This is a genomic window from Bradyrhizobium sp. SZCCHNS1050 (genome assembly GCF_032484785.1).
In the GTDB taxonomy this organism is placed as follows: Bacteria; Pseudomonadota; Alphaproteobacteria; order Rhizobiales; family Xanthobacteraceae; genus Bradyrhizobium.
In genome coordinates, this window is record NZ_JAUETR010000001.1 from 2,245,192 (window position 1) to 2,302,862 (window position 57,671).

General features: G+C 65.9%; 47 protein-coding genes (2 of these 47 only partly in view). 24 read left to right on the plus strand and 23 right to left on the minus strand.

The annotated features are described in order from the left end of the window. The 3 genes in view from QX094_RS10240 to QX094_RS10250 are tightly spaced (at most 27 nt apart) and all read left to right on the plus strand, a layout consistent with a single transcriptional unit that may run on beyond the window. Positions 1-2,443, plus strand: the 3' portion of a protein-coding gene (locus tag QX094_RS10240; RefSeq protein WP_316187892.1) for an ABC transporter permease. 20 nt of this gene lie to the left of the window's left edge; 2,443 of the gene's 2,463 nt are visible here — the last part of the coding sequence; its start codon lies off the left edge, out of view; the stop codon is at positions 2,441-2,443. Then, entirely contained in the window at positions 2,433-3,515 is a 1,083-nt protein-coding gene (locus QX094_RS10245; RefSeq protein ID WP_316187893.1) for a lipocalin-like domain-containing protein, read from the plus strand. The genes QX094_RS10240 and QX094_RS10245 overlap by 11 nt, the downstream gene beginning before the upstream one ends. A gap of 27 nt (positions 3,516-3,542) precedes the next feature. Next, positions 3,543-3,935 carry an MAPEG family protein gene (locus QX094_RS10250; RefSeq protein WP_315827924.1) on the plus strand — a complete coding sequence of 131 codons (393 nt, stop codon included), beginning with the start codon at positions 3,543-3,545 and terminating at the stop codon, positions 3,933-3,935. A 59-nt stretch (positions 3,936-3,994) separates the two neighbouring features. Here the strand turns inward: QX094_RS10250 and QX094_RS10255 are convergent, their stop codons facing one another. Then, positions 3,995-5,182, minus strand: coding sequence for an ABC transporter substrate-binding protein (locus QX094_RS10255; RefSeq protein WP_315717071.1), 1,188 nt, complete (start codon positions 5,180-5,182; stop codon positions 3,995-3,997). 323 nt (positions 5,183-5,505) lie between these two features. Here QX094_RS10255 and QX094_RS10260 point away from each other — a divergent pair, with 323 nt between their 5' ends. The 5 genes from QX094_RS10260 to QX094_RS10280 all read left to right on the plus strand — a co-directional run bounded on the left by QX094_RS10260 (position 5,506) and on the right by QX094_RS10280 (position 10,290). After that, positions 5,506-7,068, plus strand: coding sequence for an AMP-binding protein (locus QX094_RS10260; protein WP_315717069.1), 1,563 nt, complete (start codon positions 5,506-5,508; stop codon positions 7,066-7,068). 91 nt (positions 7,069-7,159) lie between these two features. Next, positions 7,160-7,909 (plus strand): CBS domain-containing protein, encoded by a 750-nt coding sequence (locus QX094_RS10265; RefSeq protein WP_316165645.1) that lies wholly within the window; start codon positions 7,160-7,162, stop codon positions 7,907-7,909. Positions 7,910-7,921: 12 nt separating this feature from the next. Continuing rightward, complete coding sequence (locus QX094_RS10270) at positions 7,922-8,227, plus strand: cytochrome c (RefSeq protein ID WP_315717067.1); 306 nt, start codon at positions 7,922-7,924, stop codon at positions 8,225-8,227. Positions 8,228-8,558: 331 nt separating this feature from the next. Next, entirely contained in the window at positions 8,559-9,941 is a 1,383-nt protein-coding gene (locus QX094_RS10275) for a PAS domain S-box protein (RefSeq protein WP_316165647.1), read from the plus strand. Next, the gene (locus QX094_RS10280) at positions 9,928-10,290 is read left to right on the plus strand and encodes a response regulator (RefSeq protein ID WP_315717065.1); all 363 of its coding nucleotides are present in this window, start codon (positions 9,928-9,930) and stop codon (positions 10,288-10,290) included. The genes QX094_RS10275 and QX094_RS10280 overlap by 14 nt, the downstream gene beginning before the upstream one ends. Before the next feature lie 227 nt (positions 10,291-10,517). Here the strand turns inward: QX094_RS10280 and QX094_RS10285 are convergent, their stop codons facing one another. The 4 genes from QX094_RS10285 to QX094_RS10300 all read right to left on the minus strand — a co-directional run bounded on the left by QX094_RS10285 (position 10,518) and on the right by QX094_RS10300 (position 16,829). Beyond that, positions 10,518-12,473, minus strand: a complete 1,956-nt coding sequence (locus QX094_RS10285) for an acetyl-CoA carboxylase biotin carboxylase subunit (RefSeq protein ID WP_316188207.1) — start codon at positions 12,471-12,473, stop codon at positions 10,518-10,520. A gap of 17 nt (positions 12,474-12,490) precedes the next feature. Further along, positions 12,491-14,107, minus strand: coding sequence for an acyl-CoA carboxylase subunit beta (locus tag QX094_RS10290; RefSeq protein WP_316185575.1), 1,617 nt, complete (start codon positions 14,105-14,107; stop codon positions 12,491-12,493). A gap of 140 nt (positions 14,108-14,247) precedes the next feature. Then, positions 14,248-15,843: an AMP-binding protein gene (locus QX094_RS10295; RefSeq protein WP_315827919.1), complete on the minus strand. Its 1,596-nt coding sequence runs from the start codon at positions 15,841-15,843 to the stop codon at positions 14,248-14,250. A gap of 119 nt (positions 15,844-15,962) precedes the next feature. After that, positions 15,963-16,829: a 3-keto-5-aminohexanoate cleavage protein gene (locus QX094_RS10300; protein ID WP_316187894.1), complete on the minus strand. Its 867-nt coding sequence runs from the start codon at positions 16,827-16,829 to the stop codon at positions 15,963-15,965. A gap of 186 nt (positions 16,830-17,015) precedes the next feature. On the opposite strand from QX094_RS10300, the gene QX094_RS10305 reads away from it, so the two are divergent. Beyond that, the gene (locus QX094_RS10305) at positions 17,016-19,598 is read left to right on the plus strand and encodes a cation-translocating P-type ATPase (RefSeq protein WP_316187895.1); all 2,583 of its coding nucleotides are present in this window, start codon (positions 17,016-17,018) and stop codon (positions 19,596-19,598) included. On the opposite strand, the gene QX094_RS10310 is transcribed toward QX094_RS10305, so the two are convergent. The 4 genes from QX094_RS10310 to QX094_RS10325 all read right to left on the minus strand — a co-directional run bounded on the left by QX094_RS10310 (position 19,568) and on the right by QX094_RS10325 (position 23,719). Next, positions 19,568-20,359, minus strand: a complete 792-nt coding sequence (locus QX094_RS10310) for a helix-turn-helix domain-containing protein (protein ID WP_315717060.1) — start codon at positions 20,357-20,359, stop codon at positions 19,568-19,570. The genes QX094_RS10305 and QX094_RS10310 overlap by 31 nt on opposite strands. Before the next feature lie 177 nt (positions 20,360-20,536). Next, positions 20,537-21,193: a glutathione S-transferase family protein gene (locus QX094_RS10315; RefSeq protein WP_315717059.1), complete on the minus strand. Its 657-nt coding sequence runs from the start codon at positions 21,191-21,193 to the stop codon at positions 20,537-20,539. Then, positions 21,193-22,362: an acyl-CoA dehydrogenase family protein gene (locus QX094_RS10320; RefSeq protein ID WP_315717058.1), complete on the minus strand. Its 1,170-nt coding sequence runs from the start codon at positions 22,360-22,362 to the stop codon at positions 21,193-21,195. The genes QX094_RS10315 and QX094_RS10320 overlap by 1 nt, the downstream gene beginning before the upstream one ends. A 217-nt stretch (positions 22,363-22,579) precedes the next feature. Beyond that, the gene (locus tag QX094_RS10325) at positions 22,580-23,719 is read right to left on the minus strand and encodes an acyl-CoA dehydrogenase family protein (RefSeq protein ID WP_315717057.1); all 1,140 of its coding nucleotides are present in this window, start codon (positions 23,717-23,719) and stop codon (positions 22,580-22,582) included. Positions 23,720-23,988: 269 nt separating this feature from the next. On the opposite strand from QX094_RS10325, the gene QX094_RS10330 reads away from it, so the two are divergent. Then, positions 23,989-25,221: an ABC transporter substrate-binding protein gene (locus tag QX094_RS10330; protein WP_315717056.1), complete on the plus strand. Its 1,233-nt coding sequence runs from the start codon at positions 23,989-23,991 to the stop codon at positions 25,219-25,221. A gap of 1,154 nt (positions 25,222-26,375) precedes the next feature. Here the strand turns inward: QX094_RS10330 and QX094_RS10335 are convergent. Next, positions 26,376-27,149, minus strand: coding sequence for a helix-turn-helix transcriptional regulator (locus QX094_RS10335; protein WP_315717055.1), 774 nt, complete (start codon positions 27,147-27,149; stop codon positions 26,376-26,378). A 200-nt stretch (positions 27,150-27,349) separates the two neighbouring features. On the opposite strand from QX094_RS10335, the gene QX094_RS10340 reads away from it, so the two are divergent. From QX094_RS10340 to QX094_RS10355, 4 genes are all read left to right on the plus strand, one after another. Further along, complete coding sequence (locus QX094_RS10340) at positions 27,350-29,617, plus strand: marine proteobacterial sortase target protein (protein ID WP_316187896.1); 2,268 nt, start codon at positions 27,350-27,352, stop codon at positions 29,615-29,617. A gap of 100 nt (positions 29,618-29,717) precedes the next feature. Continuing rightward, a complete protein-coding gene (locus QX094_RS10345) occupies positions 29,718-30,287 on the plus strand; it encodes a class GN sortase (RefSeq protein ID WP_315717053.1) in 570 nt (189 codons plus the stop codon). A gap of 113 nt (positions 30,288-30,400) precedes the next feature. Next, complete coding sequence (locus tag QX094_RS10350) at positions 30,401-31,117, plus strand: DUF1614 domain-containing protein (protein ID WP_315717052.1); 717 nt, start codon at positions 30,401-30,403, stop codon at positions 31,115-31,117. A 56-nt stretch (positions 31,118-31,173) separates the two neighbouring features. Next, entirely contained in the window at positions 31,174-31,998 is an 825-nt protein-coding gene (locus QX094_RS10355; protein ID WP_315717051.1) for an MlaD family protein, read from the plus strand. 29 nt (positions 31,999-32,027) lie between these two features. Here QX094_RS10355 and QX094_RS10360 read toward each other — a convergent pair whose 3' ends face one another. From QX094_RS10360 to urtA, 7 genes are all read right to left on the minus strand, one after another. Continuing rightward, the gene (locus QX094_RS10360; RefSeq protein WP_315717050.1) at positions 32,028-32,369 is read right to left on the minus strand and encodes a zinc ribbon domain-containing protein; all 342 of its coding nucleotides are present in this window, start codon (positions 32,367-32,369) and stop codon (positions 32,028-32,030) included. 96 nt (positions 32,370-32,465) lie between these two features. Continuing rightward, entirely contained in the window at positions 32,466-33,695 is a 1,230-nt protein-coding gene (gene fmdA, locus QX094_RS10365) for a formamidase (RefSeq protein WP_315827910.1), read from the minus strand. Between the two features lie 36 nt (positions 33,696-33,731). Next, the gene (gene urtE, locus QX094_RS10370; protein ID WP_315751136.1) at positions 33,732-34,421 is read right to left on the minus strand and encodes an urea ABC transporter ATP-binding subunit UrtE; all 690 of its coding nucleotides are present in this window, start codon (positions 34,419-34,421) and stop codon (positions 33,732-33,734) included. Positions 34,422-34,624: 203 nt separating this feature from the next. Further along, positions 34,625-35,380, minus strand: coding sequence for an urea ABC transporter ATP-binding protein UrtD (gene urtD / locus QX094_RS10375; protein ID WP_315751135.1), 756 nt, complete (start codon positions 35,378-35,380; stop codon positions 34,625-34,627). 10 nt (positions 35,381-35,390) lie between these two features. Next, a complete protein-coding gene (urtC, locus tag QX094_RS10380; RefSeq protein ID WP_316173272.1) occupies positions 35,391-36,530 on the minus strand; it encodes an urea ABC transporter permease subunit UrtC in 1,140 nt (379 codons plus the stop codon). A gap of 39 nt (positions 36,531-36,569) precedes the next feature. After that, positions 36,570-37,496, minus strand: coding sequence for an urea ABC transporter permease subunit UrtB (gene urtB, locus QX094_RS10385; protein WP_316165667.1), 927 nt, complete (start codon positions 37,494-37,496; stop codon positions 36,570-36,572). A 240-nt stretch (positions 37,497-37,736) separates the two neighbouring features. Then, a complete protein-coding gene (gene urtA / locus QX094_RS10390) occupies positions 37,737-38,999 on the minus strand; it encodes an urea ABC transporter substrate-binding protein (RefSeq protein ID WP_316187897.1) in 1,263 nt (420 codons plus the stop codon). 186 nt (positions 39,000-39,185) lie between these two features. On the opposite strand from urtA, the gene QX094_RS10395 reads away from it, so the two are divergent. Together QX094_RS10395 and QX094_RS10400 are read left to right on the plus strand one after the other, a co-directional pair. Further along, positions 39,186-42,560, plus strand: coding sequence for an ATP-binding protein (locus QX094_RS10395; protein WP_316173273.1), 3,375 nt, complete (start codon positions 39,186-39,188; stop codon positions 42,558-42,560). After that, the gene (locus tag QX094_RS10400; protein WP_316170080.1) at positions 42,550-43,467 is read left to right on the plus strand and encodes a response regulator transcription factor; all 918 of its coding nucleotides are present in this window, start codon (positions 42,550-42,552) and stop codon (positions 43,465-43,467) included. The genes QX094_RS10395 and QX094_RS10400 overlap by 11 nt, the downstream gene beginning before the upstream one ends. A gap of 217 nt (positions 43,468-43,684) precedes the next feature. Here the strand turns inward: QX094_RS10400 and QX094_RS10405 are convergent, their stop codons facing one another. Together QX094_RS10405 and QX094_RS10410 are read right to left on the minus strand one after the other, a co-directional pair. Beyond that, complete coding sequence (locus QX094_RS10405) at positions 43,685-45,187, minus strand: NAD(P)/FAD-dependent oxidoreductase (RefSeq protein ID WP_316165670.1); 1,503 nt, start codon at positions 45,185-45,187, stop codon at positions 43,685-43,687. A 110-nt stretch (positions 45,188-45,297) separates the two neighbouring features. Next, positions 45,298-46,068 carry a S1 family peptidase gene (locus QX094_RS10410; RefSeq protein ID WP_410051871.1) on the minus strand — a complete coding sequence of 257 codons (771 nt, stop codon included), beginning with the start codon at positions 46,066-46,068 and terminating at the stop codon, positions 45,298-45,300. A 91-nt stretch (positions 46,069-46,159) separates the two neighbouring features. Here QX094_RS10410 and QX094_RS10415 point away from each other — a divergent pair, with 91 nt between their 5' ends. Then, positions 46,160-46,795 carry an HAD-IA family hydrolase gene (locus QX094_RS10415; protein ID WP_316173274.1) on the plus strand — a complete coding sequence of 212 codons (636 nt, stop codon included), beginning with the start codon at positions 46,160-46,162 and terminating at the stop codon, positions 46,793-46,795. An 89-nt stretch (positions 46,796-46,884) separates the two neighbouring features. Here the strand turns inward: QX094_RS10415 and mtnA are convergent, their stop codons facing one another. The 3 genes from mtnA to QX094_RS10430 form a co-directional block, all read right to left on the minus strand. Continuing rightward, positions 46,885-47,991: an S-methyl-5-thioribose-1-phosphate isomerase gene (gene mtnA / locus QX094_RS10420; RefSeq protein WP_316187898.1), complete on the minus strand. Its 1,107-nt coding sequence runs from the start codon at positions 47,989-47,991 to the stop codon at positions 46,885-46,887. A gap of 11 nt (positions 47,992-48,002) precedes the next feature. Further along, entirely contained in the window at positions 48,003-48,878 is an 876-nt protein-coding gene (locus QX094_RS10425; RefSeq protein WP_316169880.1) for an S-methyl-5'-thioadenosine phosphorylase, read from the minus strand. 90 nt (positions 48,879-48,968) lie between these two features. Continuing rightward, positions 48,969-49,241 carry a phosphopantetheine-binding protein gene (locus QX094_RS10430; RefSeq protein ID WP_315717167.1) on the minus strand — a complete coding sequence of 91 codons (273 nt, stop codon included), beginning with the start codon at positions 49,239-49,241 and terminating at the stop codon, positions 48,969-48,971. A gap of 342 nt (positions 49,242-49,583) precedes the next feature. Between QX094_RS10430 and QX094_RS10435 the strand changes: the two genes are divergently transcribed. From QX094_RS10435 to QX094_RS10445, 3 genes are read left to right on the plus strand one after another with little or no spacing between them, the layout of a single operon-like run. Further along, entirely contained in the window at positions 49,584-50,810 is a 1,227-nt protein-coding gene (locus QX094_RS10435) for an acyl-CoA dehydrogenase family protein (protein ID WP_316169881.1), read from the plus strand. Between the two features lie 42 nt (positions 50,811-50,852). Continuing rightward, the gene (locus tag QX094_RS10440; protein WP_315717036.1) at positions 50,853-51,815 is read left to right on the plus strand and encodes an amino acid--[acyl-carrier-protein] ligase; all 963 of its coding nucleotides are present in this window, start codon (positions 50,853-50,855) and stop codon (positions 51,813-51,815) included. A 39-nt stretch (positions 51,816-51,854) separates the two neighbouring features. Beyond that, positions 51,855-52,736 carry an acyl-CoA acyltransferase gene (locus QX094_RS10445; RefSeq protein ID WP_315750812.1) on the plus strand — a complete coding sequence of 294 codons (882 nt, stop codon included), beginning with the start codon at positions 51,855-51,857 and terminating at the stop codon, positions 52,734-52,736. 1 nt (position 52,737) lies between these two features. Here QX094_RS10445 and QX094_RS10450 read toward each other — a convergent pair whose 3' ends face one another. Continuing rightward, positions 52,738-53,625, minus strand: coding sequence for a branched-chain amino acid aminotransferase (locus QX094_RS10450; protein WP_315750810.1), 888 nt, complete (start codon positions 53,623-53,625; stop codon positions 52,738-52,740). 141 nt (positions 53,626-53,766) lie between these two features. Between QX094_RS10450 and QX094_RS10455 the strand changes: the two genes are divergently transcribed. The 4 genes from QX094_RS10455 to QX094_RS10470 form a co-directional block, all read left to right on the plus strand. Further along, positions 53,767-54,723 (plus strand): alpha/beta hydrolase, encoded by a 957-nt coding sequence (locus QX094_RS10455; RefSeq protein ID WP_315717033.1) that lies wholly within the window; start codon positions 53,767-53,769, stop codon positions 54,721-54,723. A gap of 150 nt (positions 54,724-54,873) precedes the next feature. After that, on the plus strand, positions 54,874-56,178 hold the full coding sequence (locus QX094_RS10460) for an O-acetylhomoserine aminocarboxypropyltransferase/cysteine synthase family protein (protein WP_315717032.1): 1,305 nt from the start codon (positions 54,874-54,876) through the stop codon (positions 56,176-56,178). Between the two features lie 12 nt (positions 56,179-56,190). Beyond that, a complete protein-coding gene (locus QX094_RS10465; protein ID WP_315717031.1) occupies positions 56,191-57,171 on the plus strand; it encodes a homoserine O-succinyltransferase in 981 nt (326 codons plus the stop codon). An 87-nt stretch (positions 57,172-57,258) separates the two neighbouring features. Continuing rightward, positions 57,259-57,671 carry the start of a DUF763 domain-containing protein gene (locus tag QX094_RS10470; protein WP_316187899.1) on the plus strand. Its footprint extends 829 nt past the window's final position, so the window shows 413 of its 1,242 coding nt (coding positions 1-413); it begins with the start codon at positions 57,259-57,261; its stop codon lies beyond the right edge, outside the window.

The window sequence follows — 57,671 nt, forward strand, 5'->3', positions numbered from 1 at the left end:
TCTCGCCGTGCTGCTCAGCCACTGGCGCCGGCATCCGATGCAGCTCGCGACCTTGCTGATCGGGCTGATCTCGGCGACCGCGCTGTGGAGCGGCGTGCAGGCGCTGAACCAGCAGGCGCGCAGCTCCTATGATCGCGCCGCGGCGATCTTCGGCGGCGCGCGCACGCCGATGCTGGTCGCGACCGACGGCAAGATGCTGCCGCAGAGCGTGTTCGCGGAATTGCGCCGCGCCCGCTGGCCGGTGTCGCCGGTGCTCGAGGGCCGCGTGCAGATCGACGGCCACTCGGTGCGGCTGCTCGGCATCGAGCCGTTCAGCATCCCCCGGGAGGTCGGCAATGCGCCGATGGTCGGGCGCAGCGAGCTCGAGGCCTTTCTCACACCGCCACATCGCACCTTGATCTCGCCGGAGACGCTGGCCGATCTCGGACTGAAAGACGGCACGGCGCCGCGGCTCAGCAACGACGCCCTGCTGCCACCCTTGATGGCGCAGCAGCAGCTCGCGCCCGGCGTGCTCGTGGTCGATATCAGCGACGCGCAGCGGCTGCTCGACAGGCCCGGCCAGATTTCGCGGCTGCTGGTCGGCAAGACGTCGGTCCAACGACCGCCGTTGCAGTCGTTCGCGGGCGGCCGGCTACAGCTCGTGCAGCCGGAGGCCGAGACCGACCTGGAGCGACTGACCGACAGCTTCCACCTCAACCTCACCGCCTTCGGCCTGCTGTCCTTCGTCGTCGGCCTGTTCATCGTCAATTCCGCCATCGGCCTCGCCTTCGAGCAGCGCCTGCCGGTGCTGCGCACCTTGCGCGCCTGCGGCGTGTCGGCGCGCCAGCTCAACGGCGTGCTGATCGGCGAGCTCATCGCCTTTGCCTTGGTGGCAGGGCTCGTCGGGCTGGTGTGCGGCTACGTCATCGCCGCCGCGCTGCTGCCGAACGTGGCGGCATCGCTGCGCGGCCTGTATGGAGCGCAGGTGCCGGGCGAGCTCAGCCTGCAGCCGGAATGGTGGTTTGCGGGCCTCCTCATCAGCATCGCCGGCGCGCTCGCAGCCGCGACGACCAGCCTGGTCAAATCGATGCGGCTGCCGATCCTCTCCACCGCGCAGCCCTATGCGTGGCAGGAGGCACAGCGGCGCTGGCTGCGCTTGCAGAGCGCGGTCGCGCTCGCCTTCTTCGTCGCCGCCGGCCTGCTGCTGTGGCTCGGGCAGTCGCTGCTGGCCGGCTTCGGCGTGCTCGCGGCGATGATGCTCGGCGCGGCGCTGCTGCTGCCCGCGATCCTGGAGCTGGTGCTGCGGCTCGGCGAGCGCGGCGCGCGCGCGGCGCTGGCGCAATGGTTCTGGGCCGACAGCCGCCAGCAGATCTCGGGCCTGTCGCTGGCGCTGATGGCGCTGCTGCTCGCGCTCGCCGTCAATGTCGGCGTCGCCACGATGGTCGAGACCTTCAGCCGCACCTTCCTGGTCTGGCTCGATGGCCGGCTCGCCGCCGACGTCTACGTCAGCGCCGCGGATGAAGCGCAGGCGCGCGACATCCAGACCTGGCTGCGCGCGCGGCCCGATGTCCAGGCCGTGCTGCCGGGCGGACGCGCCGAAACGCAGTTGGCGGGCGCGCCGATCGACATTCTCGGCCTGCCCGATCACGACACCTATCGCGACCATTGGCCGCTGCTGCAGGCCGGCGACAGCGCCTGGAAGCAGCTGGTGCGCGGCGACGCCGGCTTCGTCAGCGAGCAGTTGGCGCGCCGGCTCCATCTGTCTGTCGGTGACAGCATCGACCTCCCCGCATCCGGCGGCGACTGGCGCATCACGATCGCCGGCATCTATGCCGACTACGGCAATCCCAAGGGCCAGATCACGGTCAACGTCGCCGCGCTGACGCGCCGCTTCCCGGCGACGCCCATCACGCGCATGGCCGTGCGCGCAGCGCCGCCCGACGTGCCGGGACTGATCAGCGCGCTGACCGACAAATTCGGCCTGGACGGCCGCAACGTCATCGACCAGGCCACCGTGAAGCAGGAGTCGAAGCAGATCTTCAACCGCACTTTCGCGGTCACCGGCGCGCTCAACACCTTCACGCTGGGCGTCGCCGCGATCGCGCTGCTGACCAGCCTGCTGACCTTGGCGAACTCGCGGCTGCCGCAGCTCGCACCCTTATGGGCCATCGGGCTGACGCGGCGGCGGCTCGCCGAAGTCGAGCTGTTGAAGACGCTGTCGCTCGCCGGCCTGACCGCGCTGCTCGCGCTGCCGCTCGGGCTCGTCGTGGCGTGGTGCCTGATCGCGATCGTCAATGTCAAAGCGTTCGGCTGGCGGCTGCCGTTCGACGTGTTCCCGCTGCAGCTCATCCGGCTGCTAGTCGTCACGCTGGTCGCGGCGGTGATCGCCTCGTTGCTGCCGGTGCTGCGGCTGGCCCGGATGCAGCCGGCCGATCTGGTCAGGACCTTTACCATTGAGCGCTAGAACGACGATCACGCGGCGCGGCCTGATCGGCGGGCTCGGCCTGCTGGCCCTGCCGCGCCTCGCACATGCACAGGGCTTTGCGGGCCTGAGCGACAGCGCCGACGGCTTTGCGCCGGTGACGCCCGGACGAGCGTTCGGCTTCCCTGCGGATCACGGGCCGCACGACGATTTCCGCATCGAGTGGTGGTACGTCACCGCAAACCTCAGCGATAGCAGCGGCAAGGCCTATGGCCTGCAATGGACCCTGTTCCGCTCGGCGGCCCGGCCGGGACCGCAGGGCGAAGGTTTCGACAATCAGCAGCTCTGGATGGCGCATGCCGCGGTGACGCGTGCCGACAGTCACCGATCGACGGAAAAGTTCGCGCGCGGCGGCGTCGGTCAGGCCGGCGTCGAGGCCAAGCCGTTCCAGGCCTGGATCGATGACTGGCAGCTGCGCGGCACCGCCGCGACCGACGATCGATCGCTGGCGCCGCTCGACATGACGGCCGCCGGGCCGGACTTCTCCTACGCGCTGCATCTGGAGGCCGACCGTCCGGTGGTGCTGCAGGGCATCGGCGGCTACAGCCGCAAATCCGAGCGCGGCCAGGCGTCTTACTATTACAGCCAGCCGTTCTACCGCGCCCGCGGCCAGATCAATTTCGACGACACGCCGGTCGAGGTGACAGGCGTGGCCTGGCTCGACCGCGAATGGAGCAGCCAGCCGCTGGCCGCCGACCAGAGCGGCTGGGACTGGTTCGCGCTGCATTTCTCCGGCGGCGAGAAGCTAATGCTGTACCGGATGCGGCAGGGCAATGGCGACTACACGTCCGGCACCTGGATCACGGCGGACGGCGTCTCGCGCGCGCTCGGCCCCGGGGGCATCGTGATGACGCCAAAGGATATCGTTGCGATCGGTGAGCGCAGGCTGCCGGTCGGCTGGCGCGTCGAGATATCAGCGCTCGGCATCGCCATCGATACCGCGCCGCTCAACTCCAAGGCCTGGATGGGCACCCGCGTGCCCTATTGGGAGGGACCGATCAGCTTCAAGGGCAGCCACACCGGGATGGGCTATCTCGAGCTGACGGGATATTGAAAAGCCGTCATCAGGGGGGAACCGCGCATGTATCACTTCACCGCACTCGTCACCGTGCTCGCGCTCATGCTGTATTTCTACATGGGGGTCCGCGTCGCGCAAGCGCGCGCCAGGTTCGGCGTCAAGGCGCCGGCCGTCACCGGCAATCTCGATTTCGAGCGCACCTATCGCGTGCAAGTGAACACGCTTGAATGGATGCCGATCTTCCTGCCGGCGCTGTGGCTGTTCGCGATCTATATCAGCGACCCGATCGCGGCCCTGATCGGCCTCGTCTGGATCGCGGGTCGCGCGATGTACATGGTGTCCTATGCGAAGGCCGCGGAGAAGCGCGGCCCCGGTTTCGGCGTGCAGGCGCTCGCCGCATCCGTACTCCTCGCCGGCGCGCTGATCGCCATCCTGTGGCGGATGCTGCACGGCTGATTGCTGCACCCATCGCCGTCGCCCCGGCTTTCGCCGCGACGGCGGCGATGGTGTGACGATCACTTCGTCAGCGGACAGCCGCTCTCCTTGGCGGTGAAGAACGCCTTGTCGCCGGGCACCGTGGCGAGCTGCTTGTAGTAGTCCCACGGCTTCTTCGATTCCGACGGCTTTTTGACCTCGAACAGGTACATGTCGTGGACCATGCGACCGTTGGCGAGCACCTTGCCCTGCGCGAAGGCGTCGTCGACCGGCAGCTCCTTCAGCTTGGCCGCCACCGCGTCGGAGTCCTTGGTTCCGGCGGCCTTCACCGCCTTCAGATAGGACAATGTCGCGGAATAGGTGCCGGCGTGGATCATGCTCGGCATCCGGCCGGTGCGCTTCATGAAGCGCTCGCTGAAGGCGCGGGACTTGTCGTCGCGATCCCAGTAGAAGCCTTCGGTGAGGATCAGGCCCTGCGCCGCCTCCAGCCCGAGACCATGCACCTCGGACAGGGTCATCAGCAGGCCGGCGAGCTTCTGCCCGCCCTTGACGATGCCGAACTCGGCCGCCTGCTTGATCGAGTTGGTGGTGTCGAGGCCGGCATTGGCAAGCCCGATGATCTTGGCCTTCGAGCTCTGCGCCTGCAGCAGGAAGGAGGAGAAGTCCGACGAGTTGAGCGGGATGCGCACCGAGCCCAGCACCTTGCCGCCCTTCGACGTCACGATGTCGCTGGTGTCCTTCTCCAGCGCATAGCCGAAGGCGTAGTCGGCGGTCATGAAGAACCAGGTATCGCCGCCGGATTCGACCAGCGCGCCGCCGGTGCCAACCGCGAGCGCGCGGGTGTCATAGGCCCAGTGGAAGCCGTAGGGCGTGCAGGCATCGCCCGATATGCGCGAGGTCGCGGCACCGACGACGATGTCGATCTTCTTCTTCTCCTTCGACAGATCCTGGATCGCCAGCGCGACCGAGGAGGTCGTCAGCTCGGTGATCATGTCGACACCCTCGGTGTCGTACCAGCGCCGCGCGATCGACGAGGCGAGATCGGGCTTGTTCTGATGGTCGGCGGTGACCAGCTCGACCTTCTGCCCCAGCACCTCGCCGCCGAAATCCTCGATCGCCATCTTGGCCGCTTCGACGGAATATTTGCCGCCGTAGTCGGCATAGACGCCGGACTGGTCGTTGAGGATGCCGATCTTGACCTGCGCCGACGCCGGCGCCGCCGCCAGCAGCGCACCGACGGCCGCAAAAGCCAGCAAACCCGATTTCATATGGTCTCTCCCCGCATGTCTTGGTCTTGAGATGTCATTCGTTGGAATGCGCGCTCATGTTATGCCAGAACCCCGGCCACGCCCATCCCTTCCCGCCTCAGCCAATCGGCTGACAGCCATGTTGAGAGACGCAGGCTCCTCCGCTACATTCGCGTCCAAACAACGAGCCGTCCCGCCGGGATGGTGCGCAGGGAAGGAAACCGCCTGGACGCGTGAGGCAGCACCGTCTGCATCGCGTCGCCATGCCGAGGTGCCGCGGCAGGCGCCTTCCTCCCGCCTGCGCGCCGCGCCGCGGCGAGCTGCGCGCATCGGCAGGAGGACACATGTACACCGGCAAGCACGCCCGGCTGCGCCCATTGCAGCCTGCCTTCATCATGGCCTCGACCGGCGAGGCGGTGACCTATCGCGAGTTGGAGGCGCGCAGCAACCGGCTGGCGCATCTGTTCCGCCAACGCGGCCTGAAGCGGCTCGACCACTATTCGATCTTCATGGAGAACAACAGCCGCTATCTGGAGGCGTGCGGCGCCGGCGAGCGCTCCGGGCTGTATTTCACCTGCGTGAACTCCTACCTTACGCCCGGCGAGCTGGCCTACATCCTCAATAACAGCCGGTCGCGGCTTCTGATCACCTCCCTCGCCAAGCTCGACGTCGCGCGCGAGGCGCTGAAGGAGGCGCCCGACATCGAGCTCTGCATCGTCGCCGATGGCCGACGGGACGAACTTGGCGAGAGCGAGCGGATCGTCGGCCTCGCCGAGGCCACGGCCGGCCTGCCGGCGACGCCGATCGCCGACGAATGCGTCGGCACCGCGATGCTGTACTCCTCCGGCACCACGGGCCGGCCGAAGGGCATCCTGCGGCCGCTGCCCGAGCAGCCGCCGGTTCAGCAGCTTCCGATCTTCGACTTCTTGGAAAGACTGTGGCGCTACCGCGAAGGCATGATCTACCTGTCGCCGGCGCCGCTCTATCACTCCGCGCCGCAGGCCGCGGTCAACCTCACCATCCGCGTCGGCGGCACCGCCATCATCATGGAGACGTTCGACCCCGAGCGCTACCTGCAACTGGTCGAGCAATGGGGCATCACGCATACGCAATTGGTGCCGACGATGTTCTCGCGCATGTTGAAACTGCCGGAAGAGATCCGCACGCGCTATGATCTCTCCTCGCTCGAGGTCGCGATCCATGCCGCCGCGCCCTGCCCGGCACAGGTCAAGGAGGACATGATCAGATGGTGGGGGCCGATCATCCACGAATATTACGGCGCCACCGAAGGCCTCGGCTTCACCGCCTGCGACAGCGCGGAATGGCTCGCGCATCGCGGCACCGTCGGCAAGGTGCTGTTCGGCGACCTGCACATTCTCGATGAGACCATGCAGCCGTGCCCGACAGGAACGGCCGGCACGGTGTGGTTCAAGACGGGATCGCCGTTCGAGTACTTCAACGACCCCGAGCGCACCAAGGAGGCCCGTTCGGCCGACGGCAGCATGAGCACCGTGGGCGACGTCGGCTATGTCGATGCCGACGGCTATCTCTATCTCACCGACCGCGCCACCTTCATGATCATCTCCGGCGGCGTGAACATCTACCCGCAGGAATGCGAGAACCTGCTGATCACGCATCCGAAGGTCGCCGATGCCGCCGTGTTCGGCGTGCCCAACCCCGATCTCGGCGAGGAGGTGAAGGCGGTGGTCCAGCCGATGTCGGGCATCATGCCTGGGCCCGAGCTGGAAGAGGAGCTGATCGCGTTCTGCCGGCAGTCGCTGTCGCGGCAGAAGGTGCCGCGCTCGATCGATTTCGAGAAGGAGCTGCCGCGGCTGCCGACCGGCAAGCTCTACAAGCGCCTGCTGCGCGACCGCTATTGGGGCAACAAGACGTCAAGGATCGTATAGGGCGGCACGACCTCGGATTGATCCTGGTCAAGCGCGCGCGGTGCCGCGCAGCTATTCTCCGCCAATTGCGATCGCAGCACGAGACGACGACATGCGCGCTCATCAAATCATGACCAGATCCGTGATCGCGGTGACGCCCGGAACCCCGGTGGCCGAGGCAGCGCGGATCATGCTGCGCAACCACATCGGCGGGCTGCCTGTGGTCGACGCGTCCGGCACGCTCGTCGGCATGGTCACGGACGGTGATTTCCTGCGCCGCGCCGAGCTCGGCACCGAACGCAGGCAAGGCCGCTGGCTCGACCTCTTGGTCGGCCGCGGCCGCATCGGCGCCGACTTCGTCCATTCCCACGGCCGTACGGTTGGCGACATCATGAGCCAGCCTCCTGTCACGGTCAGCGTCGATGCCAGCCTGGCGGAGATCGCCGAGATCATGGAGAAGCGCAACATCAAGCGTCTCCCTGTGATGAGTGGCGACCGGTTGGCCGGCGTGGTGACCCATACGGATTTCCTGCAAACCGTGGCCGACCTCGCCACTGCCGTTCCAGGCCCCACCCCTGACGATGACGGGATCCGCAACGCCATCCTCGATTCACTCGACCAGGCCGCCTGCAAGCATTGCCGCTTCAACGTCGTCGTCCGCAACGGTATCGCGCATCTCACGGGCGCGGTGCGCAGCGAGAAGGAGCGGGCCACGGCGATCGTGGCGGCCAAGAGCGTCCAGGGCGTCAGGAACGTGCGCGACCACATGTGGGTCTATCCGCCGCCAGAGGACGAGTTCGGCGGCGGTGACATCGTCTCGCTGCAGGACCAGCCGTCGACCGACGACGACCAGCCGCTGTGAGGAGAGCCGGGCGTGCGACGTGCCTCCGTACCATCGCTGCTGCTGCTGGTCCTGCTGTCCGCCCCGGCGGCCGCCGAGGATCTCGATCACGGCCGCCAGCTCGCCGAGCGCTGGTGCGCCGCCTGCCACGCCGTGGCCACAGAGCCGACCAAGTTCCGGCGCGCCCGGCCGTTCGTCGCCATCGCGGCCAGGGATGACGTGACGAAGGAGATGCTGGCCAAGTTCCTCCTGCTTCCCCACGCGACGATGGCCAACAATCCGCTCAGTGCGAATGATGCGGCCGACCTGGCAGGCTACATCCTCAGCCTGAGGAAGTAGTTGATGCGACATTCGCCAATGGGTTGAGCCGCCCCCCCGGTCGGCGGCGTCCGGATGCAAGCGGACCCCTGGCGCCGAACGTTCGGCGGCAATTTAGCAGGATCTCCTGGAACAAAACGCCCATGCCTGCGTTCTCCGTGTTCGCCGTCGTGAGCTGGAGCACGTCGCACGGCCCCAAGGGGGTCTGCCGACGGCAAATCGTCCTGTCCTCGTTGCCGGAAAAACCAACAACAAGCAGCGATCGAGATAGCCCTTGCATTTGTACACAAACAAGTTGGTAATCCGGTGCACGGCGTCTTCTCTGCCGACCTGTTAGCAAGGAGCCTGCGACGTGCACGGAATGCCCGGCGCCTCCCCCGCCCCACGCGTAACCGACGACGATACGGCCTATCTGGCGGCGATCGTGGAGTCCTCGGCCGACGCCATTGTCGGCACCACCGCCGACGGCGTCATCCGCAGTTGGAACGCGGCCAGCGAACGGATGCTGGGGTTCACCGCGGCTGAAATGATCGGCAGATCCGTCTCCGAGATCATCCCCCCCGAGCTGGCGGAAGAAGCGAGCGCCTTGCGCGCCAGGGTCAACGCGGGCGAAGCGATCGAGAGCTTCGAGACCGTCCGGCTGACCAAGCAGGGACGCCCGATCGAGGTCTCCATCACGTTTTCGCCGATCCGCAGCAGCACCGGCGTGATTGTCGGCATCTCCAAAGTCATCCGCGATGTCACGCTGTCGAAGAAGACCGAGCGTGCGGCGGCGATGCTCGCGGCCATCGTCGCCTCGTCCTCGGACGGCGTCGTCAGCAAGACGCTGGACGGCACGATCACCAGCTGGAACAAGAGCGCCGAACGCATCTTCGGCTTCTCGGAAGGCGAGATGATCAACCGCTCGATCCGCACGATCATCCCGCAGGAGCGCCAGGCCGAGGAGGACCGGATCCTCGCCACCGTCCTATCCGGCGCGATCATCGACAATTTCGAGACCATCCGCCTGCGCAAGGATGGGGCGCTCATCGACGTGTCGGTGACGGTCTCGCCGGTCCGGGACTCCAGCGGCCGCATCATCGGCGCCTCCAAGATCGTGCGTGACATCACCGACAAGCGCCAGACAAGGGAGCAGTTGCGCACCTTGCTGGCCGAGGTGAACCACCGCAGCAAGAACCTGCTGTCGCTGGTGCAGGCGATCGCCCGGCAGATGACCCGTCACGGCCGCCAGCTCGACCTCAACCGCTTTCTGGAGCGCCTGCAGGCGATCGCGAGCAATCAGGATCTCCTGATCCAGAACGATTGGCGTTTCATTCCACTCGGCGGCCTGGTCCGCTCGCAGCTCGGGGCGTTCAGCGACTTGATCGGCGACCGCATCGCGATCGACGGGCCGCCGATCGAGCTGACGCCGGAGGCCGCGCAGTCGATCGGCATGGCAGTCCACGAGCTCGCCACCAACGCCGCCAAATATGGCGCACTGTCGAACGACGAGGGACGGATCGCGGTCCGCTGGACGCGCATCGACGACAGCTTCGACATGACGTGGGTCGAAAGCGGCGGACCTGAGGTCGCGCCGCCGGAGCACACCGGCTTCGGAAGCCGGGTGATTTCCGATCTGGTACGCGCCGGCCTGGATGGAACGGTCGAGGTCGAGTTCCTGCCGACCGGACTACGCTGGCACCTGAGGTGCCCCCTGCAACGCCTCTGCCGCGACCGTCATCATGCGCGACAGTGAGAAGACTCATCTCCTGATCGTCGAGGACGATCCCATGATCGGCTTCGACCTCGCGGTCGAGCTCGAAGCCGCCGGATTCACGGTCGTCGGCGTGGCGGCGACCGTGCACAAAGCCCTCCATCTGCTGGAGCGGAATCACTGCGATCTCGCCGTGCTCGACGTCAATCTCGGGCAGGAAACATCGGCGCCGATCGCGCGCGCTTTGGTCGCGGCCGGCGTGCCCTTCGTCGCCGTCACCGGCTATTCCGTCGATCAATGCCCGGAAGAATTCGCCACGGCACCGCTGCTGTCGAAGCCGTTCCAGACGTCGCGGCTGGTAGCCGCACTGAAGCGGCAATTGCATCAGTGAAGTCTGTTGCAGCGGGAGACGAGCTTCCGCGTGACGTGGCTGCAGCGGTTGCATCTTCGAGACAAGCCGACCTCTCCCCGCAACTGCCAGCGCAATCGCTTGTGGCGGTCTCCGTCTTTCGACCGTCTGTTTCCACGTCGTCATGGCCGGGCTTGTCCCGGCCATCCACATCGACGTCGCGCCCTGAAAGGACGCAGGCAGGCAACTCACGCCCACCTGCCCGACGGTCAGGCCGCAATCTCCGCCACGATCCGCCCCGTCGTCACCTGGTCGCCCTCGGCGACCTCGATCGCGGTCACCGTTCCGGCGATGCCGGCGGTGTGGACGTGCTCCATCTTCATCGCCTCGAGCGTCACCACCGGCTGTCCCACAGCCACGCTGTCGCCCGGCTTCACCAGCACCGCGACCACACGACCATTCAACGCCGCGCGAACCCTGCCATCACCGCCGCCAGCGGCTGAGGATTGCGGCCTCGCCAACGTCACGTCGCGCAGCGCCAGCGTCTGGTCGCGATGCTGGACGAACAGCCGATCGTTGTCGCGGACGAAGCGGGCGCTCTCGACGATCCCGGCGTGACGAACGCGGATCGCATCATCCGTGAGCGACACGATCTCGAAGCGATGCTCTGCATCGCCACGCGTCACGCGATAGATTCCGTCACGCTCGCGCAGCAGCTCGCACTCGGCCACCTCACCGGCGATCTCGAACCGGAGCGGCGTCGCGAAGGCTGCCGCGAGCGAGCGGCCGCGGCGGACGGGATGCGCGAGCGGATGGCTGACGGAGAGCAGCAACGCACCCAGCGCGAGGTCTGCCGCTTCGACCGCCGGCGCACGCAGCTCGTCACGATGCGCCGCGATGAATGCGGTGGTCGCCTTGCCCGCGGAGAAGGCCGGATGCCGCAGGCAGGACATGAGGAAGGCCCGGTTGGTCGGGACGCCCAAGGCAACGGCCTGCTCCAATCCGGCGATCAGTCTTGCGCGCGCCTCCTCACGAGTCGCAGCATGGCTGATCAGCTTGGCGATCATCGAATCGTAATGGGGCGGGATGTCGGCGCCGGACTCCAGCGCATGCTCGACCCGGATCGTCCCGGGCATCTGCCACAGCGTCATCCGCCCGGACTGCGGCATGAAGTCGTGCGCCGCATCCTCGGAGCACAGTCGCACCTCGATCGCGTGCCCCGAGAAGCTGACCTGCTCCTGGCGCAACGGCAGGGGCTCGCCGGCGGCGATGCGCAATTGCCATTCGACGAGATCGAGTCCCGTCAGTGCCTCTGTCACGGGATGCTCGACCTGCAGCCGCGTGTTCATCTCCATGAAGTAGAATTGGCCGTCGCCGTCGAGCAGGAATTCCAGGGTGCCCGCGCCCTCATAGCCGAGCGCCTTCACCGCCTGCACCGCCACGGCGCCCATGCGCGCGCGCAGCTCCGGCCCGACCGCGGGCGACGGCGCCTCCTCGATCAGCTTCTGGTGCCGGCGCTGCACCGAACAGTCGCGCTCGCCGAGATGGATGGCATTGCCGTGCCGATCGCCGAACACCTGGATCTCGATGTGGCGCGGATTGGCGATCGCCTTCTCCAGGATGACGGTGCCGTCACCAAACGCGGCGGCCGCTTCGGAGCGCGCACTGCGCAGCAAATCGGGGAACGCGCCGGCGTCTGCCACGAGCCGCATGCCGCGGCCGCCGCCACCGGCGACGGCCTTGATCATTACCGGGAAACCAATGCGGCGCGCCTCGCGCAGCATTGCGTCGTCGCCCTGGTCCTCCCCCTGATAGCCGGGTACGCAGGGCACACCGGCGCAACTCATGATCACCTTGGCGCCGGCCTTGTTGCCCATCGCCTTGATCGCCTCGGGCGATGGCCCGATGAACACCAGACCGGCCTCCTTGCACGCTTGCGCAAAATCCTCGTTCTCGGCGAGGAAGCCATAACCGGGATGCACGGCATCCGCGCCCGTCGCCTTTGCCGCGGCGATGATCGCTGCGATGTTGAGATAGGACTGTGCCGGCGGCGGCGCGCCGATGCGGACCGCCTGATCGGCGAGCCGGACATGCGGCGCCTCAAAATCTGCATCGGAATAGACTGCGACCACGCCGTAGCCGAGCCGGCGCGCGGTGCGCATGATCCGCAAGCCGATCTCACCGCGGTTGGCGATCAGCACCTTGTGGAACGGCCTGCGTTGCATTCCCGTCATCTCTCCGCTCATGGCCTGGACACCGAGAACTGCATGCGCTGCGGCTGCCGCGCCTCCGCCTCGCGGCAGATCGCCAGCACCTCCGACAGCACCGCGCGGGTGTCGCGCGGATCGATCACGCCGTCGTCGAGCACGCGCGCCGAAGTCGCAAACACGTCCATCTGGCTGTCGAACACGCCGATGATCTGCGCCTTCATGGCGTCGAGCTTCTCGCGTTCCACCGGCTTGCCGCGGCGCGCTGCGGCCGCTTCGGTCACGATCGCCATCGTCTCCGCCGCCTGCTCACCACCCATCACGGCGGTCTTGGCGTTGGGCCAGGAGAAGCAGAAGCGCGGGTGGAAGCCGCGGCCGCACATGCCGTAATTGCCCGCCCCGAACGAGGCCCCGCAATAGATCGTGATCTGCGGCACGGTCGCCGACGTCACCGCCTGGATCATCTTGGAGCCGTGTTTGATCATGCCGGCCTCCTCATAGGCGCGGCCGACCATGTAGCCGGTGGTGTTGTTGAGATACAGGATCGGTGTGCGCGTCTGGCAGCAGGCCTGGATGAAGTGCGTCGCCTTGTTGGCGCCCGCCGGATCGAGCGGGCCATTGTTGGTGACGATGCCGATCGCCTGGCCCTCGATGCGGGCATGGCCGCACACCGTCGCAGGCCCGTAGTTCGGCGCCATCTCGACGAAGTCACTGTCGTCGACGATGCGCGCAATGACCTGGCGCATGTCGACGGGGCGCTTGTGGTCGAGCGGCATGATGCCGAGCAGCTCCTCCTGATCGTAGCGCGGCGGCTGTACCGGCGACGACTCCTGCGATGGCCGGTCCCAGTTGAGCTTGCCCATGATTTCGCGCGCGATGCGCAGCGCGTCGCGATCGTCCTCGGCGAGATAGTCGCCGAGCCCGGAGATCGAGGTGTGCATCTCGGCGCCGCCGAGCTCCTCCTCGGTGGCGATCTCGCCGGTCGCGGCCCTCAACAGCGGCGGCCCGGCGAGGAAGGCACGGGTGCGTCCGCGCACCATCACGATGTAGTCGGACAATCCGGTCTGATAGGCGCCGCCCGCGGTCGACGAACCATGCGTCACGGTGACGACCGGAAGGCCCGCCGCCGAGAGCCGCGCCAGATTGCGAAAGATGTTGCCGCCGCGGACGAAATCCTCGACGCGGTAGCGCAGCAGGTTGGCACCGGCACTCTCGACCAGTTGCACGTAGGGCAGCTTGTTCTCCAGCGCCAGCTCCTGCACGCGCAGGGTCTTGTCGAGGCCGTAAGGCTGCAGCGCGCCAGCATCGATGCCGGCGTCGTTCGCCGAGACCATGCAGCGCACGCCGGACACGAAGCCGATGCCGGCGACGACGCCGCCGCCCGGCACACTCTTGGCCGGGTCCGGCGTATCGAACATGTAGCCGGCAAGCGTCGATAGCTCCAGGAACGGCGCGCCGGGATCGAGCACCAAGGCGACGCGCTCGCGCGGCAACAACTGGCCGCGCTGATGGAAGCGCTCCTTTGCCGCCGCCGAGGCATTGCGCGTGCGCGCCTCGAGATCGCGCATCCGCGCGATCAGGTCGAGCATGCCGTCACGGTTGGCTTGGAAGGCCGCGCCGGCGGGAGAGATGGTGTTGTCGATCACTGCCACGAACGAGGTTCTCTCTTTTGGCCGTCATTCCGGGGCGCGCGGAGCGCGAGCCCGGAATCCATACTCCCGATGGTGGTTATGGATTCCGGGCCTGGCCCTTCGGGCCATCCCGGAATGACGGCGGAAGTCGTTGATACGGCTCACGCGCTCTTCGCGAAATGCTCGCCGTAGGCCTGGCGCAGCTCGACCTTGCGCAGCTTGCCGGTAGCCGTCATCGGCATCTCCTCGAGCACCCGCACCAGCTTCGGCACCTGGAAGCCGCCAAGCGACTTGCGGCAGTGCTCGAGCAGCTCGGTCTCACTGGCCTGCGCGCCGGGCTTGAGCTTGACGAAGGCCGAGACGGCCTCGCCCCATTGCGGATGCGGCAGGCCGACGACGGCGGCATTCTGCACCGCCGGATGCGCCAGCAGGGTCTCCTCGATCTTGACCGAGGCGACGTTCTCGCCGCCGGACTTGATCATGTCCTTCTTGCGATCGAGGAACAGCACCTCGCCCTTGTCGATGACCGCGAGGTCGCCGGTGTGGTGCCAGCCGAACTTGCGGGCGTCCTCGGTCGATTTCGGATCCTTGTAGTAGCCCAGCATCACGTTGGGCCCGCGATGCACCAGCTCGCCGATCTCGCCGGGCGGCAGCAGATTTCCGGCATCGTCCATGATGGCGGTCTCGTTGACGAACAGCGACTCGCCCCAGTAGTTGCCGAAGCGGTCGAGCTGGACCTCGGGCCGCGACATCGTCGTCGCCGGATACATCTCGGTCTGACCGCTGGTCAGCGCGAAGTTCGGACACAGCTCCTTGATCGCGCGCTCCAGCAGCGGCCGGCCCATCGGCGCCATGGTGTAGAGGCAGGTGCGCAGATGCGAAAGATCGAACTCCTTCCGCCGCGGATGATCGAGGATGGCTTGGTACATCAGCGGCAGACCGACGAACACGGTCAGCCGATCGCGTACGATCGCCTCCATGCAGGCGACCGGGTCGAAGCCGCGCATCAGCGCCATGCGGCCGCCGACCGAGAGATAGCTGAGCAGCAGCACGTGACCGGCACAGTGGAACAGCGGGAACTGCCCGGTGATGCCGTCGTCGCGCGAGAGCTGCATCTCGATGCAGTTGCTCATGACGGCCATCACCACGGCGAGGTGACAGTGCATCGCGCCCTTCGGCCGCGACGTCGTGCCCGACGTGTAGATGATCATCGCGAGATCGCGATCGTTGATCTCGATCTCGGGCTCGACGTCCGAATGCCCCTGGATGAGGTCGGTGAAGCTGGCGAGCCCCGCGGTCCTCGCCGTGCCGGTGAGATCGACGGCGACCAGCTCGACGCCGCGCTGTTCCAGCGCCGCCCGCCGCTCCGGCTGCGCAAACAGATTGTCATCGACGAGCGCGAAGCGCACCTCGGCATGGCCGAGGATGTAATCCATGTCGGCGGGCCCGAGCATCGTATTGATCGGCACCCAGACGAGACCGGCGCGATGGATGCCGAACAGCGCTTTGACGAACTCGATCGAGTTGTTGCAGACGGTCGAGATCTTCTCGCCCGGCTTCAGCCCCTTGGCGACGAGATGGTTCGCAAACCGATTGGCATCGCGCTCGAGCTCGGTGAACGTCACCTGACGGGCGCCATCGGTGATCGCCACCCGCTCGGGAAAGCGGCGCGCCGCGCGCTTCAGGAGGTCGCCGATCGCAACCCGGCCGATGCGGCCGGGACCGGACACGCCGCCGGTGGCGTCGAGATTGGTCATTGGTCTGTTCCCTCCCCATTCACGTCATTGCGAGGAGCCGAAGGCGACGAAGCAATCCAGGGCGTCATGCAGAACTCTGGATTGCGTCGCTGCGCTCGCAATGACGGCGTCTGCCTGCGTCAGTTCACCGTGCCGAACATCTGCCGCGCCTCGTCCGGGCTTGCGATCTCGCGGCCGGCGCGCCGCGCGCACGCCGCGATGGCCTCGATCAGCTGGCCGTTCGAGGTCACCTTGGTGCCGTCGGCGAGATAGAACGTGTCTTCCAGCCCGGTGCGGAGATGGCCGCCGAGCTCGGCGCAGCGCTGGTGCAGCGGCCAGATCTCCGCCCGGCCAATCGCCGTGACTTGCCAGTGCGCTTCCTGCAGCTTCAGCTTGAGCAGGATCGGCAGCAGCTCGGGATCGGCCGGCATGCCGGAGGCGACGCCCATCACGAAGTTGTATTCGAGCGGGCCGTCATACATGCCGGCCTGGCGATACATGCCGACGCAGCGGACGATGCCGACATCGAAGCATTCGAATTCCGGGATCGTGTGCGCGTCCTTCATCGCGTCGAGATAGTCCTGGATCTTCTCGACCGAGTTGTCGAACATCATCGGCGGCCAGGCCCAATTGTTGTCGGCCTTGACCTTCAGATAGTTCAGCGAGCCGGCATTGCAGGCCGCAATCTCCGGCCGGGTCTGCCGGATGCAGTCGAGCGCGCCTTGATAGTTCGGTCCGGACACGCCCGAGGTGTGATTGATGATCACGCCGGGACAGGCCTCCCGGATCGCCTGCTGGATCTCGCGGGAGACGTCGACGTCCCAGGACGGCAGATGCCCCTTGCCCGGCGCCTGCTGGCGCAGATGGATGTGCATGATCGCAGCACCAGCGTCATAGGCGCGCCGCGCCTCGCGCGCCATCTCCTCGGGCGTGACCGGCACATGATGCTGCCTGGGATCGGTGAGCACGCCGTTCAGCGCGCAGGTGATGACGGCTTTGTCGCTCATGGCACTCGTTCGATGGGCTGCGCGCAGGCGGCGCTGTGCTGACAGGATCCGTATATGACGGCCGCACGCCGGGATCTGCTTGCGTTGACTCGCTGGTGACATGCGGCGCAACCGGATATTGCTTTGCATCAAGTCCGCGGCCGGAAACGGCGCTAAGCGGTTCCTGCTTCTCCTCACGGGCGTGCAATGTCGATCGACCCACAACCTGCGCCGATGTTTCCCAATGGCTTGAGCGCGGCGGAGGCAGCGCGCCGGCTGCGGACGGAAGGCTTCAACGAGCTGCCGCAACCGGGCTCGCGCTCGATCCTGCGCCTCGTCGCCGACGTTCTGAAGGAACCGATGCTTCTCCTGCTGCTGGGCGGCGCCGGCATCTATCTCGCGCTGGGCGACGCGGCGGAAGCGATGCTGCTCGGCGTGTTCGCCTCGGCCTCCGTCTTCATCACCATCGTGCAGGAGGCGCGGACCGAGCGCGTGCTGGAATCGCTGCGCGACCTGTCAAGCCCGCGCGCCCTGGTGATCCGCGACGGCGAGCGCATCCGCATCGCCGGCCGCGAGGTGGTGCGCGGCGATCTCATCGTGCTGGCGGAAGGTGATCGCGTCGCAGCCGATGCGGTGCTGCGGCAATGCGACGATCTGCTGACAGATGAATCGTTGCTGACAGGCGAATCCGTGCCGGTGCGCAAGCGGCCGGCCGCCGGCGAAGCGATGGACGCGGCAACCGTGGCCGGCGGCGACGACCAGCCCTTCGTGTTCTCCGGCAGCCTGGTGGTGCGCGGCGGCGGCATTGCCGAGGTGATGGCGACCGGGCCGCACACGGCGATCGGCAGGATCGGCCAGTCGGTGACCGCCCTGGAGACCGAGACGCCGCGGTTGCGGCAGCAGACCCGGCGCCTGGTGCTGGCGTTCGCGATCGCCGGCGCCATCGTGGTTGCGGTCACGGTCGTGCTCTATGCGGTGTACCGCGGCGGCTGGCTGGAGGGAATCCTCGCCGGCATCGCGCTGGGCATGTCGATGCTCCCGGAGGAATTCCCGGTGGTGCTGACGGTGTTTCTGGCGATGGGCGCCTGGCGCATCTCGCAGGCGCGGGTGCTGACGCGGCGCGCTTCGGCGATCGAATCGCTCGGCGCCGCCACCGTGCTGTGCTCCGACAAGACCGGCACGCTGACGCAGAACCGCATGATGGTGGCCAGGCTGGTGCTGCCGGACGGCGGCGCGCTGCAGCCTGCGACGGCGACGCCGGACGCCATCGCACCGCCCTTCCGCGATCTCGTCGCCACCGCCGTGCTCGCCTGCGACCCGCAGTCGCATGATCCGATGGAGCAGGCGCTGCACGCGCTCGGCGCCGACGCCACCGCGGGCGCCACGTTGCAGCGGCGCTACGGTCTGCGCCCCGACCTGCTGGCGATGACCAACGTCTGGTCGCGCGACGGCGCCGGCGTCGTGGCGGCCAAGGGCGCGCCGGAAGCGATCGCATCGCTCTGCGGCGTCGACGGTGACGAGCTGGCGGCGCTGCAGGCGCGCGTCGAGACGCTCGCCGCCGAGGGCCTGCGCGTGCTCGGCGTCGCCCAGGCGAGCTGGAGCGGCGAGGCGCTCCCCGACACGCAACAGGACTTCGCGTTCTCGTTCCGCGGTCTCGTCGGCTTCGCCGACCCGCTGCGTCCGGAGGTGAAGGATGCCGTCGCCGAGTGCCGCTCCGCCGGCGTCCGCGTCATCATGATCACCGGCGACTATCCCGCGACGGCCACCGCCATTGCGCGGCAGGCCGGGATCGATCCCGAGCGCGTCATCGCGGGCCCCGAGCTTGCCGATCTCGACGACGACGCCCTGGCGCTTGCGGCGCGCGCGCCGACGGCGTTCGCGCGCATCATGCCGGAGCAGAAGCTGCGCATCGTCACCGCGCTCAAGGCCGACGGCGAGATCGTCGCGATGACCGGCGACGGCGTCAACGACGCGCCGTCGCTCAAGGCCGCGCATATCGGCATCGCGATGGGCGGCCGCGGCACCGACGTCGCGCGCGAGGCCTCGGCGATCGTGCTGCTCGACGATGATTTCGGCTCGATCGTCAAGGCGATCCGGCTCGGCCGGCGCATCTACGACAATCTGCGCAAGGCGATGAGCTTCATCCTCGCCGTGCACTTTCCGATCGCCGGGCTGGCGCTGCTGCCGCTCGTCACGGGCCTGCCGCTGCTGCTCGGACCCGTGCACATCGCCTTTCTCGAAATGATCATCGATCCCGTCTGTTCGCTGGTGTTCGAGGCCGAGACCGAGGAAAGCGACATCATGCGGCGGCCGCCGCGCGATCCGCAGGAGCCATTGCTGCCGCGGCCGCTGGTGCTGTGGGGGGCGCTGCAGGGCATCCTGGCGATGCTCACCACGGGCGGCGTCCTGCTGCTGGCACACCGCAACGGCATGCCGGACGACGAGCTCCGCGCGCTGGTGTTCTTCACCCTGGTGTCGGTGATCGTCAGCCTGATCTTCGTCAACCGCTCGTTCTCGAGCTCGCTGCGCGAGGCGCTGCTGCGGCCGAACCGCATGTTGCTGCTGGTGATCGGCTTCGTCGTCGCCGTGCTCGCGACAAGCCTGACGCTGCCCGCCGCCGCGGCGCTGTTCCGGTTCGGACCGCTGCACGCCGACGATCTCGCGCTGACCGCGACAGCCGCGCTGACCACGCTGATCATGCTCGAACTGTCGAAGTTCCCACTGCGCGCCGCGCTCGCGCGGCACGCAGCCAGGAAAGGTCAGGTCAAGGCGACCTCGCCGGCGCGGTAGATCGCGAGATCGCGCGAGCCGGAGAAGATCGCGCGCGGCTTCAGCCCGTAGAAGCGCCGGATCGAGTGGCTGAAATGCGTGGAATCCGGATAACCGATGTCCTGCGCGAGATGCGCCAGGTTGAGGTCCTGGTTGGCGTAGTTGAGCAGATGCCGCGCGCGCTTCCAGGCGCGGAACGAGCGGAAGGAGATGTCGGTCTCCTCCTTGAACAGATGCAGGAAGCGCGACGTCGAGAGCCCGACGGCGGCGGCGCAGCTCTCGGCCGTCGCCGGCTCGCCGGAGAAGCGGCTGATCAGCGCGATCGCCTTGACCACGCGCGGATCGAGCGTCCGCTGCGGCAGCACCTCGCCGAAGCACAGCCGGTCGAACACGGCGCTGGTGACGTCGCCGCTCAGCGGCCGCTGCACCAGCTCCTCATAGGCGGCGCGGATGCGGCCAGCATAGGCCTCCGCCTCGCGGGTGACCTTGCTCGCGAAGCGATCCAAGGTGCCGATCGGCACGCTCTCCGGCTCGATCGTTACGACGATGACGGTCCGATAGTCACTCTCGATCGTGTGCGGCCTGTTGGGCGGCACGACCAGCAGCTCGCCGCGACGCTCCTCGCCGCCGTCGGGAATCAGCCGCAGGCTGCCGGTGAGCGCGACGTAGATATGGCACGCGCCCGAGCAGCGCTGGCGCGGACGGCCGAGCAGCCCGGCGTAGAAGACGCGCTCGGGCGTGATCAGCATGAGATGGCCGGAGTCCCGGCGGGTCACATCCATGGTCTTCCTCCTGAGGCGCGGCTCTGTCGGCCGCTTCTTTGGAGAAGAACCATAGCGCAATTCGCGGCCCTGTCATCGGCGACGATTGCCGATTTTTGTCGCGGTTAACTCACCGATCCGAGATGATCGTCATTCCGGGGCGCGCGTGAGCATCGCCCCGGAATGACGTGCCTAAAGCTACGGCCTTACCCGCGGCTCGATGCCCTGCTCCACGCCCGCACGCTGCTCGGCGGCGCGTGCCCGCTGATAGCCCTCGCGCTGCTGCAATCGCACCCAATAGGCAGCCACATTCGGCCCAAAATCCTTGGCGAGCCCAAGCGTGTCTGCGAGACGCAATGCATAGCCGATCACGATGTCGGCCGCGGTGAAACGACCCGCGCACAAGAACTCGGCATTCGCGGTTGCTGCCTCCACGGCGCGCAGCCGTCCCAGGAACCACTTGGCATAATCGGTGGCGACCTGCGGCGAGCGACGCTCCTCCGGCTCGAGCTGAGTGTATCGCAATACCAGCGTCTGCGGGAACGTCAGCGTCGCGTCGGAGAAATACATCCAGTTCAGGAACGCGCCGTAGTCCTTTTCCTCAGGCCCGACCATCAGCGGCGTCGGGCCGTGCTTGATGCCGAGATAATGGCAGATGCCCGAGGACTCCGTCATTTTCGTCTCGCCGTCGATCATGAACGGGATCGTGCCGAGCGGATTGATCGCCAGATACTCCTTCGCCAGCACCCGCGGCGGGAACGGCAGCATCTTCAACTCGTAGTTAAGTCGAAGCTCTTCCAGCATCCACAACGGGCGAAACGAGCGGGCGCCGTCGCAATGATACAGCGTGATCATCAGGCGCTCCCAGCTTTGCCGGTGCCGGGCAAAGTCCCCATCATCTTGCACAGGATGGTCAACATGACCTCGTCGGCGCCGCCGCCGATCGAGCTCAGGCGCGAATCGCGATAGGCGCGGCTGACCGGGGTCTCGTTCATGAAGCCCATGCCGCCCCAATATTGCAGGCAGGCGTCGGTGAGCTCGCGGCCGAGCCGGCCGGTCTTGAGCTTCACCATGGTCGCGAGCCGCGTCACGTCCTCGCCGGCGATCAGCGCCTCCGCGGCCTGGTAGGTCAGCGCGCGCAGCAGCTCGACCTCGGTCTGCATTTCCGCGAGCTTGAAATGGACGACCTGGTTGTCGAGGATCGAGCGACCGAAGGCCTTGCGGTTGCGCGTGTACTCGATGGTCGCGTTGATGATGGACTCATGCGCCTTCAGGCAGGCGGCGCCCGCCCACAGTCGCTCCTCCTGGAACTGCATCATCTGATAGGTAAAACCCTGCCCCTCCTCGCCGATGCGGTTGCGCTTGGGCACCCGGACGTTGTCGAAGAAGATCTGCGCGGTATCCGACGAGCGCATGCCCATCTTGTCGAGCTTGCGCGCGACCTGCACGCCCTTGCTCTTCATCGGCACGCAGATCAGCGACTTGTTGCGATGGACAGGTCCGTCGCTGGTATTGGCGAGCAGGCAGATAAAATCGGCCTGGGTGCCGTTGGTGATCCACATCTTGCCGCCATTGATGACGTAGTCGTCGCCATCGCCGCGCGCCTGGGTCTTGATCGAGGCGACATCGGAGCCCGCGCCGGGCTCGGAGACGCCGATGCAGGCGACGTAGTCGCCTGAGATCGCGGGCGCCAGGAACTCCTTACGCACCTCGTCGGAGCCGAACCGCGCCAGCGCCGGCGTCGCCATGTCGGTCTGCACGCCGATCGCCATCGGGATCGCGCCGCAATTGATGGCGCCGAGCTCTTCCGCCATCATCAGCGCGTAGGAATAGTCCAGCCCCTGGCCGCCGAACTCGACCGGCTTGTTGAGGCCGAGAAAGCCGAGGTCACCGAGCTTCTTGAACAGCTCATGCGCGGGGAAGATGCCGGCTTCCTCCCATTCGTCGACGTGAGGATTGATCTCGGCGGCGATGAACTTCTGCAGGATGCGGCGCGGTTCGTCGTGGTCGGCGGAGAAGAGCATGTTTCATTCCCTGTCATTCCGGAGCGATCGCGAGCGACCGAACCGGGAATCTCGATATGGTCTCATTTGACTGAGTCACGCTCGTCATTCCGGGGCAAGGCCGCAGGCCTTGAACCCGGAATCCAGAGATTGCTTTGCGTTCGTTCCAACAACCTCGAGATTCCGGGTTCAGCCCTGCGGCCCTGCCCCGGAATGACGTGCGCTGAGAAGGCGCGCGTCACAATCCCATCTGCCGGCTCGCCAGGTCCTTCATGATCTCCTCGGTGCCGCCGCCGATGGCGTTGACCTTGACCTCGCGATAGATCCGTTCCACGCGGACACCCCGCATGAAACCGGCGCCGCCGAAGATCTGCACGGCTTCGGAGGCGCAGTAGGCCATCGTCTGCGTCGCCTGGTTCTTCATCATGCAGATCTCGGCGACCGGATTGTCACCCTGTTCGAGCCGCCACGCCAGCATTTCCAGCATCGCCTGCGATGCCGCCACGCGCTGCGCCATGTCGACCAGCTTGTGGCGGATGACCTGGTGCTGCGCGAGCGGCTTGCCGAAGGTCTGGCGCTCCTTGGCGTAGGCAATCGCATCGTCGAGGCAGACACGGGCGTAGGCCGTGCAGCTCGCCGCCATGCCCATCCGCTCGCTGTTGAAATTGTGCATGATCAGCTTGAAGCCCTGCCCCTCCTCTCCGATCAGGTTCTCGACGGGCACGCGGCAGCCGTCGAAATGCAGGGTCGCGGTGTCCGACGCCCACCAGCCCATCTTGTCGAGCTTGGTGCGCGTCAGCCCCGGCGTGTCGCCCGGCACGAGCAGCAGACTGACGCCAGCCGGCCCCGGTCCGCCGGTGCGCACCGCGACCGTGATGTAGTCGGCCCGCATCCCGGAGGTGATGAATGTCTTCTCGCCGCTGACGACATAGTGATCGCCGTCGCGGACGGCCCTGGTCCTGAGATTGGCAACGTCTGAGCCACCGCTCGGCTCGGTGATCGCCAGCGCCGAGATCTTGCGCCCAGCCAGAATCTCCGGCAGCACGCGCGCCCTCACCTGCGGCTGCGCGGCGCGCGCGATCGGCGGCGCGCCGATCGTATGGCTCATCAGGCTGGCGCTGATGCCTCCGGCACCCGCACGCGCCAGTTCCTGCGACGACACGATCTTCATGAACTGGTCGGCCGGCACGCCGCCGAATTCCTCCGGGAAGCCGAGCCCAAGCAGGCCGATCTCCGCCGCCTTCAGATATAGCGCGCGCGGAAATTCTCCGGCCTCGTCCCACGCGCTCGCGAACGGCGCGATCTCCTTGTCGACGAAGCGCTTGATGACGTCGCGGAAGGCCTCGTGCTCGGCCGTGTAGAACGGGCTTTTCGTCATGGCGGTGCCGGGAGCATCCTGCTTCGTGCGCTTCCGAAGATGCGCCGGAAACGCCCGCATCAACTTGCGTGGAGTGGCTGACCGGCAAAATCACCTGCGGCGCGCCCGGTCGGCCCGGCCGGCCTCCCGGGGCCAGCGCCTGGACGCAAGACAGTGCATTGCACACATCTGCCCACTCGTTGCCGTGAGCGGCCTTCCATGGTCGCCATCGCCGCAAGCCAAGAACAAGAACGACAATCACGAAAATTCAACCAGAGGAAGCCCAGGGAATGTTGCCGATGACGACCAGGACACTGCTCTCATTCGCGGCCGCGGCCGCCTTTTCCGTACTGGCGAGCCAGAGCGCGCTTGCGCAAAAGAAATACGACACTGGCGCCACCGACACCGAGATCAGGATCGGCAACGTCGAGGCCTATAGCGGCCCGGCCTCGGCCTACGGCATCATCGGCAAGACCGAGGAGGCCTATTTCAAGATGATCAACGATCAGGGCGGCATCAACGGCCGCCGGATCAACTTCATTTCCTATGACGACGGCTACAGCCCGCCGAAGACGGTCGAGCAGGTGCGCAAGCTGATCGAGAGCGACGAGGTGTTCCTGGTGTTCAACGCGCTGGGCACGCCGACCCAGACCGCCGTGCAGAAATATCACAACGCCAAGAAGGTGCCGCAGCTGTTCCTGGCCACCGGCGCCAGCAAATGGAACGACCCGAAGGAATTCCCCTGGACCATGGGCTTCCAGCCGAGCTACCGCGTCGAGGCGCGGATCTTCGCCAAGTACATCCTCAAGGAGAAGCCGAACGCGAAGATCGCGATCTTCTATGCCAATGACGATTTCGGCAAGGACTACGTCCTCGGCATCAAGGAGGTGCTCGGCGACAAGGCCAAGACCATGATCGTCGCCGAGGAGAGCTACGAGACCACCGAGCCGTCGATCGACTCCCACATCGTCAAGCTCAAGGGCACCGGCGCCGACGTGTTCGTCAACATCTCGACGCCGAAATTCGCGGCGCAGGCGATCAAGAAGATCGCCGAATTGGAATGGAAGCCGATGCATCTGATGACCGACGTCTCGATCTCGATCGGCGCGGTGATGAAGCCGGCCGGCCTCGAGGCGTCCGAGGGCGTGCTGTCCGCCGGCTATCTCAAGGATCCGTCGGACCCCCAGTGGAAGGACGACGAGGGCATGAAGAAGTTCATGGCCTTCATCGACAAGTACATGCCGGGCGCCAACATCTCCGACGCCAACCTCGCCTATGGCTATGCCGCGGCCCAGACCATGGTGCAGACCCTGAAACAGTGCGGCGACACTCTCACCCGCGACAACGTCATGAAGCAGGCCGCCAGCCTCAAGGACTTCGCGCCGGATACCCTGATCCCGGGCATCAAGGTCAACACCGGCCCCAACGACTTCGCCCCGATCGAGCAGCTCAAGATGATGCAGTTCAAGGGCGGCAAATGGGACCTGTTCGGCGACATCATCAGCGCGGACGTCGGGGGATAGCAGCGTCGCTGCGGCGCCTCACTCGGAATCGTCCAACGACGCGCCGCATCGCTTGAGCCCCCCTCTCTCTACGCCGACGATCGGCTCCCCTCCCCCTTGCGGGGAGGGGTTGGGGGTGGGGGTCTCCGCACTCCAAAGGCCGTGAAGGGCACAGCGCATTTCGGCGCCGCAACCACCCCCCCAGAACAATTCCTTCTCATCACCCCAATACTTCGAGCGGTCTTCGTGGACCCCCACCCCCGACCCCTCCCCGCAAGGGGGAGGGGAGCAGACTGCCCGTGACGCAACATTCTGCCATCCAAAAACTTATTGCTATTTTTCCGAATCCATGATCATCTCTCGACATCCCGCCTCACCGCAGAGGGGCGTTGCGCGCGATCGTCACGACACGCGAGGCGGGGATGCGGTGGCCGCGAGAGATCGCAGCGTCTTCTCACGAGGGCGCGGACGAACGATCGCTCGCGGACGTGAAGTCGCAGCGTCCTGACACCCCGAAGCTGGTGTCCAGCGCAATGCGCGCAAGCGCATTGTCGCCATGGTGGCCAACAAGCCGGCGCACCAGGGAGACTGCGTATAAGCGTTCAACCCATCGCGCAGGGAATGCCGGCGTGCTCGGCTTTGCCTGTGGTACCTGCCGCCTGCATTCTTTTCGCAGGCGGGCCATGGGTGAGGCCTTCACCCGGCATTCCCTGCGCCCTCTGCACTTTCAGGAGGGACGAACCGGTCGCATAGCTCGGGCGTCACCCGCCGCGAGACTGTATCTTTATGCCCCTCTTTCACAATTTCCGAGCGTTGCTGAGACCCGAATTGCTCGCAACGTTCGCGCTGTTTGAGATGTGAATCCGATCTCCCCTCCCGTCGTCCCGGACAAGCCGTGACGTGCGCCAGCACGCCGCGGCGCCGATCCGGGACCTATACGCCGCAGCAGACATGAGGGGCGAGATGCTCATGACTATCCTGCCTCAACCCACGCCCTATGGTTATGGATCACGGCGTTCGCCGGGATGACGGGGGTGCGTTGAGGCGATGCCGCCCCCCCCAACATGCTCCGTCATTGCGAGTGAAGCGAAGCAATCCAGGCTGAGTGCGAGACTCTGGATTGCTTCGTCGCTTCGCTCCTCGCAATGACGGTGGTGAGTTTTGCGCCCAACACGTCACGGCACGCCCTGCACGAACAGCGCGAACGGCTCCTCGACCGTCTTGCGCAGGTGCTCGCGATACAGCGGGTAGTGCCGGTCATCCGCGCCGAGCCGGCCGAAGCTCGGCTCATCGACATTGCGCAGCGGCAGCAGCGCGATCGGCGCGGCGATCGGTGTCAGCAGCGAGCCGCGGCCGGCGAGCAAGGTCGTGATGATGCCGTACATCTCGCCGGTAATGGTGGGACGCGACACCGTGATCAGCCGGTGCTGGCCGTGGCGGTTGGTGACGAGGTAGACGAAGCCGGACTGGTTGGGCACGGCGACCTCGCCGAACTGCGTGAACGCCGCATCGAGCCGCGCGCCCTCGCGAAACACCAGCGACGACGCCGCATCGTCCCAGACGATGTCGGTGCGGTACGCATAGACGGCGTCCTTGTCGCCGAATGACGGCCGCAAGGTGACGTAGGTGCCCTCGATCCACTCCACAGCCCGCCGCGAATAGGAGCCGAGGCTGTCGGGCGCAATGCCGCCGCTTGCGGCAGGTGCGGCGAGAGGTGCACTCGGCGGCTTGCGCAGGGACATGCCGAGCGCCTGCTCGAGCCGGACGATGGTAGCGAGCGTGAACGGGCGGCGGCCGCCGAGGGCCTTCTCCAGGGTCGAGAGGCTCAGCTTGGCCTGCTCCGCCAGCGCCTGCCGCGACATCCGGCGCCGCGCAATCTCCTCGCGGATGGTCTCCGCGACCTGCCGGCTCTGTTCGTCGGAAAGCTCGCTGTTGTCCGGTATCGACATCCTGTCCCCTGCCGCGTGGTGCGCACCTCTTCTAGCAGACGGACAAATCAGCACAAACCCGGACAGATCAGCCGCGCTCTCGACCACCACCGGACATGCGCGGGCGGGCGGCGGCCGAACAAGACCGACCATTCCGCTCGCGGCGCTGGCGGGCTGCGCTCAGTGTCGGCATGCCGAAATTGTTCGTTGCGGAGCCAATGATGAGCGAGACGATGGACCACGATATCAGAAGCAGCACCCATCCGGTCCGGTCGTGGATCGTGACCATGCTGCTATTCCTGCTGCTGCAGGCCGCCGCCGTGCTGCTGGTCGGCTTCACGGCGCTGTTTCTCAGCGTCACCCCTGGCTGGTCCGCCGAAGGGCCGCTGGCGCCCCTGACCAGGCCGGGCGATGCCCGCTCCGGGGCGCTGCTGTTCAAGAGCGACGCCGGTTACGCCGAGGCGCCGCGGCTCGGCATCGACGTCGATATCGTCGTGTCGGGGCCGACGGCGCGGGCGCGCGTGACGCAACTGTTCAAGAACACGAGTTCGCAATGGATGGAGGCGGTCTATGTCTATCCGCTGCCGCCGGACAGCGCGGTGGACACGCTGAAGATGATCGTCGGCGACCGCGTCGTGGTCGGCGACATCAAGCCGCGCGAACAGGCCAAGGTGATCTACGAGCAGGCCAAGCGCGACGGCAAGACCGCGGCGCTGACCGAGCAGGAGCGGCCGAACATCTTCACCAACTCGCTCGCCAATATCGGCCCCGGCGAAACCGTGCTGGTGCAGATCGAATATCAGCAGCCGGTGGCGCAGGCGGCCGGCGAATTCTCGCTGCGGGTGCCGCTGGTCGTCGCGCCGCGCTACAATCCGGCGCCGATCGTGCAGAGCGTCGATTTGCGCCCTGATAGCAACGGGTGGGGCGCCGCTGCGAACGATCCGGTACCGGACCGCAAACGCATCTCCCCGGAGGTGCTCGATCCGGCCAAGAATGATCCGGTCAATCCAACCAGGATCGCGGTGCGGCTGCAGGCCGGCTTTGCGCTCGGCGAGGTCAAGAGCCACCATCACCAAGTGACGATCGACAGCCCCGATGCGAAGACGCGAGTCGTCACCCTGGCCGAGGGCGTGGTGCCGGCCGACCGCGACTTCGAGCTGACCTGGAAGCCGGCCGCTGCGACGATGCCGTCGGTCGGGCTGTTTCACGAGCAGGTCGGCGACGCCGACTATCTGCTCGCCTTCGTCACGCCGCCGGCGGTGGCTGCAACGGCGCAGCGCCCGCAGCCGCGCGACGTCATCTTCGTGATCGACAATTCCGGCTCGATGGGCGGCACCTCGATCCGCCAAGCCAAGGCCAGCCTGCTCTATGCGCTGGGACGGCTGCAGCCGAACGATCGCTTCAACGTGATCCGCTTCGACGACACCATGACGGTGCTCTTCCCCGCCTCGGTGCCGGCCGATGCCAAGCATGTCGGTAGCGCCACCAGCTTCGTGAGTTCGCTGGACGCGCGCGGCGGCACCGAGATGGTGCCGGCGATGCGCGCGGCGCTGACCGATGATGGCAGCGAAAGCGACCGCGTGCGGCAGGTGGTATTCCTCACCGATGGCGCCATCGGCAACGAGCAGCAGCTATTCGAGACCATTACCGCAATGCGCGGCCGCTCGCGCATCTTCATGGTCGGCATCGGCTCGGCGCCGAACACCTATCTGATGACCCGCGCCTCAGAGCTTGGCCGCGGCGCCTTCACCCATATCGGCTCGGTCGAGCAGGTCGAGGGGCGCATGCGCGATCTCTTCGCCAAGCTCGAGAACCCGATCGTGACCGGGCTCAGCGCGAGCTTCTCGGAAGCCTCCGCCGATCTCACGCCAGCCGTGCTGCCGGACGTCTATCGCAACGAGCCGCTCGTGCTCGCCGCCAAGATCGACCGTCTCGCCGGATCGCTGCAGCTCAAGGGCCGCATCGGCGACCAGCCATGGACCATCACGTTGCCGCTGTCCGGCGCCGCCGAGGGCAAGGGCCTCTCAAAGCTGTGGGCGCGGCGCAAGATCGGCGACGCCGAGGTGGCCAGGACCATGCGGCAGATGACGCCGGAGGAAGCCGACGGCGCCATTCTCAAGCTGGCGCTGGAGCATCAGTTGGTGACGCGCCTGACCAGCCTCGTCGCCGTCGACAAGACGCCGCGCCGTCCCGACGGCGAGCCGCTGAGGCTCGCCGAGTTGCCGATCAACCTGCCGGCCGGCTGGGACTTCGAGAAGGTGTTCGGCGAGCACGGCCGGGTGCCGGCAATGCAGAACGAGCGCCGCGCTGAGGCCAACGGCGACGTCCAGCTCGCCGCGGTGAAGCGACCGGTGGTGCCAGCGTCGCCCGCGACGATCACCCTGCCGAAGACGGCGACCGATGCCGAGCTGAGCATGCTGCTCGGGTTGGGCGTGCTGATGCTCGAACTGATCTGGCTGGTCGCGATCAGGCGGCGAGTTGCCAACTAAGGAGCACGTCATTGCGAGCGAAACGAAGCAATCCAGGGCTCAGGACCCGACTCTGGATTGCTCCGTCGCTTCGCTCCTCGCAATGACGGGAGGAGAGACAATGCCCCGCTTCGTCACCCCGCTCGCCGTCGCGCTCGTCGGTCTCATCCTGTTCGGCCACGGCGCCTTCATCCACGCCAAGGCCGTTCTCGCGCAAGTGCTGCTCGACCGCGCGTTCAGCCAGACCGTTGCGACCGGCCATGCCGCCAAGCCCTGGTCCTGGGCCGACACGGTCCCGGTGGCGCTCATCGAGGTGAAGCGCCTCGGCGTCTCCACCATCGCGCTGGCCGGCTCCAGCGGCCAGGCGCTCGCCTTCGGTGCCGGCCATGTCGAAGGCAGCGCCGAGCCGGGCGAGCCGGGCGTCGCGGTGTACTCCGCGCACCGCGACACGCATTTCCGCTTCCTGCGCGACATCAAAATCGGCGACGAGATCGACATCGTCAGGCGCGACGGCAAGACGTTCCGCTATCGCGCCGACGCCGCCCGTGTGGTGCGCTTCGATGCCTCGGGGATCGATCCAGGGACCGAGAGCGCCGAACTGGTGCTGTCGACCTGCTGGCCATTCGACGCCCTGACACAGGGGCCGGAGCGTTATGTGCTGCACGCCACAATGATCGCTGCGGGCAAATGAACACGAGCATGGCCGTTCTTGGGAACCAGGCGACGAATGCCCATTTGTCACCCTGCCGCTCCCGTGGGATGATCCCACGGGCTCAGCAAGGCTCACATCCAAGCGCTTCCGACATGCATTCCCAGGTCCAATATCTGCCAATCACGCCGGTCTTCTTCGCCATCCTGGTGCTGGCGTTCGGCGTCCTGATCGTCCTGATCCAGCTCGGCATCCTGCGCTACGCCTACATGAAGCTCGGCGTCAGCTCGGGCACCGCGATGCTGCTGCTGTTCGGCTCGCTGGTCGGCAGCTATTTCAACATTCCGATCACCATGCTGCCCGGGCAGGTCGCGCGCTCCGGCGAGATCATCGACTTTTTCGGCATGCAATATGTCGTGCCGCTGGTGCATCAATGGCCCGGCACGCTGCTCGCTGTGAATGTCGGCGGCGCCGTGATCCCGACGATCATGTCGACCTATCTCATGCTGCGCTACCAGCTCTGGCTGCGCGCCGCGATCGCGGTGCTGGTGATCGCCGTGATCATCCACGCGATGGCGACGCCGGTGCAGGGCGTCGGCATCGCCGTGCCGGTGTTCGCGCCGGTTGTCGTGACCGCGATCCTGGCGTTCCTGCTGTCGCGCGAATATGCCGCGCCGCTGGCCTATATCGGCGGCTCGATGGGCACGCTGGTCGGCGCCGACCTGATGAACCTCGACAAGATCGGCAGCCTCGGCGCGCCCGTGGCCTCGATCGGCGGTGCCGGGACGTTCGATGGCATTTTTCTCACCGGTATCCTGGCGGTGCTGCTGGCCGGCCTCGCCGCGCCCTCCCGGCCGGGCCTTGCGCGCTGAGCTTTCAACCGGGAGACATAGCGGCTAAAATCGAGCGAGACAGCAGTGGGCACGGAATGCGCGCGATCAATCTCATCGTGGGAACCCTGACGATCGCGGCCGTCGCGGCCGGGATCAGCGGCGTCCTGATCAAGCAGAAGCATCGCCTTGCCGAGCAGCGCAGCATGATGCGCGTCGTGTTCGACGGCGGCTCGGCGGCGGGCCTGCGCAAGGGCGGGCCGGTGAATTTCGACGGCGTGCAGGCCGGGCAGATCCTGTCGATCAATCTGGAAAGCCCGCGCAAGATCGTTGCCATGATCACGCTCGACAAGTCCGCGCCGATCCGCAAGGACACCACCGCCGGCATCGAGTTCCAGGGCCTGACCGGCATCGCCGCGATCTCGCTGGTCGGCGGCGCGCCGACGGCGCCGCCGGTGCCGCTCGATCGCGACGGCGTGCCGGTGCTGACGGCCGATCTCAAGGACCAGGAGACGATGGTCGAGACGGTGCACAACATCGACAAATACGTCGTCAGCAATGCGCCGGCCATCAAGGAGGCGCTACAGAGCTTCGAGAGCGAGACCGCCTCGCTGCAGGCCAAGACCGCGGCGTTCGATTCCGCGATCGACAAGGCCGAGGACATCTTCAAGGGCTTCGACACGCTCGTGACCAAGATCGACGGCGCCATTCCCGGATTTGCCGACGGCAATCCCGGCCAGCTGTTCGACCAGATCAAGTCGATGCGCGAGCTGGTCGACGGCTTCAAGCGCAAATCTGCCAAGGTGATCGACGACAGCCGCAAGACGCTGGTCGACATCAGCGACGGCGCCAATGCGATGACCGTCAAGTTCGGCGGCCAGCCGGCGGGTCCGGGTCCGCGCCGCGTGCCGGCGTCACGCTGAGGGGCGGACGCGCCGCCCCTCGCGTTCGTTCAGTGGCTGATCATCCAGGGCCGCGCCGTCGGAAAGCCCTTGGCGCCGCTCCTGGTCTTGGTCATCAGCCGCGGCGATTTCTTAGGCCCGCAGCAGCCGCAGCCTGCACCGTGTTTGGCCTTGTACTCGGCCACCGTCTGCGGCGCGTGACGGCTGCGCTCGTTGGTGGCATGCGCCGTGCGCCGCTCCGCCGGCATGCAGGCGAAGGCGGGCGCGGTGAGGATCACGCGCGGCGCCATGTCCTGGCATTGCGGACAGGCCTGCGGCTCATCACATTCCGCCATCGGACGCATGTCCGTGAACGGACCGCATGCATCACAGAGATATTCATAGACCGGCATCGTCTCTTCTCCTGCGCAACAATCATCTCCATCTCACGCGGCGGATGCGGGGCGGCCGATACGCTGCCGTCCCGCACCCATCGCGCAGGGAGACCGCTATTTGTCCGGCGAGATCGGCATCTGGATGTCGCCCTTGATGTGCTTGATCGGACCCGCCGACGACGGCATCACGTCGAAGTCGAAGATCTCGGTCGGCAGCCACAAGGTGGCGCAGGCGTTGGGCACGTCGACCACGCCGGAGATGTGGCCCTGCACCGGCGCGGTGCCGAGGATCGAATAGGCCTGGGCGCCGGAGTAGCCGAACTTCTTCAGGTACTCGATGGCGTTGAGACACGCCTGGCGATAGGCGATGTGGACGTCCAGATAGTGCTGCTTGCCGGTCTCATCGACCGAGATGCCCTCGAAGATCAGGTAGTCGCGATAATTGGGCGTGATCGGCGACGGCTTGAAGATCGGGTTCTTGATGCCGTACTTCGCCACACCATCCTTGATGACGTCGACCTTGATGTGCAGCCAGCCCGCCATCTCGATGGCGCCGCAGAAGGTGATCTCGCCGTCGCCCTGGCTGAAGTGCAGGTCGCCCATCGAGAGGCCGCCGCCGGGCACGTAGACCGGGAAGTAGATCTTCGAGCCGCGCGACAGGTCCTTGATGTCGCAATTGCCGCCATGCTCGCGCGGCGGCACGGTGCGGGCGCCCTCGGCGCCGATCTTGGCCTTGACGTCGCCCTTGGCCTGGCCGGCATGCGCGGTCGGCGCGAACGGCGGGTTGGCGAGACCGGGCACGCGGGTCGGGTTGGTGGCGATCAGCGCATTCTCACGCTCGTTCCAGGTCGCGAGCAGCTTCGGATCGGGCAGACAGCCGATCAGGCCGGGATGGATGAGGCCAGCGAAGTTCACGCCGGGCACGTGGCGCGACGAGGTGTAGAGGCCCTTGATGTCCCAGATCGACTTCTGCGCCAGCGGGAAATGGTCGGTCAGGAAGCCGCCGCCGTTTTGCTTGGAGAAGAAGCCGTTGAAGCCCCACAGGCTCTCCTTCAGCGGACCGACATCGAGCAGGTCGACGACCAGGAGGTCGCCCGGCTCGGCGCCCTTGACACCGATCGGGCCCGACAGGAAGTGCACGATCGACAAATCGATGTCGCGCACGTCGTCGGCGGAGTCGTTGTTCTTGATGAAGCCGCCGGTCCAGTCATAGGTCTCGATGATGAAGTCGTCACCCGGATTGACCCACTCCACCATCGGAATGTCAGGGTGCCAGCGATTGTGCACCTTGTCGTTCTCGTAGGCCGATTTGGTCAGATCGACCTTGATCAGTGTGTCAGGCATCAGAAGCTCCCCTTGTTACTTGCTTGCACGGAGTGGTTAGACGGACAGATATTTCGAGACCTGCGCAGCATCGACCTGGTCGCGCGGATCGTCGCGGACGATCTCGCCGTTCTCGATCACCAGCACGCGGTCGGCGATGTCGAGCGCAAAGCTCAGCACCTGCTCGGAGACGACGATCGACAGCCCCTTCTCGTCGCGGATGCGCTTCAGGGTGCGCGCCATCTCCTTGATGATCGACGGCTGGATGCCCTCGGTCGGCTCGTCGAGCAGCAGCACCTTCGGCTTGGTGGCGAGCGCGCGCGCGATCGCGAGCTGCTGCTGCTGGCCGCCGGAGAGATTGCCGCCACGGCGTCCCTTCATCTCCAGCAGCACCGGGAACAGCTCGTAGATGTCGCCGGGCACCTCGGACCCGCCGGACACGACGAGCCCGGTCTCGATGTTCTCCTTCACCGTCATGGTCGAGAAGATCATGCGGCCCTGCGGCACGTAAGCGAGGCCCTTGGCGACACGCTCATAGCTCTTCAGGCTTGCGAGCTCGGCGCCGTCCATCGCGATCGAACCGCTCTTGGCCGGAAGGATGCCCATCAGCGACTTCATCAGCGTGGTCTTGCCCATGCCGTTGCGCCCCATGATCGCAACGATCTCGTTGGGCGCGACCTTGACGTTCAGGCCATGCAGCACCTCGCTCTGGCCATAGGCGACATGGAGATCGGAGATTGCGAGCATCGGATATCTTCCTATGCAAGAGGGAGTGAGACGGCCGATCGAGCGGCATTGGCACTAAGCTCCCTCCCCCCTTGTGGGGGAGGGTTGGGGAGGGGGGGCTCCGGGCGAGACTGCCCGTGTGGACCCCCACCCCCGACCCCTCCCCGCAAGGGGGAGGGGGGGCGCAGCGAGGGTGTGGATCGAGCGATTTCCCGAGCATCGGCTCAGTGCCCCAGATAGACTTCGACGACCTTGGGGTCGTTCTTGACCCGCTCCATCGTGCCCTCGGACAGGATCTGGCCCTGGTGCAGCACGGTGACCTTGTGAGCAATGTCCTCGACGAACTTCATGTCGTGCTCGATGACGAGCACCGAGCGGTCCTTGATGATGCGATTCAGCAGCTCGGCGGTCTTGGCGCGCTCGCTGACGCTCATGCCGGCGACGGGCTCGTCGAGCATCAGAAGGTCCGGGTTCTGGATCAGCAGCATGCCGATCTCGAGCCACTGCTTCTGACCGTGGCTGAGCACGGCCGCCGAGGTCTTGAGACGATCCTTGAGGAAGATCATCTCGGCGACCTCCTCGACGCGATCCTTGACTGCGGCGTCACGCTGGAAAGTCAGCGAGCCGAAAACGGTGCGACCGCGCGGAAACGAGATCTCGAGATTCTCGAACACGGTGAGATCCTCGAACACCGACGGCGTCTGGAACTTGCGGCCGACGCCGGCCTTGACGATCTCGTTCTCGCGCAGCTTCGTCAGCTCCTTGCCGCGGAACTGGATCGAGCCCGAGGTCGCCTTGGTCTTTCCGCAGATCAGGTCGAGCACAGTGGTCTTGCCTGCGCCGTTAGGGCCGATGATCACGCGGATCTCGTTCTCCTCGACATAGAAGGAGAGATCGTTGACCGCCTTGAAGCCGTCGAACGACACGGTGAGCGCTTCGACCGCGAGCAGGAATTCCTTGGGCTGATGACCGATGAGCATCGCTGTGTCCTCACTCTGCGGGGGCGCCGTTGGCGACGAGGCCGCCATTGCCGGATTTCTTGGTGCGGGAGGCCAGTAGCTTGTCGATGCGCGGCTGCACGTAGTCGCCCCAGATGCCGGCGAGGCCGTTTGGGAAAGCGAGGACGACGGCGATGAACAGCGCTCCCAGGCCAAACAGCCAGAGCTGCGGGAACGTCTCCGAGAGGCTGGTCTTGGCAAAGTTGACGAGGAGCGAGCCGTAGACCGCGCCGAAGATCGAGAGCCGGCCGCCGACCGCGGTGTAGATCACCATCTCGATCGACGGCACGATGCCGACGAAGGACGGCGACATGAAGCCGACTTCCAAGGTGAACAGCGCGCCGCCGACTGCGGCGAACACGGCGGCCGCGCAGAAAGCAAAGATCTTGAAATTGGCGACGCTGTAGCCGGAGAAGCGGACCCGGTCCTCCTGCTCACGCATCGCCACCAGGATGCGGCCGAGCTTGGTCAGCCGGATGAACTGGGCGACGAGGATCGCTGCGAACAGGAAGAACACCTCGACGAAGTAGAGGATGTACTTGGCGTGGTCGGTGCGGATGTCCCAGCCGTGCAGCGTGCGCAGGTCGGTGATGCCGTTGATGCCGCCGGTGTAGCCCTGCTGTCCCACGATCAGGATCGTCATGATCGCCGCGATCGCCTGGGTGATGATTGCGAAGTACACGCCGCCGACCCGCCGCTTGAACATCGCAGCGCCGATGATGAAGGCGAAGATCGCCGGCACCAGGATGATCGCGGCGAGCGCGAACGGGAAGCTCTGGAACGGCTTCCAGAAGAACGGCAGCTGCGTCAGCTGATTCCAATCCATGAAGTCCGGAATGCCCGGCGTCGACTGGATCTTGGTGTTGGCGACGCTGGAGGCTTCCAGCTTGAGGAACATCGCCATGCAGTAGCCGCCAAGGCCGAAGAACACGCCCTGCCCGAGGCTGAGAATGCCGCCATAGCCCCAGCACAGCACCAGGCCGATCGCGACGAAGGAATACGTCAGATACTTCGCGACGAGGTTGAGGCGGAAGATGTCGAGTGCCAGCGGCAGGATGACGACGAGCAGCAGCAGCAGCGAAGCGAAGCCGATGAGCTCGGAGCGGTTGAAGAAGCGCGTGTGGATGATCATGACCGTGCCTTCTGATTCCCTATTCCCTGCGCGTTTCGGCTATTTGCGGACCTTCAGGGCAAACAGCCCCTGGGGGCGCAGCATCAGGATCGCGACGATCGCCAACAGCGTGAGCACCTTGGCCATCGAGCCGGACATGAAGAACTCCATGGTCGACTGCGCCTGGGAGATGGTGAAGGCCGATGCGATGGTACCGAGCAGGCTGGCGGCGCCGCCGAACACGACGACCAGGAACGTATCGACGATGTAGAGCTGTCCGGCGGTCGGACCGGTCGAGCCGATCATGGTGAAGGCGGAGCCGGCGACCCCGGCGATGCCGCAGCCGAGGCCGAAGGTGTAGCGGTCGACTTTCTCGGTGTTGATGCCGACGGCGCCCGCCATGACGCGGTTCTGCACCACAGCGCGCACCTGCTTGCCCCAGCGCGACAGGAACAGCACGTAGGCCACGACGATCGTGATCAGGATGGTCAAGCACATCACGAACATGCCGTTGATTGGGATCTGGATGGCGTCGGTCGCCTGCCAAGAGCCCATCATCCAATCCGGCAACTCGACGCCGACCTCGCGCGCGCCGAACACGGAACGATAGGCCTGCTGCAGGATCAGGCTGAGACCCCAGGTGGCGAGCAGCGTGTCGAGTGGCCGCCTGTAGAGACGGCGGATCATCGCCCACTCGACCAGCATGCCGAGGGATCCGGAGGCGATGAAGGCGAAGATCATCGCGACGAAGAAGTAGCCAGGAAACAACGAGGGCAGGAAATGCTGGAAGGCGTTCGACGTCATCCAGGTGACGTAGGCGCCGAGGATCATGAACTCGCCATGCGCCATGTTGATGACGCCCATCTGGCCGAAGATGATGGCAAGCCCCAGCGCCATCAGCACATAGACCGAAAACAGGATGAGGCCCGCGAAGCCCTGCATCGCGAAGATGGCCCCGAGGTCGCCGATGGAATAGTCACCGAACATGATCCGTCCTCTCGTGATGCCCTGCTGCAAAATGGATCGGCGCCGGCACAGTGTGTCCGCAGCCAAGATCGCTCCCTCCCCCCTTGTGGGGGAGGGCTAGGGAGGGGGGCCTCCGCGCCGAGCTGCGGGTGGGGTACCCCCCTCCCCAGCCCTCCCCCACAAGGGGGGAGGGAGCGCACTTCCCGCGCAGCAGCATCAGCGATCTCATTCGCCTGTTGCTATGAGACGCGACAGATCAGCTCACTGGTAGCCCTTCGGAAACGGATCGGGCTCGACCAAGTCGGCGGTCTCGTAGATCAGCTCATACTGACCATCCGCCTTGGCGCGGCCGACGCGGGTCTTGGACCAGAGATGGTGGTTCTCGTGGATCCGAACGTAGCCTTCCGGCGCGCCCTTGAACTCGATGCCAGGCGAGGCGGCGGCGACCTTGTCGATGTCGAAGCTGCCGGCCTTTTCCACCGTCAGCTTCCACAGCCACGGACCGAGGTAAGCGGCTTGCGTCACGTCGCCGATGACGGTCTTCTCGCCCCACATCTTCTTGAATTCGGCGACGAAGGTCTTGTTGTTCGGATTGTCGAGCGACTGGAAGTACTTCATGCAGGCGTAGGCGCCCGCGATGTTCTCGCCGCCGATGCCGTCGATTTCGTCCTCGGTCACGGAGATGGTGAGCAGCGTCTGCTTCGACATGTCGATGCCGGCCGCCTTGAGCTGCTTGTAGAACGCGACGTTGGAGCCGCCGACGATGATCGCGTAGATCACGTCCGGCTTGGTCAGCTTGATCTTGTTGATGACCGAATTGAACTGGGTGTGGCCGAGCGGGAAGTATTCCTCGCCGACGACCTTGCAGCCCTGCAGATGGCCCTCGATGTGCTTGCGCGCGATCTTGTTCGAGGTGCGCGGCCAGATGTAGTCGGAGCCGAGCAGATAGAAGGTCTTCGCGCCCTTGGTCTTGTTGACCCAGTCGAGGCCGGCGATGATCTGCTGGGTGGCTTCCTGGCCGGTGTAGATGACGTTCTTGGACTGCTCGAGGCCTTCGTAGAAGGTCGGGTAGTATAGCATGCCGTTGTACTGCTCGAACACCGGCAGCACCGCCTTGCGGGAGGCGGAGGTCCAGCAGCCCATCACGGCGGCGCATTTGTCGTTGACCAGCAGCTTCTTCGCCTTTTCGGCGAAGGTCGGCCAGTCGGACGCGCCGTCTTCCTGGATGTACTTGATCTTGCGGCCGAGCACACCGCCCGCGGCATTGATCTGCTCGATCGCGAGCTTCTCGGCCTGCACTGACCCGGTCTCGGAGATCGCCATGGTGCCTGTGACCGAATGCAGAATACCGACGGTGACTTCGCTATCCGTGACTGCAAGGCCGGTAGTGTTGACAGCGGAGGTTGCGGGGCCGGCGCCGAAGGACGGCCGCGGCATCATGGCCAGCGCCGGGATCGCGGCCATTCCCATCAGCAATTGGCGCCGAAGCGGCGACTTCAGGCCCTTTTTCGTTTCGTCTGACATGAGCACCCCATTTATTTGGTTCGAGGACACGCGTTGGGTCAGACGAAGGATGGCGCGCTTTGTGCAACGCACGGATACGCAAGATTGCGTATACTGCACCGCAAAAGCGCGACGTAGGCTCTGCGTAAGTCTTGCGAGGGGCAGGACGAGCGTGCGGACAAGCGCTCGCGGGTGAGGAGTTCGAGAGTGGCAGGGCGGCAGCGGATCGACCGCGTCAGGCGCCAATACAACCAGTGGGTCGCCAACCAGACGTTGGAGGACTATGCGCTCCGTTTCACGGCCAAGAGCGCACGGCGCTGGTCGGCCGCCCGCGTCGCCAACACCGCGCTGGGCGCGATCTCGTTCCTCGCACTCGAGGCCATCGGCGGCACCATTACGCTGAACTATGGCGTCACCAACGCGACCGCCGCGATCCTGGTCGCCAGCGTCATCATCTTCTGTTGCGGCCTGCCGATCGCCTATCATGCGGCCAAATGCGGCATCGACATCGACCTGCTGACCCGCGGCGCCGGCTTCGGCTATATCGGCTCGACCGTCACCTCGCTGATCTACGCGTCGTTCACCTTCATCTTCTTCGCCATCGAGGCGGTCATCCTGGCTTCGGCGCTGGAGATGTGCTTCGGCATTCCCCGGCCGATCGGCTATCTCATCAGCGCCGTCGTCATCATCCCGCTCGTCACCTACGGCATCACCCTGATCAGTCGCTTCCAGCTATGGACGCAACCGCTATGGGTCGTGCTGCACATCCTGCCCTTTGCCGCAATCGCCTATGCCAGCCCGCACTCCTTTGTCGAATGGCAGCAGTTTCCCGGCGAGCACGGCGATCCCATGGGCCATCTCGATCTGGCGCTGTTCGGGACCGCGGCGGCGGTCGTGTTCTCGCTGGTCGCCCAGATCGGCGAGCAGGTCGACTTCCTGCGCTTCCTGCCGCGCGACAGCCGCACATCGAAGCGCTCGTGGTGGATCGCGCTGCTGTCGGCTGGCCCCGGCTGGATCGTGCTCGGAGCACTGAAGCTGCTGGCAGGCTCGTTCCTCGCCTTTTTCGCGCTGAGCCACGGAGTCTCCGCCGACCACGCAGCCGAACCCGCGCACATGTATCTGGAGGCGTTCCGCTATGTCTTGGCCCGGCCGGACCTGGCGCTTGCGTTGACCGGCACCTTCGTGATCGTCTCTCAGATCAAGATCAACGTCACCAACGCCTATGCCGGCTCGATCGCCTGGTCGAACTTCTTCTCGCGTCTGACGCACAGCCATCCGGGGCGCGTCGTGTGGCTGGTGTTCAACGTCGTCGTCGCGCTGCTGCTGATGGAGATCGGCGTCTACAAGGCGCTGGAGCAGACGCTGGCGCTGTACTCCAACATCGCGATCTCCTGGGTCGGCGCACTAGTGGCCGACCTCGTGATCAACAAGCCGCTGGGCCTGCGCCCGCCGCAGATGGAGTTCAAGCGAGCCCATCTCTACGACATCAACCCGGTCGGTGTCGGCGCGATGACGATCGCGACGATCGTCTCGATCAGCGCCTTCTATGGCCTGTTCGGGCCGACCGGAAAGGCGCTGTCGACCTTCGTCGCGCTCGGCGTCGCGCTCGTCACCGCGCCTGCGATCGCCTATCTGACCGACGGCAAATACTATCTGGCACGCAAGCCAAAGCGGAGCTGGCAGAACATCGAGCGGATCCAATGCTGCATCTGTGAGCATCAGTTCGAGCCGGAGGACACCGCCTCTTGCCCGGCCTATGCGGGTCCGATCTGCTCGCTGTGCTGCTCGCTCGACGCCCGCTGCCACGACCTGTGCAAGCCGCACGCGCGGGCACAGGCGCAGGTCGCAGCGGCGCTCAGCGGCATGCTGCCAGAGCCGTTGCTGGCCAAGATCAACTCGCAGCTCGGTCATTATGTCGGTGTATTTCTGACATCGGCCGGGCTCGTCGCACTGACGCTCGGCATGATCTATCTGGAGACCTCGGCGGCGCTCCCGGGCTTCAAGGGCATCATCTCCGACGTGCTGTGGAAGGTGTTCTTCGCCCTGTCCATCATCATCGGCGTGGTGACCTGGCTGTTCGTGCTGGCGCAGCAGAGCCGTCGCGCCGCCGAGGCCGAGACACGCCGGCAGACGCAGCTGTTGATTCAGGAGATCGAGGCGCACAAGCGCACTGACGCAGAGCTGCAACGCGCCAAGGAGGTGGCGGAGTCGGCCAATCTCGCCAAGAGCCGCTATGTCGTCGGCCTCAGCCATGAGCTGCGCTCGCCGCTGAACGCGATCTCCGGCTATGCGCAACTGCTCGAGCAGGACACGAGCCTTGCGCCGAAGCCGCGGGACCAGGTCCGCGTCGTCCGCCGCAGCGCCGATCATCTGTCCGGCCTGATCGACGGCATTCTCGATATTTCCAAGATCGAGGCCGGGCGGCTGTATCTGTCGCGCGACGAGGTCCGTCTCAGCGAATTCCTGGATCAGCTCGTGGGCATGTTCCGATTGCAAGCTGCGGCGAAGGGCGTCGACTTCGTGTTCAAGCGGCCTGCCGTGCTGCCGCTGGTCGTCTATGCCGACGAGAAGCGGCTGCGCCAGATCCTGATCAACCTGCTGTCGAATGCCATCAAATTCACTGGGGAAGGCAGCGTCCAGTTCGTCGTGCATTATCGGAGCCCGGTGGCCGAATTCGAGGTGATCGACACCGGTCCGGGCATCCAGCCTGACGATCTGGAGCGCATCTTCGCGCCCTTCGAGCGCGGCGCGCTCGGGGTTGCGCAGCCGCAGACAGGTACGGGGCTCGGCCTGACGATCAGCCGTCTGCTCGCCGGCGTCATGGGCGGCGACATCAAGGTCGTGAGCAAAGTCGGCGCGGGCAGCACGTTCAAGGTCAAGATCCTGCTGTCGGAGGTCACCAACCCGACACGGCATCCACCGGTGAAGGCGCCGGTGGCCGGCTATCTCGGGCCGCGCAGGACGATTCTGATCACCGACGATGATCCTGTGCATCGCGACCTCCTGCGCGAGGTGCTGACGCCGCTCGGCTTCATCCTGCTGAGCGCGCCCGACGGTCCCGCCTGCCTCGCGCTTGCACAACATTGCCAGCCGGATCTGTTCGTTCTGGACATCTCGATGCCCGGCATGGACGGCTGGACAGTGGCCGAGACCTTGCGCAACAGCGGTCATCATCAGGCCCGGATCCTGATGACATCTGCGAGCGCGCTCGAAGCGCACGGCCGGCCGTTGGCGCAACCATTTCACGACAGCTACCTGATGAAGCCGATCGACATCCCAAGGCTGCTGGAGGCGATACGTCAATTGCTGAAGCTCGAATGGAGCTACCAGACCGATATCCCCGTGGTTTCGCCACGCTGGCGGCCGGACACCGGATCCAGGCCCCCGCTCAACTATGTCGAGGAGTTGATGAGCCTCGGCCAGATCGGCTACATCAGGGCCATTCAGCTCAAGCTCGACGAGATCCGCAATGCGCATCCGGAGCATGCCGACTTCGTCGCACATATGCGCACGCTCGTTGACCGCTTCGATCTCGATCAGTACATGGCAACTCTGAAGACCTTGCATGCCTATGAGCACTGACAGCAGGAAGCGTGACGTCGCGCTGGTGGTCGACGACTCGCCAGAAACGCTTCGGCTGCTCACCGACGCGCTGGATAGCGCCGGCATGACCGTGATGGTGGCGCTCGACGGCGCGGCCGCGATGCGCATCGTCGACCAGATCACGCCGGACATCATCCTGCTCGACGCGGTCATGCCGGGCATGGACGGCTTCGAAACGTGCCGCAAGCTGAAGCGCGAGGCCGGCCTCTCCAACGTCCCCGTGATCTTCATGACCGGGCTCGCCGATACCGAGCATATCGTGAAAGGACTGGAGGCCGGCGGCGTCGATTACGTCACCAAGCCCATCGCGGTCTCGGAAATGCTGGCGCGCATCCGCGTGCATCTCGCGAACGCCCGGATGACGCAGAGCGCGCGCGCCGCACTCGATGTCTCCGGCCGCTTCCTGCTTGCCGTCAACCGTGAGGGACGGCTGATGTGGGCAACGCCGCAGGCGCAGAAGCTGCTGTCGGACAGTCTTGGCACCGCCGACGACGTCGTGCTGCCGGAGGCGCTGCGGCTGTGGCTGGATCAGGCGCAGAACGGCAAGGGCGGTGCGAAGGCCGCCGCTTCGATCCCGGATCATCCCGAACTGCGCCTCTACTATATGGGCGGAGCCGGGCCCAACGAGTTCCTGCTGCGGCTCGCCAAGGAGTCCTCCGGTGAGCTGCCCAAGGAGTTCTCCAGCGAGTTCGGTCTCACCACGCGCGAGGGCGAGGTGCTGTCATGGCTCTCCAAGGGCAAGACCAACCGCGACATCGCGCAGATTCTGGGACTGAGTCCGCGCACCGTCGACAAGCACCTTGAGCAGATCTACGCCAAGCTCGGCGTCGAGAACCGCACCGCCGCCGCGGCGGTCGCGACGGGGGTGACGCGGCGGGAGGGATGAGGCGGGCCGACCAGCGTGCCCCAACCATCACTGCCGTCCCGCGCAAGCCCTGCGGCGCGAAGCGCCGGCGGGCGCCGACCCGGGACCGATACCGCGTGATGCTGCTTGAGGCGGGACGAAAGTTGACGTTGTGCCCAACACACCTGCCGGTGGCTATGGATCCCCGCTTTCGCGGGGACGACGCCGTCTTTGGAGCGGCACACCGGCCGTCAAAAGCTCACCCATACACGAACGCCGGATCATCCAGATCGATTGCCGGGATCTGGTCCTTCTCGCTCCAATAGTCCTGGCTGTGCTGCCACTCCGGCTTATCGCCGCGCTTGGGCAGCAGGTGCATGTTGCGCATCATGTAGCCGGGGTTGAAGTTCTCCGGGTCGATCCATGGCAGCAGCGGCATGTTGTGATCCTCCGGGCGCAGCGCCGGCACGACCTTGCTCACGCCTTTTTCCTTCATGTGCGCGAGCAGGCGGCACACGAAATCCGCGACGAGGTCCGTGCGCAACGTCCAACTGGCGCGGAAATAGCCGAACACCCAGGCCAAGTTCGGCACGCCGGTGAACATCATGCCGCGATAGGTCACGGTGTCGGCGAAGTCGAGCGGCTTACCGTCGATCGAGAATGCGATATCGCCGAGCACGCAAAGATCGAAGCCGGTCGCGGTGACGATGATGTCGGCCTTGAGCTCGTCGCCGGACTTCAGCTTGATGCCGTCTTGCGTGAACCGCTCGATCTCGTCGGTCACGACCGAAGCCTTTCCGCTCTTGATGCCTTCGAACAGGTCTGCGTCCGGTACGAAGGCGATGCGCTGCCGCCACGGACGGTAGCTCGGCGTGAAGTGCTTGGCGGTGTAGTCGGGTCCGAGGATGGCGCTGATCTGGCCGATCAGCTCCTTCTTCACCTGGTCGGGCTCGGTCAGGCAGCGCTTGGTGAACCAATCCTGTTCGAACAGGATCTTGCGCCTGACGATCTCATGGATCCATTCCTCCTTCACCTGCAGTCTCCGCAGCTCCTCGGCCAGCTCGATCGCATTGCGGCCGATGCGGAAGTAGGTCGGCGAGCGCTGCAGCATGGTCACGTGTGCGCATTGGCCCGCGATCGATGGCAGGATGGTCGCGGCGGTCGCACCGGAGCCGATGACCACGACCTGCTTGCCCGTGAGATCGAGATCCTCGGGCCACACCTGCGGATGCACGATGCGGCCCTTGAACTCCGCCATGTCCGGCCACTCCGGCGTGTAGCCCTTGGAGTGGCGGTAGTAGCCCTGGCACATCCAGAGGAAATTCGTTGTAAAGGTGGCGGGCTGCTGATCCCTGCCCTTCACCGCCTGCACCGTCCAGAGACCGGTCGCGCTCGACCAGCTCGCCGACACGATGCGGTGGCCGTAGCGAATGTGCCGGCCGAGACCGTTCTCCTCGATCACGTCGCCCATGTATTTGAGGATCTCTTCCGCGGTCGCGATCGGCGGGCCGACCCATGGCTTGAAGCTGTATCCGAACGTATGCAGGTCGCTGTCGGAGCGGATGCCGGGATAGCGGTGCGTCCGCCAGGTGCCGCCGAAGCTGTCCTGGCTCTCCAGGATCACGAAACGCTTGTCGGGCATCTGCCTGCTCAGCTGATAGGCGCTGCCGATGCCGGAGATGCCGGCGCCGACGATCAGCACGTCGAAATGTTCGGTCGCGTGCGAGGACGCGGCCTCCCGGATGGGCGCGATGACGTTCATGTGAGTCCCTGGGCTTTGGTCTTGATGGTGTTTCCTCGCGTGACAGGCTGAACCCGATCACGACGATGGTCAACCCGCGACGGCGAGCCGCAACCCAGCCCTGAACGATCTCAATTTCCGCTGAGCGGTATGCCCCATTGCCGCGCGGTCTGTGCGACCCAATCGCGATATAGCGTCAGCGGCGTGACGCCGGTCATGCCGCCGCAGCCGGCGCCGAGATTCGGTCCGGTCGACCATGAGATGACGCCGATCAGCACCTGACCCTGCGGCTGCGTCTCGAACGCAGGGCCGCCGGAGTCGCCGGTGCATCCGCCCAGTCCGGACCGCGCGCCTTGCGTCGCCGGATCGACCAGCCGGATCTGCAACGTGCCTGGCTTGCCCGTCGCAACCAACGCAGCCCCACGCACCACGCCGCCGCTCTTGCCGTCGCCGGGAATCGCGACGCCGATCCCTGCGACCGTGAACGCGTTGCCGGCGGCAAGCGGCGGCTGCGGCACGCCGAGCGCCACCGGCACGCGCGCCTCCGCGGGCGCCTCCAATTCCAGCAGCGCGACATCAGCGGTGGCGCGATGCGCCAGGATGGCCTGCACGCTGAAGCTCGGATGCACCGCCACCCGCCGGACCGTCTTGAGAACCGGCTTGCGGTCACGATCGTATTCCACGATGCGGTAATCGAGCCCCGGCGGCACGCAATGCCCGGCGGTCAGCACCAGCTTCGGAGCAATCAGCGCGCCGCTGCAAAAATTGCCGCGCGAGCCGACGATCGTGACCACGGAGCGGCCGATGCCGTCATTCAGCGCCGGCGCGTTGCCGACGATGGCGAGGATTGGCGATGGCGCCAGCAGGACGGCGGCTGCAATGATTGCGTGAGACGGCTTCATCGCGGCAGCAATAGCGGCTGCCGCCGAGGTCGCCAAGTGCGGCGTCCCGTGCTAGCGATCATCAAGGGATCGAGGGAGGACGGGGACTGACATGGTCGAGGCGGTGATCTTTGATTTCGGTGGCGTGATGACGACATCGCCGTTCGAGGCATTCGCGCGGTTCGAGAAGGAGCGCGGCTATCCCGTCGACATCATCCGCAACACCAATGCTGCCAACCATCTCGAGAACGCCTGGGCGAAATTCGAGCGCGCCGAAATCGACCTCGAGACGTTTGACAGGTTGTTCGCCGAGGAGTCGCTGGCACTCGGTGGCGCAGCGGTCAGCGGGCGCGAGGTGCTGCCGCTGCTCGCCGGCGATCTCCGGCCCGACATGGTCGAGGCGCTCCGACGCATCAAGACGGAATGCAAGACCGGCTGCATCACCAACAATCTCCCGGCGAACGCAACCGGCAGCCAGGGCGGCCGCTCGTTGTACGTCGCGGAGGTGATGGTGCTGTTCGATCACGTGATCGAATCGGCCAAGATCGGGCTGCGCAAGCCCGATCCCCGGATCTACCAGATGATGACCGAGACGCTCGGAGTCAGCCCCGCGGACTGCGTCTACCTCGACGATCTCGGCATCAACCTGAAGCCGGCGCGCGAGATGGGCATGACCACGATCAAGGTCGTCAGCGCATCGCAGGCGATCGCGGAGCTGGAAGCGGCGACGGGATTGAGCCTGCGCTGATCGTCATTGCGCGGCGAACTTGCGCCGAAGCAATCCGGAGGCTTCGTGGGATTCTTGATTGCGTCGCTGCGCTCGCAGCGACGCTGATCTCAATAGTTCGTCTGTTTGGCCCGCTCCGGAAAAGCCGCCGCCAGTGCTGCGCCGTCGGCCCGCAGCACGCCACGCTCGGTGATCAGCCCGCTCACCAGCCGGGCCGGGGTGACGTCGAAGCCGTAGTTCGCGACTGGCGATCCCGGCGGCACGATGCGCACGGTCTCGATGCGGCCGTCGGCGGTGCGGCCGGTCATCTCGGTCACTTCCTGCGCACTGCGCTGTTCGATCGGGATCTGCCGTCCCTCGGCAACGGCAAAGTCGATCGTGGGCGACGGCAGCGCGACATAGAACGGCACACCATTGTCATGCGCGGCCAGCGCCTTCAGATAGGTGCCGATCTTGTTGCAGACGTCGCCATTGGCGGCGACGCGGTCGGTGCCGACGATGGCGAGATCGACCATCCCATGCTGCATGAGATGGCCGCCGGTGTTGTCCGGGATGACGGTATGCGCCACGCCGTGATGCCCGAGTTCCCAGGCAGTCAGCGAGGCGCCCTGATTGCGCGGCCGGGTCTCGTCGACCCAGACATGGATCGGAATGTCGCGATCGTGCGCGAGATAGATCGGCGCGGTCGCCGTGCCCCAATCAACGGTCGCAAGCCAGCCGGCATTGCAGTGGGTCAGCACGTTCACGACTTCGCCCGGCTTCTTGCGCGCCGCGGCCGCCTCGATCAGCGCGAAGCCGTGCGCGGCGATGCCCTGGTTGATCGTGACGTCCTCGCCGGCAATGTCGACGGCGCGGGAATAGGCCGCATCGCGACGCTCCGACGGCGCCAGCCGGCGCAGCATGGTGCTCATCGTGTCGAGCGCCCATTTCAGGTTGATCGCCGTCGGCCGCGTAGCGATCAGCATCTGGTAGGCGCGGTCGATGCCGGGATCGGAGCGGTCGTCGCGCATCGCCAGCGCCACGCCGAACGCGGCGGTAGCGCCGATCAGCGGCGCACCACGGACCAGCATGCCGCGGATCGCGTCAGCGGCCTCCTCGCATGTCGTGATCTTCGCCACCACGAACTCGTGCGGCAATCGGCGCTGATCGATCGCGCAGACCGACCAGCCGTCGGAGTCGAGCCAGATGCTGCGATAGTGCCGTCCGTCCACCTTCATGTTCGCCCCCCTCAGCCGCGCAAGATACGGCCTGCGACCGCATCGAGCTTCTTCAGAAGCTCGGGATCGCGCGCCTCCGGCGCAGTGATCAAGGCTGTGTCGAGCGCACGGTCGGAGCCGATCGGGCACGGTTCGTGCTCGCGCGGAAACTCGCGGGCGAGCCGCGAGACCAGTGATTTGGCCTTGTCGGCGTTGGTGGTGAGCACGCGAATGATATCCTGCACGGTGACGGCGTCGTGATCCGGATGCCAGCAGTCGAAGTCGGTCACCATCGCGACCGTCGCGTAGCAGATCTCGGCCTCGCGGGCGAGCTTCGCCTCCGGCATGTTGGTCATGCCGATGACCGAATAGCCTGACGCCTTGTAGGTCATGCTCTCGGCATAGGTCGAGAATTGCGGCCCCTCCATGCAGACATAGGTGCCGCCGCGCACGATCGCGATGCCTTCCGCCTCGGCCGCCGCCGCCAGATGAATGCGCAACCGCGGCGAAACCGGATGCGCCATCGACACGTGGGCGACGCACCCCTTGCCGAAAAACGAGCTCTCGCGCTTGTAGGTGCGATCGACGAACTGATCGACCAGCACGAAGGTGCCCGGCGGGAGCTCTTCCTTGAACGAGCCGCAGGCCGACAGCGACACCAGGTCGGTGACGCCAGCGCGCTTCAGCACGTCGATGTTGGCGCGATAATTGATGTCGGAGGGGGACAGCCGGTGTCCCTTGTCATGGCGCGGCAGGAACACGATCGGCAGGCCCGCGATCGTCCCCCGGCGTACCGGCGCCGACGGCTCACCCCAGGGGCTCGCGATCACCTCTTCGCGGGCATCTTCCAGTCCCGGCAGATCATAGATGCCCGAGCCGCCGATAATGCCAAGCACAGCCTTCGTCATGACGTCCCCATCTCCAACGGAGACGAGAATGCCAGCTTTGCGACGAATTGAAAACAGCGACGCGATGATCCGTGGGGCGTGGCAACTGGATCAGGCAGCCTTGGCTGCCGCCAGCTGACCGCTCACCAGACGCTCCAGCGTGGCGACAGACTGGAAGTTCTCCGGCGTGATCAGCTCCTGCGGAATGGTGAAATCGAACTCCGCCTCAAGCGCCAGCATCAGGTTGACCATGTCCATGGACGTCAGCCCGATGTCGACGAGCTTTGCATCCGCCGTCACGTCGGCGGCCGTGGCGTTCTGCGCGAGGATATCGCGCACGAGCGCCACGATCCTGTGACTGACATCGACATCGAAACTCGGCATGGGGACCTCTTCACTCGCGGCTTGTTCGGGCACGTCGGATCTGATCGACGCTCGCGCAGGGAGATAATGCAATTCGGCGTCGAAAGAGTTACGCCGCATCCCGTTCCAAGTCTGAACTCGTCTTAACGCTAACGGCTTGGTCTAGAATTCTCGGACCAAAACAACCAGGAATTAACCCCCACCCGTCGATGGCGCGGCGTTTACCCTGAATTTCGTCGACGTATTTGAATCAAATCCATACCCTGCGTGCAGCCCAAAGAAGGCGCAGTGCATCTGTCCTGATCTTGCGAGGACGCACGTGCCGATCTCTCAACGAGACAAAATCCGGAGTATCGATCGGTCATGACTCTCCAGGGAACCGCGCTTCGAAACCCGATCCCCGACGACGGCGAGAGCCTCCTGCTCGATCGCAGCGACCTGTTCCTGCAGCGGACCGCCGCTGTTGCCGCGCGGGCCGCCGCGGAAGCCGACGAGGTCGACCGTGACGGCCGCTTCCCCAAGGCCGCAATCGATGCGTCACGCGAGCACAAGCTGCTCGGGATGCAGATTCCGGTCGAGTTCGGTGGCTTCGGTGCCTCGATTCACGACATTGCCGATGCCTGCTATGCGCTCGGCCGCGCCTGCGCCTCCAGCGCCATGATCTTCGCCATGCACCAGACCAAGGTCGCCTGCCTGGTGCGTCACGGCCGCGGCAGCGCCTACATGGAATCCCTGATGCGCCGTATCGCATCCGAGCAGCTGCTGATGGCCTCGTCCACCACCGAGGGACAGAACGGCGGCAACATCCGCGCAAGCGCTGCGGCCGTCGGCCACGAGAATGGCCGCATCTCGCTGAAGCGCGACGCCACGGTCATCTCCTATGGCGCGGAAGCCGATGGCCTCGTCACGATTGCACGGCGCGCCGACGGCGCCGCCGCCTCCGATCAGGTGCTGCTGGCGCTGACCAGGGAAGACTACACGATCTCGCGCACCCTTGGCTGGGAAACGCTGGGCATGCGCGGCACCTGCTCAACAGGATTCGCGCTCGAGGTGAGTTGTCCCTCCGACCGCATGTTCACCGAGCCCTATGAGCGCATCCACGGCCAGACGATGACGCCGTTCGCACATCTGTGCTGGTCGTCGGCCTGGGCCGGCATCGCTGCGGCTGCCGTGGAGCGCGCTCAGCGCTTCCTGCGCAAGGCCGCACGCGGCGCCGGCGGACAGATGCCGCCGGCAGCTGCGCATTACACCGCGGCGAAGATGGCGCTGGCCCGGCTGCGCGCGATGATCGTCACCAACATGGATGCCTTCGTCGCCCATGAGTATGACGAGCGGGCGCTGGGTTCGCTCGACTTCCAATCCTCCATCACGCTGTTGAAGGTGCAGGCCTCTGAACTTGCCGTCGAGACCGTGATGCATGCCATGCGCGCCTGCGGTCTCTCGGGCTATCGCAACGACGGCGAGTTCTCGATCGGCCGCCACCTGCGCGACGTTCTGTCGGCGCCGATCATGATCAACAACGACCGTATTCTCGCAAACATTGCCACGGCCAACTTGATGAGCACGGTACCGACTTCGCTCCATGAATGATCGCGCCGATTGCAGCCATTGCCTCGACCCAGGATTTGCACAATGACGATTCCCGTTCTCCCGCAGTCGCCCGAGATTGCACCCCAGCCGGCCGACGCGCTCGATCATCTGACCGGCGCGCTGTTCCATCGCATGGGCGCGGATGGCGTCTATGCGCGGACCGCGCTGTATGAAGGCGTGGTGGAGCGGCTCGCGACGCTCATCACGCGGCATCGCGAGCCCGGCACGGAGGTCATGCGCTTTCCGCCCGTCATGAGCCGCGCCCAGCTCGAAAAGTCGGGCTATCTCAAGAGTTTCCCCAACCTGCTCGGCTGCGTCTGCGGCCTGCACGGCACCGAGCGGGACATCCATGAAGCCGTGGCACGGTTCGACAAGGGCGGCGACTGGACCACCTCATTGTCACCAGCCGACCTCGTGCTGTCGCCCGCGGCCTGCTATCCGGTCTATCCGATCGCGGCGAGCCGCGGCGCGCTGCCGGTCGGCGGCCTGCGCTTCGACGTCGCGGCCGATTGCTTCCGCCGCGAGCCGTCGCGTCATCTCGACCGCCTGCAGTCGTTCCGGATGCGCGAATATGTCTGTATCGGCACGCCCGACGACGTCTCGGCATTCCGCGACCGCTGGATGGTAAAGGCACAGGCGATTGCGCGCGATCTCGGCCTGTCGTTCCGCGTCGATCATGCCAGCGACCCGTTCTTCGGCCGCGTCGGCCAGATGAAGGCGGTCAGCCAGAAGCAGCAGGCGCTGAAATTCGAGCTGCTGGTGCCGTTGCGCTCGGAGGAGCAGCCCACCGCCTGCATGAGCTTCAACTATCATCGCGAGCATTTCGGCACCACCTGGGGCATCGACGATGCCGACGGTGCGCCGGCGCACACCGGTTGCGTGGCCTTCGGCATGGACCGCCTGGCAGTCGCGCTGTTCCACACCCACGGCATCGATCCGACGCGCTGGCCGTCGCGCGTGCGGGAAGCGCTGCAATTCGAGCGCCAGGCAAGCACCGTCGGCTGACGCCACCAAGCCGCCGGCGAGGGATCGGCAGACCATCTCATGAGCGCGCTCCAGCCACCGATCCGGTGCCGCGAGATCGGAGCCTCCGATCTGGACGCGGTCGCCGATCTCTTGGCGCGCGGCTTTCCCCGGCGCCCCTGCCGCTATTGGTCGAGCGGCCTGCAGCGACAGGCCGCGCGCCCGACGCCCGAGGGCTATCCACGCTACGGCTACCTGCTCGAGCAGGGCGGCAATGCGGTCGGCGTCCTGCTGCTGATCTACAGCAATCGAGGCACACCAGCGCAGCCCCGGATCTGGTGCAATCTCTCGAGCTGGTATGTCGAGCCGGCGTTCCGCAACTACGCGACGATGCTCACCGCGATCGCCCAGCGGCGGCCCGAGGTCACCTACGTCAACATCAGCGCCGCGCGCCGGACCTGGCCGATCATCGAGGCTCAGGGGTTTCGTGCCTATTGTCGCGGCCTGTTGTTTTCCATTCCGGTACTCTCGGCTGCGGGCCAGGGCGCTCGAGTCCAACAGGTCGCGGCAGATGCGCACGCTGTAGACGGCATTCCATCCGACGAAGCGGATCTGCTGATCCGCCACGCCGGCCATGGCTGTCTCAGCATCGTGGTCAGGTCGAAGCAGAGCAGCATTCCCCTGGTGCTGCAGCAGGCGCGCATCCGGCAAGGACGGTTCGCACTGCCCGCCATGCAGCTGATCTATTGCCGCGACATCTCAGACTATGTCGCCTGCGCCGGCGCCGTCGGCCGTTTCCTGCTGCTGCGGGGCCGCGTGTCCGTCATCGTCGACGCCAACGGACCGGTCGCCGGGCTGTACGGCGTCTACACCGAACGCCGCGGCCGCAAGTACATCAAGGGGCCGCAGCCGGCGCGGCTCGGCGATCTCAGCGACACCGAGCTTCCGATCTACGGGTCCTGACCTATGCCGCCGCCCTGGCCTGGTGCGCATAGTCCCAGTACAGCCTGCGCGCACGGCTGAACACCGGACCGATCGGCATCGTCCGCTCGTCGATGCGGATCACCGGCGCGACCTTGGCGAAGTTGCCCGATGAGAATATCTCGTCGGCGTTCAGAAAATCGTCATATCGAAGCGTCGTCTCGACCACACTGACGCCGTCGCCTCGCAGCAATTCGATCACGCGCTGTCGCGTGATCCCGTTGAGGAAGGTTCCGTTCGGCACCGGCGTGAAGACAACGCCATCCTTGACCATGAACACGTTGGCATTGCCGAACTCGGCGACATTGCCGAGCAGATCCAGCATCAGGCAATTGTTGAAGCCGCGCGAGGCCGCCTCGATCAGCGCGCGCGAATTGTTCGGATAGAGGCACGCCGCCTTGGCGTCGACCGGCGCGCATTCGGCCGTCGGCCGCCGGAACGGCGACAGCGTGATGGCGTTGCCCGTCGGCTGCGGCATCGGCGCCTCATAGATGCACAGGCACCAATTGGTGGTCTCGGGATCGAACAGGACACCACCGCCGGCGCCGTGCTGCGCCCAGTACATCGGGCGGATGTAGAGCTCGGCTCTTGCTGCGAAGCGCGCGACGCCCTCCCGCGCCAGCCCCATCCAGGTCTCGACGTCCACCACGGGCTTGAGCCGGAAATTGATCGCGGACTGATTCACCCGCGCGCAGTGGCGATCGAGATCGGGCGTCACGCCTTCGAATGCGCGCGCACCATCGAACACGGTCGATGCGAGCCACGTCGCGTGGGTCCGGACGCCCATGATCGGTGCATTGCCCTCGCGCCATTCGCCGTCGAAGAAGGTCCAGGTCTGCGAGTAACTGACAGGCTTGACGATGTGGGTCATGGCGGCGCTCCCGTTCGGCATCGATCGTATCTGCACTTCTGGCGTGAATATTTTAAGGATTTCCCGGTCGCGACCTGCCGCTCATGATCGATTCACTGCTGATGGGCACAATGCCCGATGCCTTGGTTAACTGGAGCTGTCATGCCGCTCGACCCTCGCGCCCAGCGCCTGCTTTCGATGGTGGCGGCCGTTGTGACGGAAAGCCGGGAGCCTCCGAGTCCCCGGCAACGCCGGCAGTCGCTGGCGAAGCTGATGCAGTTCGCGCGCAACGACTGCGGCGCCGTCATCACGCGGGACGGCGATTTCTCCGGTCCCTCCGGGCTGCTTCGTTATCGCCTGTATACGCCTGCAGCAGGCCTGGACGATACCGGGATGCCGCCCGGCTTCGTATACTTTCACGGCGGCGGTCTCGTGGCAGGCAGCATCGACACGCACGACAAGGTCGCCGCCGCGCTTGCCGCCGCCGCCGGCTGCCGGCTGCTCTCGATCGACTACCGTCTCGCTCCCGAGCACACGTTCCCCGCAGCAATCGAGGATGCGATCGCTGCGGTTCACTTCGCCATCGATCACGCGGCCGCGCTCGGCATCGACGGCAATCGCATTGTGATCGGCGGCGATTCCGCGGGCGCCACGCTCGCCGCCGCGGTTTGTCAGCAGGCTGCCGGCAGCACCGGTCTCAGGATCGCGCTGCAATGCCTGATCTGCCCGGTGCTTGATTTTTCCAACCCCTGGCCGTCGCGCGAGTTGTTCGGGACCGGCTATCTGATCGACAGGGCGACCTGGCAGGCCGACCTCGCCGACTATCTGGCCGGCGAGGTCGATGTCGCCAATCCACTGATATCGCCCTTGTGCCGCGAGACGCTGGCTGGGCTTCCCCCCGCCGTGATCCACACCGCGGAGTTCGATCCGATGCGCGACGAGGGCAATGCCTATGCCGCACGACTCGCGGAGGCCGGCGTCACGGTCGCGCATGTCTGTCACGACGGCATGGTTCACAATTTCCACGCCCTCGGTGCGATCCTGCCGCAGGCGAAGGTCGCACTGGATCTGGTCGGGCAGCAGATCCGGTCGCTCCTGCGTGTCCCTGTTGCGCGCTAATTCGAAGCTCTTCGGCCACATATCGTTAGGGTTATTTCGTCGTTCTTGTCGCGAATTATTGCCCGCTTTACGCCTGCGCTCCTACAACGACACCACTCGCGGAATACGAGCAGCTCGCCGCATTGATCGAAGCGAGCGGGGAGATCGCCGATGCGCAACGAGACGATTGCAATCCACGCCGGCTATGAGCCGGAGGCGACCACCAAGGCCGTCGCGGTTCCGATCTATCAGACCGCCGCCTACGCCTTCGACAGCGCCGATCACGGCGCCGCGCTGTTCAATCTCGAAGCCGAGGGCTATCGCTACAGCCGGATCTCGAACCCGACCACGGCGGTGCTCGAGAAGCGCGTCACCGAGCTCGAGGGCGGCGTTGGCGCGCTCGCCGTCGGCACCGGGCAGGCGGCGCTTCACTTCGCATTCGTCAATCTTGCCGATGGCGGCGGCAATATCGTCTCGGTGCCGCAGCTCTACGGCACCACGCACACGCTGCTCGGTCACATCCTGCCGCGCCAGGGCATCACCGGACGCTTTGCCGAAAGCGATGCGTCCGACGCCATCGAGCGTCTCATCGACGAAAACACCAAGGCCGTCTTCGCCGAGACGATCGGCAATCCCGCCGGCAATGTCTGCGACATCGAGGCGCTGGCGAAGGTCGCGCATCGCAACGGCGTCCCGCTGATCGTCGACAACACCGTCGCAACACCGATCCTGCTGCGGCCGTTCGATTACGGCGCCGACATCGCGGTGCATTCGCTGACCAAGTTTCTCGGCGGTCACGGCACGACGCTGGGCGGCATGCTGGTCGACAGCGGCAACTTCCCCTGGAAGGATCACGCCGACCGCTTTCCCGCCTTCACCCAGCCCGACGCGTCCTATCACGGGATGGTCTACACCGATCATTTCGGCCGCAGCGCCTATATCCAGCGCGCGCGCAGCGTCTATCAGCGGACCATGGGCGCGGTGCTGTCGCCGTTCAATGCCTTCCTGCTGCTGCAGGGCATCGAAACGGTCGCCCTGCGCATGGAGCGCCACGTCGAGAATGCGCGCAAGGTCGCCGAATTCCTGCGCAACGATCCGCGCGTCGCGTGGGTCAACTACGCCGGTTTCGCCGACAGCCGCTATTATCCCCTGGTCCAGAAATATCTCGACGGCCGGGCGTCGTCGCTGTTCACATTCGGGATCAAGGGCGGCATGGAGGCGGGCAAGGCGTTCTATGACGCCCTGAAGCTGGTCACACGGCTGGTCAATATCGGCGATGCGAAGTCGCTGGCCTGCCATCCCGCATCGACCACGCATCGGCAGATGCCGCCGGACGACCAGCGCAAGGCGGGCGTCCTCCCGGAGACGATCCGGCTGTCGATCGGCATCGAGCATGTCAGCGACATCATCGAGGATCTCGACCAGGCGCTCGCCCAGGCCTGCCCTCGCACGCGTCAGCTGGATGCGGCGGAGTAGAGCGATCAGCCGATGACCCTGCTGTTCGACCGACATCGCAGGATCGCGAGCCCTGCCCTCGCGCCCGCTGAATTCGACGACCGCGGCCGACGCCCGATCGAGCTTTCGATCGGCCTCGTCAACAACATGCCGGACAGCGCCCTGAAGGCGACTGATCTCCAGATCGGCCGCCTGCTGCGGCAGTGCGCGCCGCGGCACGTCCGCATCCGCCTGCACTGCTTCTCGCTGCCCTCCATCTCTCGCTCGCAGGCGGCCAGGAGCCACGTCGCCCAGTCCTACGCCGACATCGGGTCGCTCGATCGGCTCGGCATCGACGGCCTGATCGTGACCGGCGCCGAGCCTGTCGCCGCGGCCTTGCGCGACGAGCCCTATTGGTCGGACCTCACCTCCGTGATCGACTGGGCCAGAACCAACACGCGCTCGACCATCTGGTCGTGTCTCGCGGCCCACGCGGCCGTGCTGCATCTCGACGACATCGAGCGGCAGCGGCTGGCGAGCAAATGCTCCGGCATCTTCGACTGCGTGAAGGTCCAGGACGACTGGCTCACGCACGGCATCCATTTGCCGCTTCAGGTGCCGCACTCGCGCCTCAACGCCGTCAACGAGCCGCTGCTGGCGGAGCGCGGCTACGACATCCTGACCCGCTCGGACGAAGTCGGCGTCGACATTTTCGCGCGCTCGACGCCGAGCCGGTTCGTGTTCTTTCAAGGCCATCCCGAGTATGACGCGCTCTCCCTGCAGCGCGAATACATGCGCGACATCGCGCGCTTTCTCGCCGGGCAGCGCGACGACTACCCACGGCTGCCGAAATCCTATTTCAGCGCCGAGAGCGAGGCGGTGCTCAACGCGTTCGAGTGGCGGGCCAAGGAAAGGCGCGACCCGACGCTGGCGGCCGAGCTCCCGGGATTGACGCTGCGGCCCGATCTCGCCGCAGAAAGCGCCGCCCAGACGCTGTTCAGCAACTGGATCGGTCATCTCGGGCAAACCGGATAGCGCCAAGGCCCGCCTTTCATCGGGGCGATCGCGCAATGGCGCGCTATCTGTTAGATTGGCACGGCACACTTCGCTTGCAAGGTTCCGATGGCCCGACGCACCGGCAGCGCCGATCTTCCGCTCCATTCCGGACGCGTGCCGGCCTGGCTCGGCACGCGCATGGCCTCGCTCGGCGCCATCATCACCCAGGCGATCGTGCATCATTACGGCCGCGACGAATTCCTGGCGCGGATGTCGCATCCGTTCTGGTTCCAGTCGTTCGGCGCCGTCATGGGCATGGACTGGCATTCCTCCGGCATCACCACGAGCGTGATCGGCGCGCTGAAGCGCGGGCTGAAGCCGCTGTCCGGCGAGCTCGGCATCTACGTCTGCGGCGGCCGCGGCGAGCATTCGCGCAAGACGCCCGACGAGCTGCGCCTGCTCGGCGACCGGCTCGGCCTCGACGGCGAGGAGCTGGTGCGGACCAGCAAGCTCGTCGCCAAGGTCGACAGCGCCGCGGT

Bases quoted from the DNA above. Each gene is read 5' to 3' on its own strand.
- QX094_RS10250 (WP_315827924.1), top strand. From the start codon at position 3,543: ATGTATCACTTCACCGCACTCGTCACCGTGCTCGCGCTCATGCTGTAT.
- QX094_RS10255 (WP_315717071.1), bottom strand. From the start codon at position 5,182: ATGAAATCGGGTTTGCTGGCTTTTGCGGCCGTCGGTGCGCTGCTGGCG.
- QX094_RS10260 (WP_315717069.1), top strand. From the start codon at position 5,506: ATGTACACCGGCAAGCACGCCCGGCTGCGCCCATTGCAGCCTGCCTTC.
- QX094_RS10265 (WP_316165645.1), top strand. From the start codon at position 7,160: ATGCGCGCTCATCAAATCATGACCAGATCCGTGATCGCGGTGACGCCC.
- QX094_RS10280 (WP_315717065.1), top strand. From the start codon at position 9,928: ATGCGCGACAGTGAGAAGACTCATCTCCTGATCGTCGAGGACGATCCC.
- QX094_RS10285 (WP_316188207.1), bottom strand. From the start codon at position 12,473: ATGCAACGCAGGCCGTTCCACAAGGTGCTGATCGCCAACCGCGGTGAG.
- QX094_RS10295 (WP_315827919.1), bottom strand. From the start codon at position 15,843: ATGACCAATCTCGACGCCACCGGCGGCGTGTCCGGTCCCGGCCGCATC.
- QX094_RS10300 (WP_316187894.1), bottom strand. From the start codon at position 16,829: ATGAGCGACAAAGCCGTCATCACCTGCGCGCTGAACGGCGTGCTCACC.
- QX094_RS10305 (WP_316187895.1), top strand. From the start codon at position 17,016: ATGTCGATCGACCCACAACCTGCGCCGATGTTTCCCAATGGCTTGAGC.
- QX094_RS10310 (WP_315717060.1), bottom strand. From the start codon at position 20,359: ATGGATGTGACCCGCCGGGACTCCGGCCATCTCATGCTGATCACGCCC.
- QX094_RS10315 (WP_315717059.1), bottom strand. From the start codon at position 21,193: ATGATCACGCTGTATCATTGCGACGGCGCCCGCTCGTTTCGCCCGTTG.
- QX094_RS10320 (WP_315717058.1), bottom strand. From the start codon at position 22,362: ATGCTCTTCTCCGCCGACCACGACGAACCGCGCCGCATCCTGCAGAAG.
- QX094_RS10325 (WP_315717057.1), bottom strand. From the start codon at position 23,719: ATGACGAAAAGCCCGTTCTACACGGCCGAGCACGAGGCCTTCCGCGAC.
- QX094_RS10330 (WP_315717056.1), top strand. From the start codon at position 23,989: ATGTTGCCGATGACGACCAGGACACTGCTCTCATTCGCGGCCGCGGCC.
- QX094_RS10335 (WP_315717055.1), bottom strand. From the start codon at position 27,149: ATGTCGATACCGGACAACAGCGAGCTTTCCGACGAACAGAGCCGGCAG.
- QX094_RS10340 (WP_316187896.1), top strand. From the start codon at position 27,350: ATGAGCGAGACGATGGACCACGATATCAGAAGCAGCACCCATCCGGTC.
- QX094_RS10345 (WP_315717053.1), top strand. From the start codon at position 29,718: ATGCCCCGCTTCGTCACCCCGCTCGCCGTCGCGCTCGTCGGTCTCATC.
- QX094_RS10350 (WP_315717052.1), top strand. From the start codon at position 30,401: ATGCATTCCCAGGTCCAATATCTGCCAATCACGCCGGTCTTCTTCGCC.
- QX094_RS10355 (WP_315717051.1), top strand. From the start codon at position 31,174: ATGCGCGCGATCAATCTCATCGTGGGAACCCTGACGATCGCGGCCGTC.
- QX094_RS10360 (WP_315717050.1), bottom strand. From the start codon at position 32,369: ATGCCGGTCTATGAATATCTCTGTGATGCATGCGGTCCGTTCACGGAC.
- fmdA (WP_315827910.1), bottom strand. From the start codon at position 33,695: ATGCCTGACACACTGATCAAGGTCGATCTGACCAAATCGGCCTACGAG.
- urtE (WP_315751136.1), bottom strand. From the start codon at position 34,421: ATGCTCGCAATCTCCGATCTCCATGTCGCCTATGGCCAGAGCGAGGTG.
- urtD (WP_315751135.1), bottom strand. From the start codon at position 35,380: ATGCTCATCGGTCATCAGCCCAAGGAATTCCTGCTCGCGGTCGAAGCG.
- urtC (WP_316173272.1), bottom strand. From the start codon at position 36,530: ATGATCATCCACACGCGCTTCTTCAACCGCTCCGAGCTCATCGGCTTC.
- urtB (WP_316165667.1), bottom strand. From the start codon at position 37,496: ATGTTCGGTGACTATTCCATCGGCGACCTCGGGGCCATCTTCGCGATG.
- urtA (WP_316187897.1), bottom strand. From the start codon at position 38,999: ATGTCAGACGAAACGAAAAAGGGCCTGAAGTCGCCGCTTCGGCGCCAA.
- QX094_RS10400 (WP_316170080.1), top strand. From the start codon at position 42,550: ATGAGCACTGACAGCAGGAAGCGTGACGTCGCGCTGGTGGTCGACGAC.
- QX094_RS10405 (WP_316165670.1), bottom strand. From the start codon at position 45,187: ATGAACGTCATCGCGCCCATCCGGGAGGCCGCGTCCTCGCACGCGACC.
- QX094_RS10410 (WP_410051871.1), bottom strand. From the start codon at position 46,068: ATGAAGCCGTCTCACGCAATCATTGCAGCCGCCGTCCTGCTGGCGCCA.
- QX094_RS10415 (WP_316173274.1), top strand. From the start codon at position 46,160: ATGGTCGAGGCGGTGATCTTTGATTTCGGTGGCGTGATGACGACATCG.
- mtnA (WP_316187898.1), bottom strand. From the start codon at position 47,991: ATGAAGGTGGACGGACGGCACTATCGCAGCATCTGGCTCGACTCCGAC.
- QX094_RS10425 (WP_316169880.1), bottom strand. From the start codon at position 48,878: ATGACGAAGGCTGTGCTTGGCATTATCGGCGGCTCGGGCATCTATGAT.
- QX094_RS10430 (WP_315717167.1), bottom strand. From the start codon at position 49,241: ATGCCGAGTTTCGATGTCGATGTCAGTCACAGGATCGTGGCGCTCGTG.
- QX094_RS10435 (WP_316169881.1), top strand. From the start codon at position 49,584: ATGACTCTCCAGGGAACCGCGCTTCGAAACCCGATCCCCGACGACGGC.
- QX094_RS10440 (WP_315717036.1), top strand. From the start codon at position 50,853: ATGACGATTCCCGTTCTCCCGCAGTCGCCCGAGATTGCACCCCAGCCG.
- QX094_RS10445 (WP_315750812.1), top strand. From the start codon at position 51,855: ATGAGCGCGCTCCAGCCACCGATCCGGTGCCGCGAGATCGGAGCCTCC.
- QX094_RS10450 (WP_315750810.1), bottom strand. From the start codon at position 53,625: ATGACCCACATCGTCAAGCCTGTCAGTTACTCGCAGACCTGGACCTTC.
- QX094_RS10455 (WP_315717033.1), top strand. From the start codon at position 53,767: ATGCCGCTCGACCCTCGCGCCCAGCGCCTGCTTTCGATGGTGGCGGCC.
- QX094_RS10460 (WP_315717032.1), top strand. From the start codon at position 54,874: ATGCGCAACGAGACGATTGCAATCCACGCCGGCTATGAGCCGGAGGCG.
- QX094_RS10465 (WP_315717031.1), top strand. From the start codon at position 56,191: ATGACCCTGCTGTTCGACCGACATCGCAGGATCGCGAGCCCTGCCCTC.